The 52,482-nt window shown below is 61.7% G+C and carries 53 protein-coding genes and 4 pseudogenes (1 of these 57 cut by a window edge); 37 read left to right on the forward strand and 20 right to left on the reverse strand.

The window, feature by feature from the left end:
• From NKI20_RS03525 to tolA, 4 genes and pseudogenes are all read left to right on the forward strand, one after another.
• Positions 1–67 (forward strand): annotated as a pseudogene (locus NKI20_RS03525) (Flp family type IVb pilin); it begins 105 nt to the left of the window's first position.
• A 360-nt stretch (positions 68–427) separates the two neighbouring features.
• A complete protein-coding gene (locus tag NKI20_RS03530; protein ID WP_023757408.1) occupies positions 428–1,009 on the forward strand; it encodes a VOC family protein in 582 nt (193 codons plus the stop codon).
• Positions 1,010–1,030: 21 nt separating this feature from the next.
• Entirely contained in the window at positions 1,031–1,894 is an 864-nt protein-coding gene (locus NKI20_RS03535) for a glutathione S-transferase family protein (RefSeq protein WP_352828340.1), read from the forward strand.
• 279 nt (positions 1,895–2,173) lie between these two features.
• Positions 2,174–2,542: a cell envelope integrity protein TolA gene (tolA, locus tag NKI20_RS03540; RefSeq protein WP_023757406.1), complete on the forward strand. Its 369-nt coding sequence runs from the start codon at positions 2,174–2,176 to the stop codon at positions 2,540–2,542.
• 60 nt (positions 2,543–2,602) lie between these two features.
• Here the strand turns inward: tolA and NKI20_RS03545 are convergent, their stop codons facing one another.
• Positions 2,603–2,806 (reverse strand): hypothetical protein, encoded by a 204-nt coding sequence (locus NKI20_RS03545; protein ID WP_352604765.1) that lies wholly within the window; start codon positions 2,804–2,806, stop codon positions 2,603–2,605.
• Between the two features lie 329 nt (positions 2,807–3,135).
• Between NKI20_RS03545 and NKI20_RS03550 the strand changes: the two genes are divergently transcribed.
• Positions 3,136–3,372, forward strand: a complete 237-nt coding sequence (locus tag NKI20_RS03550) for a hypothetical protein (protein ID WP_023757403.1) — start codon at positions 3,136–3,138, stop codon at positions 3,370–3,372.
• 150 nt (positions 3,373–3,522) lie between these two features.
• Here the strand turns inward: NKI20_RS03550 and NKI20_RS03555 are convergent, their stop codons facing one another.
• A complete protein-coding gene (locus tag NKI20_RS03555) occupies positions 3,523–3,876 on the reverse strand; it encodes a hypothetical protein (protein ID WP_023757402.1) in 354 nt (117 codons plus the stop codon).
• Positions 3,877–4,066: 190 nt separating this feature from the next.
• On the opposite strand from NKI20_RS03555, the gene NKI20_RS03560 reads away from it, so the two are divergent.
• From NKI20_RS03560 to NKI20_RS03605, 10 genes are all read left to right on the forward strand, one after another.
• A complete protein-coding gene (locus tag NKI20_RS03560; RefSeq protein ID WP_352828344.1) occupies positions 4,067–8,632 on the forward strand; it encodes a PAS domain-containing protein in 4,566 nt (1,521 codons plus the stop codon).
• A 510-nt stretch (positions 8,633–9,142) separates the two neighbouring features.
• A complete protein-coding gene (pstS, locus tag NKI20_RS03565; RefSeq protein ID WP_352604761.1) occupies positions 9,143–10,198 on the forward strand; it encodes a phosphate ABC transporter substrate-binding protein PstS in 1,056 nt (351 codons plus the stop codon).
• A 64-nt stretch (positions 10,199–10,262) separates the two neighbouring features.
• A complete protein-coding gene (gene pstC, locus NKI20_RS03570; protein ID WP_023757399.1) occupies positions 10,263–11,246 on the forward strand; it encodes a phosphate ABC transporter permease subunit PstC in 984 nt (327 codons plus the stop codon).
• Positions 11,247–11,249: 3 nt separating this feature from the next.
• On the forward strand, positions 11,250–12,101 hold the full coding sequence (pstA, locus tag NKI20_RS03575) for a phosphate ABC transporter permease PstA (protein ID WP_352604759.1): 852 nt from the start codon (positions 11,250–11,252) through the stop codon (positions 12,099–12,101).
• Positions 12,098–12,901 (forward strand): phosphate ABC transporter ATP-binding protein PstB, encoded by an 804-nt coding sequence (pstB, locus tag NKI20_RS03580; protein WP_352604757.1) that lies wholly within the window; start codon positions 12,098–12,100, stop codon positions 12,899–12,901. Before pstA ends, pstB begins: the two co-directional genes overlap by 4 nt.
• A 25-nt stretch (positions 12,902–12,926) precedes the next feature.
• The gene (phoU, locus tag NKI20_RS03585; RefSeq protein WP_352828349.1) at positions 12,927–13,634 is read left to right on the forward strand and encodes a phosphate signaling complex protein PhoU; all 708 of its coding nucleotides are present in this window, start codon (positions 12,927–12,929) and stop codon (positions 13,632–13,634) included.
• 19 nt (positions 13,635–13,653) lie between these two features.
• On the forward strand, positions 13,654–14,343 hold the full coding sequence (gene phoB, locus NKI20_RS03590; RefSeq protein WP_032906962.1) for a phosphate regulon transcriptional regulator PhoB: 690 nt from the start codon (positions 13,654–13,656) through the stop codon (positions 14,341–14,343).
• Between the two features lie 531 nt (positions 14,344–14,874).
• A complete protein-coding gene (eglC, locus tag NKI20_RS03595; protein ID WP_352828352.1) occupies positions 14,875–16,287 on the forward strand; it encodes an endo-1,3-1,4-beta-glycanase EglC in 1,413 nt (470 codons plus the stop codon).
• Positions 16,288–16,351: 64 nt separating this feature from the next.
• Positions 16,352–18,091 carry a type I secretion system permease/ATPase gene (locus tag NKI20_RS03600; RefSeq protein WP_352828355.1) on the forward strand — a complete coding sequence of 580 codons (1,740 nt, stop codon included), beginning with the start codon at positions 16,352–16,354 and terminating at the stop codon, positions 18,089–18,091.
• A 3-nt stretch (positions 18,092–18,094) separates the two neighbouring features.
• Positions 18,095–19,414, forward strand: a complete 1,320-nt coding sequence (locus NKI20_RS03605; protein ID WP_352828358.1) for an HlyD family type I secretion periplasmic adaptor subunit — start codon at positions 18,095–18,097, stop codon at positions 19,412–19,414.
• Positions 19,415–19,549: 135 nt separating this feature from the next.
• On the opposite strand, the gene NKI20_RS03610 is transcribed toward NKI20_RS03605, so the two are convergent.
• Positions 19,550–20,794 carry an ROK family protein gene (locus NKI20_RS03610; protein WP_352828361.1) on the reverse strand — a complete coding sequence of 415 codons (1,245 nt, stop codon included), beginning with the start codon at positions 20,792–20,794 and terminating at the stop codon, positions 19,550–19,552.
• A 269-nt stretch (positions 20,795–21,063) separates the two neighbouring features.
• On the opposite strand from NKI20_RS03610, the gene xylF reads away from it, so the two are divergent.
• The 4 genes from xylF (at position 21,064) to NKI20_RS03630 (ending at position 26,276) form a co-directional block, all read left to right on the forward strand.
• Positions 21,064–22,104 (forward strand): D-xylose ABC transporter substrate-binding protein, encoded by a 1,041-nt coding sequence (gene xylF, locus NKI20_RS03615; protein ID WP_352486460.1) that lies wholly within the window; start codon positions 21,064–21,066, stop codon positions 22,102–22,104.
• A gap of 144 nt (positions 22,105–22,248) precedes the next feature.
• Positions 22,249–23,580 (forward strand): sugar ABC transporter permease, encoded by a 1,332-nt coding sequence (locus tag NKI20_RS03620; RefSeq protein ID WP_352828364.1) that lies wholly within the window; start codon positions 22,249–22,251, stop codon positions 23,578–23,580.
• Positions 23,581–23,676: 96 nt separating this feature from the next.
• The gene (locus NKI20_RS03625; protein ID WP_352828366.1) at positions 23,677–24,477 is read left to right on the forward strand and encodes an ATP-binding cassette domain-containing protein; all 801 of its coding nucleotides are present in this window, start codon (positions 23,677–23,679) and stop codon (positions 24,475–24,477) included.
• A gap of 152 nt (positions 24,478–24,629) precedes the next feature.
• A complete protein-coding gene (locus NKI20_RS03630) occupies positions 24,630–26,276 on the forward strand; it encodes a CHASE domain-containing protein (RefSeq protein WP_352828368.1) in 1,647 nt (548 codons plus the stop codon).
• Between the two features lie 94 nt (positions 26,277–26,370).
• Here the strand turns inward: NKI20_RS03630 and NKI20_RS03635 are convergent, their stop codons facing one another.
• From NKI20_RS03635 to NKI20_RS03660, 6 genes are all read right to left on the reverse strand, one after another.
• Entirely contained in the window at positions 26,371–26,616 is a 246-nt protein-coding gene (locus NKI20_RS03635) for a YMGG-like glycine zipper-containing protein (protein ID WP_023757387.1), read from the reverse strand.
• 129 nt (positions 26,617–26,745) lie between these two features.
• On the reverse strand, positions 26,746–26,880 hold the full coding sequence (locus NKI20_RS03640) for a hypothetical protein (RefSeq protein WP_352828371.1): 135 nt from the start codon (positions 26,878–26,880) through the stop codon (positions 26,746–26,748).
• Positions 26,881–26,997: 117 nt separating this feature from the next.
• Positions 26,998–27,174 (reverse strand): hypothetical protein, encoded by a 177-nt coding sequence (locus NKI20_RS03645; protein WP_352828374.1) that lies wholly within the window; start codon positions 27,172–27,174, stop codon positions 26,998–27,000.
• Positions 27,175–27,298: 124 nt separating this feature from the next.
• Positions 27,299–28,330 (reverse strand): sensor histidine kinase, encoded by a 1,032-nt coding sequence (locus NKI20_RS03650; protein ID WP_023757384.1) that lies wholly within the window; start codon positions 28,328–28,330, stop codon positions 27,299–27,301.
• Positions 28,331–28,517: 187 nt separating this feature from the next.
• Complete coding sequence (locus tag NKI20_RS03655; RefSeq protein ID WP_006203859.1) at positions 28,518–28,682, reverse strand: DUF1328 domain-containing protein; 165 nt, start codon at positions 28,680–28,682, stop codon at positions 28,518–28,520.
• A gap of 251 nt (positions 28,683–28,933) precedes the next feature.
• Positions 28,934–29,728, reverse strand: a complete 795-nt coding sequence (locus tag NKI20_RS03660; protein WP_352828376.1) for a response regulator — start codon at positions 29,726–29,728, stop codon at positions 28,934–28,936.
• A 222-nt stretch (positions 29,729–29,950) separates the two neighbouring features.
• Here NKI20_RS03660 and NKI20_RS03665 point away from each other — a divergent pair, with 222 nt between their 5' ends.
• Together NKI20_RS03665 and NKI20_RS03670 are read left to right on the forward strand one after the other, a co-directional pair.
• Complete coding sequence (locus NKI20_RS03665; protein WP_023757382.1) at positions 29,951–30,154, forward strand: NepR family anti-sigma factor; 204 nt, start codon at positions 29,951–29,953, stop codon at positions 30,152–30,154.
• Between the two features lie 3 nt (positions 30,155–30,157).
• The gene (locus tag NKI20_RS03670) at positions 30,158–30,709 is read left to right on the forward strand and encodes a sigma-70 family RNA polymerase sigma factor (protein WP_023757381.1); all 552 of its coding nucleotides are present in this window, start codon (positions 30,158–30,160) and stop codon (positions 30,707–30,709) included.
• A gap of 43 nt (positions 30,710–30,752) precedes the next feature.
• Here NKI20_RS03670 and NKI20_RS03675 read toward each other — a convergent pair whose 3' ends face one another.
• Positions 30,753–31,157 (reverse strand): response regulator, encoded by a 405-nt coding sequence (locus NKI20_RS03675; RefSeq protein WP_352828379.1) that lies wholly within the window; start codon positions 31,155–31,157, stop codon positions 30,753–30,755.
• A gap of 164 nt (positions 31,158–31,321) precedes the next feature.
• Here NKI20_RS03675 and NKI20_RS03680 point away from each other — a divergent pair.
• The 3 genes and pseudogenes from NKI20_RS03680 (at position 31,322) to NKI20_RS03690 (ending at position 32,583) form a co-directional block, all read left to right on the forward strand.
• Positions 31,322–31,659 (forward strand): annotated as a pseudogene (locus NKI20_RS03680) (Crp/Fnr family transcriptional regulator).
• A gap of 126 nt (positions 31,660–31,785) precedes the next feature.
• The gene (locus NKI20_RS03685) at positions 31,786–32,112 is read left to right on the forward strand and encodes an ElaB/YgaM/YqjD family protein (protein ID WP_352828382.1); all 327 of its coding nucleotides are present in this window, start codon (positions 31,786–31,788) and stop codon (positions 32,110–32,112) included.
• Positions 32,113–32,124: 12 nt separating this feature from the next.
• Positions 32,125–32,583 (forward strand): hypothetical protein, encoded by a 459-nt coding sequence (locus tag NKI20_RS03690; protein WP_352828385.1) that lies wholly within the window; start codon positions 32,125–32,127, stop codon positions 32,581–32,583.
• 63 nt (positions 32,584–32,646) lie between these two features.
• Here the strand turns inward: NKI20_RS03690 and NKI20_RS03695 are convergent, their stop codons facing one another.
• Complete coding sequence (locus tag NKI20_RS03695; RefSeq protein ID WP_352828388.1) at positions 32,647–34,179, reverse strand: sensor histidine kinase; 1,533 nt, start codon at positions 34,177–34,179, stop codon at positions 32,647–32,649.
• A gap of 137 nt (positions 34,180–34,316) precedes the next feature.
• On the opposite strand from NKI20_RS03695, the gene NKI20_RS03700 reads away from it, so the two are divergent.
• Positions 34,317–34,490 (forward strand): hypothetical protein, encoded by a 174-nt coding sequence (locus tag NKI20_RS03700; RefSeq protein ID WP_023757374.1) that lies wholly within the window; start codon positions 34,317–34,319, stop codon positions 34,488–34,490.
• A gap of 29 nt (positions 34,491–34,519) precedes the next feature.
• Here NKI20_RS03700 and NKI20_RS03705 read toward each other — a convergent pair whose 3' ends face one another.
• A complete protein-coding gene (locus NKI20_RS03705) occupies positions 34,520–35,440 on the reverse strand; it encodes a diacylglycerol/lipid kinase family protein (RefSeq protein WP_352828392.1) in 921 nt (306 codons plus the stop codon).
• A 279-nt stretch (positions 35,441–35,719) separates the two neighbouring features.
• Between NKI20_RS03705 and NKI20_RS03710 the strand changes: the two genes are divergently transcribed.
• The gene (locus tag NKI20_RS03710; protein ID WP_352828395.1) at positions 35,720–36,979 is read left to right on the forward strand and encodes a PRC-barrel domain-containing protein; all 1,260 of its coding nucleotides are present in this window, start codon (positions 35,720–35,722) and stop codon (positions 36,977–36,979) included.
• A gap of 42 nt (positions 36,980–37,021) precedes the next feature.
• On the opposite strand, the gene NKI20_RS03715 is transcribed toward NKI20_RS03710, so the two are convergent.
• On the reverse strand, positions 37,022–38,596 hold the full coding sequence (locus NKI20_RS03715) for an alkaline phosphatase family protein (protein WP_352604729.1): 1,575 nt from the start codon (positions 38,594–38,596) through the stop codon (positions 37,022–37,024).
• A 227-nt stretch (positions 38,597–38,823) separates the two neighbouring features.
• Between NKI20_RS03715 and NKI20_RS03720 the strand changes: the two are divergent.
• From NKI20_RS03720 to NKI20_RS03735, 4 genes and pseudogenes are all read left to right on the forward strand, one after another.
• Positions 38,824–39,755, forward strand: a pseudogene (locus tag NKI20_RS03720) (VOC family protein).
• Positions 39,756–39,759: 4 nt separating this feature from the next.
• Positions 39,760–40,380: an alpha/beta hydrolase gene (locus tag NKI20_RS03725; RefSeq protein WP_352828399.1), complete on the forward strand. Its 621-nt coding sequence runs from the start codon at positions 39,760–39,762 to the stop codon at positions 40,378–40,380.
• A gap of 3 nt (positions 40,381–40,383) precedes the next feature.
• A complete protein-coding gene (locus NKI20_RS03730; RefSeq protein WP_023757367.1) occupies positions 40,384–40,683 on the forward strand; it encodes a GNAT family N-acetyltransferase in 300 nt (99 codons plus the stop codon).
• Between the two features lie 142 nt (positions 40,684–40,825).
• Positions 40,826–41,884, forward strand: coding sequence for a dipeptidase (locus NKI20_RS03735; protein ID WP_352828402.1), 1,059 nt, complete (start codon positions 40,826–40,828; stop codon positions 41,882–41,884).
• Between the two features lie 6 nt (positions 41,885–41,890).
• On the opposite strand, the gene NKI20_RS03740 is transcribed toward NKI20_RS03735, so the two are convergent.
• Entirely contained in the window at positions 41,891–42,148 is a 258-nt protein-coding gene (locus tag NKI20_RS03740; RefSeq protein WP_352727534.1) for a hypothetical protein, read from the reverse strand.
• A 2-nt stretch (positions 42,149–42,150) separates the two neighbouring features.
• Positions 42,151–42,288 (reverse strand): hypothetical protein, encoded by a 138-nt coding sequence (locus NKI20_RS33685; protein WP_023757364.1) that lies wholly within the window; start codon positions 42,286–42,288, stop codon positions 42,151–42,153.
• A gap of 212 nt (positions 42,289–42,500) precedes the next feature.
• Here NKI20_RS33685 and betI point away from each other — a divergent pair, with 212 nt between their 5' ends.
• From betI to NKI20_RS03760, 3 genes are read left to right on the forward strand one after another with little or no spacing between them, the layout of a single operon-like run.
• Entirely contained in the window at positions 42,501–43,214 is a 714-nt protein-coding gene (betI, locus tag NKI20_RS03750; RefSeq protein WP_031259591.1) for a transcriptional regulator BetI, read from the forward strand.
• 24 nt (positions 43,215–43,238) lie between these two features.
• Positions 43,239–43,487: a hypothetical protein gene (locus NKI20_RS03755; RefSeq protein ID WP_352727533.1), complete on the forward strand. Its 249-nt coding sequence runs from the start codon at positions 43,239–43,241 to the stop codon at positions 43,485–43,487.
• Positions 43,484–44,794, forward strand: coding sequence for a flavin monoamine oxidase family protein (locus NKI20_RS03760; protein ID WP_352828407.1), 1,311 nt, complete (start codon positions 43,484–43,486; stop codon positions 44,792–44,794). Before NKI20_RS03755 ends, NKI20_RS03760 begins: the two co-directional genes overlap by 4 nt.
• On the opposite strand, the pseudogene NKI20_RS03765 reads toward NKI20_RS03760, so the two are convergent.
• Together NKI20_RS03765 and NKI20_RS03770 are read right to left on the reverse strand one after the other, a co-directional pair.
• Positions 44,758–44,874, reverse strand: a pseudogene (locus NKI20_RS03765) (Fe3+/spermidine/putrescine ABC transporter ATP-binding protein); the annotation flags it as partial. The gene NKI20_RS03760 and the pseudogene NKI20_RS03765 overlap by 37 nt on opposite strands.
• A 108-nt stretch (positions 44,875–44,982) precedes the next feature.
• The gene (locus NKI20_RS03770) at positions 44,983–46,185 is read right to left on the reverse strand and encodes an aromatic ring-hydroxylating oxygenase subunit alpha (protein ID WP_352727531.1); all 1,203 of its coding nucleotides are present in this window, start codon (positions 46,183–46,185) and stop codon (positions 44,983–44,985) included.
• Positions 46,186–46,613: 428 nt separating this feature from the next.
• On the opposite strand from NKI20_RS03770, the gene NKI20_RS03775 reads away from it, so the two are divergent.
• On the forward strand, positions 46,614–47,024 hold the full coding sequence (locus tag NKI20_RS03775) for a hypothetical protein (RefSeq protein ID WP_352828410.1): 411 nt from the start codon (positions 46,614–46,616) through the stop codon (positions 47,022–47,024).
• Positions 47,025–47,137: 113 nt separating this feature from the next.
• On the opposite strand, the gene NKI20_RS03780 is transcribed toward NKI20_RS03775, so the two are convergent.
• Complete coding sequence (locus tag NKI20_RS03780) at positions 47,138–49,225, reverse strand: PAS domain S-box protein (RefSeq protein ID WP_352828413.1); 2,088 nt, start codon at positions 49,223–49,225, stop codon at positions 47,138–47,140.
• Positions 49,226–49,302: 77 nt separating this feature from the next.
• Positions 49,303–50,076 (reverse strand): response regulator, encoded by a 774-nt coding sequence (locus NKI20_RS03785; protein WP_198032173.1) that lies wholly within the window; start codon positions 50,074–50,076, stop codon positions 49,303–49,305.
• A gap of 45 nt (positions 50,077–50,121) precedes the next feature.
• On the opposite strand from NKI20_RS03785, the gene NKI20_RS03790 reads away from it, so the two are divergent.
• A complete protein-coding gene (locus tag NKI20_RS03790) occupies positions 50,122–50,823 on the forward strand; it encodes a winged helix-turn-helix domain-containing protein (protein ID WP_352604715.1) in 702 nt (233 codons plus the stop codon).
• A 72-nt stretch (positions 50,824–50,895) separates the two neighbouring features.
• On the opposite strand, the gene NKI20_RS03795 is transcribed toward NKI20_RS03790, so the two are convergent.
• Positions 50,896–51,063 (reverse strand): hypothetical protein, encoded by a 168-nt coding sequence (locus tag NKI20_RS03795; protein WP_023757353.1) that lies wholly within the window; start codon positions 51,061–51,063, stop codon positions 50,896–50,898.
• Positions 51,064–51,246: 183 nt separating this feature from the next.
• Between NKI20_RS03795 and NKI20_RS03800 the strand changes: the two genes are divergently transcribed.
• Together NKI20_RS03800 and NKI20_RS03805 are read left to right on the forward strand one after the other, a co-directional pair.
• Positions 51,247–51,579, forward strand: coding sequence for a hypothetical protein (locus tag NKI20_RS03800; RefSeq protein WP_352828417.1), 333 nt, complete (start codon positions 51,247–51,249; stop codon positions 51,577–51,579).
• A gap of 211 nt (positions 51,580–51,790) precedes the next feature.
• Entirely contained in the window at positions 51,791–52,252 is a 462-nt protein-coding gene (locus NKI20_RS03805) for a L,D-transpeptidase (protein ID WP_352604711.1), read from the forward strand.
• The last annotated feature ends 230 nt before the right edge of the window (positions 52,253–52,482 follow it).

The raw sequence follows: 52,482 nt of genomic DNA on the forward strand, positions 1-52,482 counted from the left end.
GGCCGGCAATTCGCTCAACGGCATGTTCACGAATATCGGCACGACGGTTAACAGCAGCGGTTCGTAAGTCGGGTACACCTTTCCGTTCGACCGCACCGGCTGGATATCCCGATTTCGACCTCCAAATGCGTAGCGTGTAGCGCCAATATCCGGTCGCAGCACGCTACTTTCCGTGCTGCGACGCCGCCTATGGCCGTGCAAGTCCTTCGGCGAGGCGTGCCGCAAATCTTCCCCGCCGTGCAAGTTTTGATACGGCCAACCGATCCCGGCATTACCCTTTGCGTCGCCACTTTCGTCGCTTCTGGCGCAGCAGGGCCGATTGCTTTAGCATCGCATCATGGATCCTGGGGCACGGCTCCGCCGACGCCGAGAACGCCGGGTGCCGGGCAGATCCGGACGGGCGGTCGATGCCACGGGGAGAAGGCCAATGCAGAAACTGCAATCGCAGGGCGTTCATCACATCACGCTGGTCGGCGCAGGGCGCCAGACCTCGATTGATTTCTGGGAAGGCGTGCTCGGCATGCCGTTCATCTTCGAGCAGCCCAACCTCGACAAGGCGAGCGAAAGCCATCTCTATTTCGATCCGGGCGACGGCCGGCTGATCACTATCTTCACCGATGAGAGCCGCGTGCCGGAGAAACGGCGCACGCCGACCGATCCGGGTTGCGTCCACCACATCGCCTTTTCGGTGTCGCGCGTCACTTTCCTGCAGGCGGTCGCCCGGCTCGACGCGCGCGCCATCAAGCACAGCGGCGTCAAGGACCGCGGCTTCATGGATTCGATCTATTTCGAGGATCCGCTCGGCCTGCTGATCGAACTGGCCTCCTACCGCTTTGAGCCGCCGGCCGGCTTCACCCATGCCGACGTGCTGATGGAAGCGCACAGGCTGCGTGTCGCGCGCGGCGACTACAACATCGCGGAAGTGCACCTCGCCGATGCGATCCAGTCGCTCGTCGAGCGTTCCCGCGCAACCTTGTCGGAAGACCGGGCACCGAAGAACCCATACTGAACAGACCAGAGGGAGGAACATATGGCCAAGACAGCGACGAACAATGCCAGGAAACCCGCGGCCAAAGCGGCCGCCAAGCCGACTGCAAAAGCTGCGGCAAAGCCAGCGGCCAAGCCAACTGCCAAGCCCGCCGTCAAGGCGACGGCAAAAGCCGCCCCAAGAGCCAAAGCGAAGCTAGCGAAGAGGCCTGGCGTGAAGCTCAGCATGCTGAAGCCCAGCGTCAACAACATGACGGTTCGGGTGTTTGCGCGCGCGGCCGGGCTGGATGCCGCCGAGACCGATGCCTGGGGTCAGACCCGCTCACCGGAATTCATGGCGCGAAACCCCGCCCATTTAACGCCGATGATCGAGGACAAGGGCCTCCCCAGGGGCGTGTTGTGGGAAAGCTGCGCGATCATGCAATACCTCTCCAACAAGCACGGGCTGGAGAAGTTCTATCCGAAGGCGCCGGCCAAGCGGGCGATGATCGATAGCGCCATGTTCTACCTGGTTGGTACGCTCTACCCCTATGTGGCGCGCGCCACCTATCCGTTTCTCGGTTTTCCGCAATATGCCGGCGAGGTCGGTCACAGCGACGCCCACCCGGACAAGAAGTCCGAAGCCCAGAAGGCCGCGATGGCCGCGATCGCCGAGCCGCTGGAAGTCTTTCACAGCTTCTTCAGGGACGGCAAGCCGTTCATCGGCGGCAAGAATCCATCCATCGCCGACATCCGCCTGGCGGCGACACTCGAATTCCTGGCCGTCATCGACTACGTCCTGCCCAAATGGGCGAAGGACTACGTGGCGGCGATCGAGAAGAAGCTCGGCAATGCCTATAGCGAGCCGGCCGGCGACGTGCGCGGTTACATCGCCTATGTGAAGTCGCAGGCCAAGGTCCAAGGTTAGGGATTCGTTAACCAAAGCCCTGTCTACTGCCAGCAATTCACCCCGCGACCACGGATGTACTGGCGCCGAGTGGAAGGAAAGGTCGGCGCAACGCCGGCCTTTTTGCTTTCGTGCGCCATCGCCGCGCGATCTAGCCGCGATCAGGCCACACGAGCCTCGGTGTCGCATTTTTGGCGTCAACTTTTTGCCGACAGATATTGTCATCGCTTGCTTTGGCCCTACCATCCATTTTGGCAGTCCGGCATGGATTGTCGGTCAGGCGTGAGATGAGGGCTGGCGATGAATAGCGTTGCGAGGTGGCTTGCCGCTGCGGGCATGATGCTGGCGAGCGCCGTTCATTCTTCAAATGCGGCTGAACTCAACACCATGAACGATGTCGGGACCGCGATCCAGGCATGCTGGACACCACCGGCGGACGCCGGAACCGCCAGCGTAACCTTGAGCTTCAGCTTCAAGCGGGACGGCACGCTGATCGGCCCACCGAGGCCGACGGCCGTCAAGGTGGAAGGCGATGCCAAGGCGAAAAACTCGTTTGTCGACGCCGCAACAACGGCCTTGCAGAACTGTCTGCCGCTGACGCTTTCGCCGAAGCTGGCGCAAGGAATTGCCGGCAAAGTGTTCACGTTGCAGTTCTCTTCTCCCAAGTGAGCCTGCAATCAGCGCACGCCGCTGTGCCGTAGCGGTGCGCACAGTTAATCCCATGCCGGCTTAGTGGTGGCTGCGCCTTGCCTCGGCATGCCGGGCAAGGTCAGGCGTTTCGAAGACATAGTCGTTCCAAGCCGACTCCGGAACCCGGCCGGCCAGATAGCATTCCAGCAACAGGCTTTGCTCGGGGTTGAGAGGCCTTGGCTCCAGCCCCAGCGAGTGAAACAGATTTCTTGTCAGGTCCGAGACCGTGAAGTGGATCGACATCTGCGTTCTCCTTAGGCCATTCAACTCCGAAGACGGGGCAAAGGTTTCAAGACCAACCGGCGGCAACGGCGGTTTATCACGGGCTCCTCGCGCCGCAGGCCTTCGACGATCGTTGCCACCCCTACGCGCTGAGCGAACGCCAGCCTTGAAACCGACCAGATGGCCCCACTCGACACGCGCGAGCCCTACACCGAGGTGCCGGCGGCCATCAGATACCGCGTGAATTTCAAGGCTTGCGACTGTCAAACGCTATTGCAGCGAACCCTGTTGCGATCCGGAACAGAGAGGCGTTCACAGCGTTGTGATCGACATCAGCCAGGAGAAACGCCATGGCCACGTTCAGGGAAATGCGGGTGCTGGAGATCGTCGAAGACGACTCCCTGACCACCGAACAGAAAATCGCTGAACTGCGCGAGATCGAATCCGAGGCGCGCGGGCTGCAGCGGGCGGCCACGGAGAGCCCGATGGACGACGATGATGGCTGGCAGGACGATTTGCGTCAGGTTCGTCTTGCACTCGACAAGCTCGGTGCGAAACAGCCGAAAAAGGGTGCAGCCTCGCTGTGAGGCAGTTCGCCCAAGCTATTTGCCGATCGCTTGTTGTTTGAAAGCGATCTAAAGCGCGTCGCGGTTGAACGGATTCAGGCGACGCGCTTTAGGTATTGTTTTTATGCATGTCGTTTTCCCAAAACCGAGGTCACTTTTGGGCGACATGCATTAGTCGCAGACCATGCGAGCTCTCTTGCCGGGTTCGCTGACGTTCCTGCATACCAGCGGCTTCGCCGGGGTAGACAGGGAGGCTGACGCGGGCAGGCTCGTCTGGTGCCGTCTCGGCGCGGCATGCGTCATCACTTTGCGGTCGGAAAATCGCCTCGACGGTTGTGGCGCCACCGGAAAGGCACTGTTCTCGACCTCGGAAGGCCCGTAGTCGACATTCGGGGGTGGCCGGTCCCAGAATCGCCGGACATCGAGCGGCCTCGGGATGACGACGGTGCCATCATAACTGCGCGAGCAGCCGCTGCCCAAAAGCAGCGCCAGCCCCATGAAAAAAGGCACGATCCATCCAGACATCAGCATTACCCCTGCTAGCGCTTATATAACGGCTTCAGTCCCGCCGACAACCGGATGGAACAACTCACTCGCGTCGACCAATTTGTCCGACGAATCCGTTATGGTTAGCGGATCGTTAATGCTTATCGGGCACATTCCGCCGACGAACCGCGGAGGAGGGTTCGGCCTTGGGTTGTCGGGGTGGGATTGCATGGCGGAAGCGGACGAAACAACCGGCGCGCGCGGCATGCGTGGACCTCGCAAACCCACAGCGCGTGGCGACGATGCATCATCGCCCGCCACTGGTATGGATTCGGTCGACGTGCTTCGCCAACTGGTCGAAGCCGGTTCGGACTGGGTCTGGGAGATCGATGCCGAACTGCGCTTCTCCTGGCTCTCGCAAAACTACCAGGCAGCCACCGGCCTCGATCCGGCAAACGTGCTTGGCCGCTTTCGCTTCGACTTCCTCAACCAGGTTCTGAACGGCGACCGCAGCGGCGCCGCCCATCTGGAGGATCTGCAGGCGCACCGGCCGTTTCGCGACTTCGTCTATGAACTGAAAGGTGGCAGCGCCGACTGCCGCTGGGTTTTGACATCAGGCTTTCCAAGGTTCGACGGCGAGGGTAAATTCATCGGTTATCGCGGCATCGGCCGCAATGTCACGGCACTGGCCGGTGCCTTCCAAACCCCGTGGCAGGGACCATCGGCGAGCGGCGAACTCGAGCAGCATCTGGTCGATCTCGAGCGGACGATGGACGCCATGCACATGGGCGTCGTGCTTCTCGACGCCAGGCTCGACACGTTGATCGTCAACAAGGCCTATCGCGACCTTTCCGGGATTCCCGACGGTGCCTTGACCGTTGGCGCTCCGTTCAGCCTGTTGATGGAACTCAACCGCCGCAACGGCATCTACGGCGACATCGACGAACCGCAATGGCGGCGCTACCTCGCCACCCGCATCGAGGAGATTCACGCCGGTTCCGTAGCGCCTCGCGAGTTTTCCCATGCCGACGGCAGGACGATGATGTTCTCGGTGACAGCGCTGTCCGGGGGCAAGCGCCTGTTGACCTACTATGAGGTCACCGAAATCAAGCACCGCGATGCCGAGATCGAGAGCGCCAACGCCAAGGTCGCCGAGACCTTCGCCAATCTCCGCACCATGGTCGATCAGATGCCGATCGGCATCCTCGTCCTCGATACCGATATGCGCGCCGAAGTCATCAACCGTGCCTTCTACGATTTCTGGCAGATCGACGCGCGGCGTGCCGAGATCGGCTGCAGCTTCCGCGACCTGATGGATGCCAGCCGTGACATTGACCCGTTTGGTTCCGAAGACGCGGCATGGCAGCGGCATATCGCCGAGCGCGAGGCGGAAATCAGGGCGGGCACCGCCGGATCGCGGCAGTTCCCGCGCAATGACGGCCGCACGCTGATATCATCGATGGCGCCGCTGGCCGGCGGCAAGCGGCTGATCTCCTATGTCGACGTCACCGACATGAAGAATCGCGAGGCCGAGGTTGCCGACGCTCTGGAGAAAGCGCGATTGGCCGAAGCAGTGATCAATGCCGTCAAGGATCCGATCTTCGTCAAGGACGACCATCTGCGCTTCGTTTTCGTCAACGAGGCGTTCGCCGCTTTGTTTGGCCAGACGCCGCAAGCCATGCTCGGCAGGCCCGGCGGCGATTTCCTGCCGGCGAATGCTGTGGCGCTTTTCGAGCAGAGCGAACGGGACGTGCTTGCCAGCGGACGCCCGTACGAAGTGGAAGAAAATTTCGAGGCCGACGGCGCCAGCCGTTCGCGCATCGTCAGGAAAAGCCGCGTCGGCATGGCCAGCGGCCGCAATTACGTTGCCGGTTTCCTGTTCGACATTTCCGACATGAAGCGCCGCGAGACCGAAGCCGAGGATGCGCGCAAGCATCTCGCCAGCGTGCTGGAATCCTTGCCGGCGGCCGTCATCATCTATGATCGCGACGACAGGTTCGTGTTCGCCAACCGCAAGATTCACGATACGCTTCCGGCCTTGAGGCCGGCATGGCAGCCCGGCTGCACATTGCGCGAGGCGCTCGTCCTCGGCCATGCCAACGGCTATTTCCGCAGCAGCGGCGATCCGCAAGTCGACAAGCTCTACGACGACGATCCCGATCGCTGGCTGGATGCGATCCTCGCCCGCTACCGCTTGCCCAATTCCTCGTTCGAGCGCCACAACCCCGATGGCCGCTGGTATCAGGTCTATGACATGCGGACCGTCGATGGCACATTCATCGGTGTTCGCGTCGACATCTCCGAGATCAAGAGCCGCGAGGCGGCGTTGCGCGATTCGATGCGCCAGATCGATCTGTTCCGGCATGTGCTGGACGAGCTCCCGGTCGCCGCCTTCATCAAGGCGCAGGACCTGAGCATCGAGTTCGTCAACAAGGCCTGGTGCGCGATCACCGGTTTTGCCAAGGAGGATGTCATTGGCCGCACCGACCGCCAGCTGTTCGGAGTGCAGGACGCCGATGGCTACAGCGATGACGACACGCAAGTCGCCGTGACAGGCACCGTCAAGGAGGTCGAGGAACCCGTCACCCATCGCGACGGCACGGTTCGACAATTGATGACGCGCAAGAGCCGGCTGGTGGCGCTGGACGGATCGGTGCATCTGGTCGGTTCCAGCACCGACATCACCGACGTCAAGGCGCGCGAGCGCGCGCTGGAAGAGAGCATGCGCGAGAACGAGGTGTTCCGCAGCCTGATCGACAACGTGCCGGTATCGATCTACGCCAAGCGCTCCGATCTCAGGCAGTTCTACGTCAACAAGGGTTGGAGCGATCTCACCGGCTTCGGCAAGGACGAGGCGATCGGCAAGACCGATATCGAGATATTCGGGTCGGACGGCGAAGCGTTCGTCGACAGCGACCTTGCGGTGCTGCGCACCGGTGAGACCCAGGAGGCCGAGGAGACGGTGACGCTGGCCGACGGCAGCGTCCGGCATCAGTTCGCGCGCAAGGGGGCGATGATCGCGTCCGATGGCTCGCTCTACCTGATCGGCTCGACCACCGATATCACCGAGTTGAAGACGCGCGAGGTCGAACTGCGCGAAGCGCGGCAGCGCGCCGTTCTCGCCGACCGCGCCAAGTCGGAATTTCTCGCCAATATGAGCCACGAGATCCGTACGCCGATGAATGGCGTGCTCGGCATGGCCGAACTCTTGGCCAAATCGGATCTCGACCCGAAGCAGAAGACGTTTACCGACATCATCGTGAAATCGGGCAACGCGCTGCTCACCATCATCAACGACATCCTGGACTTCTCCAAGATCGACGCCGGTCAGTTGGTGCTCGATCCGGCGCCCTTCAATCTTGCCGAGGCGATCGAGGATGTGGCGACACTGGTGTCGACACGCGCCAAGGAGAAGGATCTCGAGCTCATCGTGCGCGTCGAGCCTCGCCTCGAGAGCCTGTTTGTCGGCGATGTCGGCCGCATCAGGCAGATTGTCACCAATTTGCTCGGCAATGCAGTGAAATTCACCGACGAAGGTCATGTGCTGGTCGACGTCACAGGCGAGAGGGTTGCAACCGGAACGAAGCTCACCATCTCGGTCACCGATACGGGCATCGGCATCCCCGAGGAAAAACTGAAACTGGTGTTCGAGAAATTCAGCCAGGTCGACACCTCGTCGACGAGGCGGCACGAGGGAACCGGCCTCGGCCTTGCCATCACTTCGCGGCTCGTCGAGCTGATGGGCGGCGACATCGGTGTCGAGAGCGCCGAAGGCAAGGGCTCGACCTTCTGGTTCACGGTCACGCTGCCGAGTGCCGGACAGCAGAACGGGCAACGCATCATGCCGATCGACGTGACCGGCGCGCGCGTACTGATCGTCGACGACAACGCGGTCAATAGAGCCATCCTGACCGAACAAATGACATCGTGGACGTTCGATTCCTGCGCGGCCGAGAGCGGCGCCGAGGGCCTCAAGGTGCTGATCGCCGCCGCTGCCTATGGCGTGCCGGTCGATTGCGTCGTGCTCGACTACCAGATGCCTGAGATGAGCGGCGCCGAAATGGCGCGGATCGTGCGCAACACCGCCGGCCTTGCCGGCACGCCGATCATCATGCTGACCTCGGTCGACCAGTCGCTCGCCAACACCGGCTATCGCGATCTCGGCATCGATGCCCAACTGATCAAGCCGGCGCGCTCATCGGTGCTGCTGGAAACGCTGGTCGCAACCATCCAGCGGCATCGCCACAACACGACCGGCAGCGACGCCCTGCCGCTCGCAGGCACCGTCCCTTCGGGCGATATGGTGCCACCACAGCCGTCCGCGCCGGCAGAACAGCGGGCGCTGCTGCAGCCTCCCTCGCTACGCCCTCGGCTGCTCGCGACGGGTCGAGACGACAGGCTGGATATCCTGGTGGCAGAAGACAATGAGGTGAACCAGATGGTGTTCACCCAGATTCTCGGCGAGACCGGTTTCGGTTTCGAGATCGTCGGCAATGGCCGCAAGGCGCTCGACGCCTTCGGCCGGCTCAATCCGTGCATGATCCTGATGGATGTCTCGATGCCGGAGATGAACGGGTTGGAGGCGACCGCCGCCATTCGCCGGCTGGAGGAAGAAACCGGCACTCATGTGCCGATCGTCGGCGTCACCGCGCATGCGCTGAAAGGCGATCGCGAACGCTGCCTGGAGGCAGGCATGGACGACTACCTGTCCAAGCCGATCAGCCCCAGGGCCCTGCTCGAGAAGGTCGAGCGCTGGATCGGCGCCAGCCGCCAAGTTCAGCGTAACGCCGGGTAAGGGGTTCTCGCCGTGCCGGTTCGCGAGAACCAGGCAAAGATTCGCGACGCGTCCCACGCGCAGCACTATGGCGCGATCGCACCATATCAAAACTGTGCCTGATCAAGACAATGGCCATATTCGAATTCCGCTCTTCCCAGTTACGGGCGGGAGCAGCGACCGCCAGCATGGAACAGCGTCAACCTACCCCAACGGACCCTGTTTTTCGGCGATGGCCCGGCCACGACATCGTGGCCGCGAGCAACGCGCTCCCGTCCGGCTTTTTTTATAAGGCCGGCTAATCCCAAAACGCCGGCCAGCCTCGGGCCAAACGCAGCAAGTCCCTGATTTCGAGGACAAAGCCGAGCTCCATCAGGAGTGCTGGTCAGGCCACAATTTGTTCATCCCGATCATGCGTTACCGGGGTGACATCAAACTGTCATGCGACTGTAATAATCGAAGGCTATTGGCCTCAGCGGGCGCCGAGAGGAATGGCGCCGAGAGACCATCTTCCGAACAGGAGCAGGCCACATGAGACATTTCATCCGCTCGGCGGCCGTTGCGATCGCAATGGCTACGGCGTCCACTTTCACCCTTTCCGCGGCAATGGCAGCTGATCTTTCCGGCGCCGGCTCGACCTTCATCTATCCGGTGTTCGCCAAATGGGCCGACACCTACAAGAAAGACACCGGCGTCGGCCTCAATTACCAGTCGATCGGTTCGGGCGGCGGCATCAAGCAGGTCATCGCCAAGACCGTGACCTTCGGCGCCACCGACAAGCCAATGTCCGACGCCGACCTGGAAAAGAACGGCCTCGTGCAGTTCCCGATGGTGATGGGCGGCATCGTGCCGATCGTCAACCTGACCGGCATCAAGCCGGGCGAACTTGTTCTTGACGGCGCGACCCTGGCCCAGATCTACCTCGGCGCCATCACCACCTGGGATGATGCGGCGATCAAGGCGCTGAACCCGAACCTGACCCTGCCGTCCACCGCGATTGCCGTCGTGCATCGCTCGGACGGCTCGGGCACGACCTTCAACTTCACTAACTATCTGGTCAAGCTGTCGCCTGACTGGAAGGACAAGGTCGGTTCGGACACAGCCGTCGAATGGCCAACTGGCGTCGGCGCCAAGGGCAGCGAAGGCGTTGCCAATACCGTCAAGCAGACCGACGGCGGCATCGGCTACGTCGAGTATGCCTATGCCAAGCAGAATAGCCTTTCCTACTCCAAGCTGGTGAATGCCGCCGGCAAGGTCGTCGAGCCGTCGCTCGAATCCTTCGGCGCGGCTGCTTCGAATGCCGATTTCAAAGGCGCGAAGAACTTCAACGTCATCATCACCAACGAACCCGGCGACACCAGCTGGCCGATCGCTGCTTCGACCTGGGTGCTGATCCACAAGGTTCCCAACGATGCCGCCGCCACCGGCGAAGCGCTGAAGTTCTTCGCCTGGGCCTACAAGGACGGCAAGGATACCGCCAAGGCGCTCGACTATGTCTCGATCCCCGACAGCGTCGTCGACTTGATCAAGACCTCCTGGAAGGCCGACATCCAGGCCGACGGGAAGCCGGTCTTCGCAGGCGAGTAACATCCTTCGAAGGAGCGCCGCAGCGCGGCGCTCCTTTCCCTCAACTCAAAGAGCCGAGCTTCACATGAGCGCTGTCCAGGAAGCCTTGCCAGCCATTCGAGGTTCGCGCGACGCGATCGTCAGACGATTCGCGCTGACCGACGCAATCTTCCACGGGATGACCCGGGCCGCCGCCATATTGGTGCTGGTCCTGCTTGGCGGCGTCGCGATCTCGCTGTTTGCCGGATCCTGGCAAGCCCTGTCGACATTCGGCTTCTCTTTCCTGACCAGCGAAAGCTGGAATCCGGTGACGGAGAAATTCGGCGCGCTGGCACCGATCTACGGCACCATCATCACGTCGGCCATCGCCATCCTGATCGCCGTGCCGCTCGGCATCGGCATCGCCATCTTTCTCACCGAGCTTTGCCCGCGCCCGCTGCGGCGGCCGATCGGCATGGCGGTGGAACTGCTGGCCGGCATCCCCTCGATCATTTACGGCATCTGGGGCCTGTTCGTGCTGGCGCCGTTCCTGCAGACAACCGTGCAGCCGTTCATCATCGGCGTGTTCCACGGCATTCCCGGCCTCGGCAGCCTGTTTGCCGGTCCGCCCTACGGCATCGGCCTGCTGACCTCGTCGCTGATCCTCGCCATCATGGTGCTGCCCTTCATCACCTCGATCACCAAGGACGTCTTCGACACGGTACCGCCGGTACTGAAGGAATCGGCCTATGGCATCGGCTGCACGACCTGGGAAGTGACCCGCCGCGTCGTCATTCCCTACACGAGGATCGGTATCATGGGCGGCGTCATGCTCGGCCTTGGCCGCGCGCTGGGCGAAACCATGGCCGTCACCTTCGTCATCGGCAACGCCCACCGCATCTCAACCTCGCTGTTCGCGCCGGCAACGACGATCTCCGCGACCATTGCCAACGAGTTCACCGAAGCCGTCGGCGACCTCTACACCTCTTCGCTGGTGGCGCTCGGCCTGATCCTGTTCGTCATCACCTTCCTGATCCTTGCCATCGCCCGCTACATGCTGATGCGCATCGACGCCCGCACCGGAGCCTGACCGATGTCGACAGCCACATCGCTTCATCAGAGCCGCAAGAGGAAGAATGCCGTGATGATGACGCTGTGCGTCACCGCGGCGGGCATCGGACTTGCCTGGCTGGCGCTCATCCTCGGCGCGCTGGTCTACAAGGGCGCCGCTGGCCTGTCCCTTGACGTCTTCACGCAGATGACGCCGCCTCCCGGCGACGCCGGCGGCCTGCTCAACGCCATCTATGGCAGCGTGGTCATGACGATCATCGCCGTCATCGTCGGCACGCCGATCGGAGTGCTGGCCGGCACCTACATGGCCGAGTACGGTCGCTTTTCCAGGCTGACCACCGTGGTGCGCTTCATCAACGACATCCTGCTGTCGGCGCCGTCGATCATCATTGGCCTGTTCGTCTACGAACTTATGGTGCGGCCGATGGGGCATTTCTCGGCAATCGCCGGTGCTGTCGCGCTCGCCATCCTCGTCATTCCGGTGGTGGTACGCACCACCGAAGACATGCTCAATTTGGTGCCGAACGCCTTGCGCGAAGCCGGCACCGCGATCGGCGCGCCGCGCTGGGTGGTGATCAAGTCGGTGGCCTACCGCGCCGCGCTATCGGGCATTGTCACCGGCATATTGCTGTCGATCGCCCGTATCTCCGGCGAGACCGCACCACTGCTCTTCACGGCGCTCAACAACCAGTTCTGGTCGAGCAATCTCAACGCGCCGATGGCCAGCCTGCCTGTCACCATCTTCCAGTTCGCTCTCAGCCCTTACGAGGAATGGCAGCAACTGGCCTGGACCGGCGCACTCATCATCACATTGACGGTTCTCGCGCTCAGCATCGTTGCGCGCAGCCTGACCGGACGCAGAGAGGACAAATGAGCCAGATGTTGTCTCCAGACATGACGATCGCTGCCGAGGCCACCGCCAAGGCCAAGATCGAGGTCAAGAACCTCAACTTCTACTACGGCCAGTCGAAGGCGCTGAAGGACATCACTCTGTCCTTGCCGGAGCGCAGCGTCACCGCCTTCATCGGGCCTTCGGGCTGCGGGAAGTCGACGCTGCTGCGCGTCTTCAATCGCATCTACGAGCTCTATCCCAAGCAGACGGCCGAAGGTCAGGTGCTGCTCGACGGCCAGAACGTTCTCGACCGCTCGCAGGACCTCAACCTGCTGCGCACCAAGATCGGCATGGTGTTCCAGAAGCCGACGCCATTTCCGATGTCGATCTACGAAAACATCGCTTTCGGCATCAGGCTCTACGAGAAGCTGAGCAAGTCGGAGATGGACGGCCGCGTCGAGCAGGCGCTGAAGCGCGCGGCACTCTGGACCGAGGTCAAGGACAAGCTCGACGCCAGCGGCCTCAGCCTCTCCGGCGGCCAGCAGCAGCGGCTCTGCATCGCCCGCACCGTGGCGGTGAAGCCGGAAGTCATCCTGCTCGACGAGCCCGCCTCGGCGCTCGACCCGCTGTCGACCGCCAAGATCGAGGAACTGATCGACGAGTTGCAAGCCGACTACACGATCGTCATCGTCACCCACAACATGCAGCAGGCGGCGCGCGTATCGAAGCAGACGGCCTTCATGTATCTGGGCGAGCTGGTCGAGTTCGACCGCACGGAGAGGATCTTCACGTCGCCCCGCGAGAAGCGCACGCAGGACTACATCACCGGCCGCTTCGGCTGAGCTCAGGCATACGAGGAACAGGATAATGAGCGAACATACAGTCGCTTCTTTCGACGAGGATCTCGGTCAGATCAGCAGGCTCATCAGCGACATGGGCGATCTCGCTAGCTCGATGGTCGGCGGTGCGACCAAGGCGCTCTTGAATTCCGACAACGCCTTGGCACAGCGCGTCGTCTCCGACGACGCGATCATGGACGCGCGCCAGCGCGAGCTCGACGACCGTGCCATCACGCTGATCGCCAAGCGGCAGCCGATGGCCGATGATCTGCGCCATGTCGTCGGTTCTATCCGCATGGCCGGCGATCTCGAACGCATCGGCGACCTTGCCAAGAACATCGCCAAGCGTGTCGGCACTGTCGGCCTCAGCGTCACGCCGCGCGACCTTTCGCACTCGATCGATGGAATGGCACAACTGGTGCTGATCCAGGTGCAGGGCGTCATCGAGGAATATGCGGCGCGTGACGCCGCCGCGCTGGCGAAACTGCGTGCCGACGACGAACGCATCGACGTCAAATACACCTCCGTGTTCCGCGAGCTTCTCACCTATATGATGGAAGACCCGCGCAACATCACCGCGTGCACGCATCTTTTGTTCTGCGCCAAGAACCTCGAGCGCATCGGCGACCACGTCACCAACATCGCGGAAAATGCCTATTATGTTTTGACCGGCACCCAGCTGCCGGCCAATCGTCCGAAACAGGACGAGACGACAATGTCCGCGCCCGCGGCATGACGACAGGGGTAACCAGCCGATGATCGCGCCACGCATCATGGTGGTGGAGGACGAGGAGCCGCTAGGCGTGCTGCTCCGCTATAATCTGGAGTCCGAGGGCTATCAGGTCGAGGTCGTGACGCGTGGCGACGAGGCCGAGATCCGGCTGCAGGAGAACGTGCCTGACCTTCTGGTGCTCGACTGGATGGTGCCGGCGGTTTCCGGCATCGAACTCTGCCGGCGCCTGCGAATGCGTCCCGAGACCGAGCGGCTGCCGATCATCATGCTGACCGCGCGCGGCGAGGAGAGCGATCGCGTGCGGGGCCTCTCGACCGGCGCCGACGATTATCTGGTCAAGCCGTTTTCGACACCGGAGTTCATGGCCAGGGTCAAGGCGCTGTTGCGCCGTGCCAAGCCGGAACTGCTGTCCAGCGTGCTGAAGGTCGGCGACATCGTGCTCGATCGAGAATCGCACCGGGTCTATCGCAAGAAGAGCGAGATCCGGCTCGGGCCGACCGAATTCCGCCTGCTCGAATTCATGATGCGCCATCCCGGCCGCGTGTTCTCGCGTAGCCAACTGCTCGACAACGTCTGGGGCGAAACGATCTACATCGACGAACGCACGGTGGACGTGCATGTCGGCCGGCTGCGCAAAGCCGTCAACAACGGCCGCATGCCCGACGTCATCCGCACCATTCGGGGCGCAGGCTACGCGATCAGGGAAGACTAGCCGATAGATCGGAACCAAGGTTCAAATTCGATCAGCAGGTCGTCGCCAATGGCCACGCGATGGCAGACATTCAAGCAGGCGGGATCGAAGTCTAAACTGCCCTTCGCGGGGCTCGGCGCGTAGCTTGACTGGCTGGCGATTGCCCTCCGATCTCCCAATTCGCTTTTCTGCCAGGCTGGCCGCAGGAAGCACGGCCCGTGACACTTTAGTTGGTCACATTGCTATCTTGCCCGCAGACCTCCGATCAAAGTTGCGCGCCTCAAGAAACAATTTGAACTAATATGGCTATGTGCCCGCCAGAGGATGTGGTTTCGCATAAATGCGCAATTTTATTAAAAAAGTTCCTCAGACTAAGAATGAGTTTCTCTCCTCTTTATCGATTGTATGTGCTCCGAATAGTCAATACGATCTTGCATTGGATGACGATTCCGCGGGAACGATCTCGTTCGTTGCAACGTTGCTTTGAAAGCGGTCGCCGGACCTTGCGCCGAACGACTTGATCAGGTCGGGCACTAAGAGGAAGGATTTCTGATGAGCACGGTCTTAAACGCCAAAGGTATTCCTCTTCCCTACACCGGCGCGTCCAGTCATTGGTTCTCGGCAACCGGAGCCGGGGCCGAACTGCATGGCACCTCAGGCAACGACTCGTTCTGGGGAGACACCGGCGTCAATGTCACGATGTATGGTGGCGCCGGCGACGACTACTATCACCTCTATTCCACCAACAATAAGGTGGTCGAAGATCCCGGGGCCGGGATCGACACGATCGACACCTGGATGAGCTACAAGCTCCCCGACAATTTCGAGAACCTGGTCGTTACCGGCGCCAATCGATATGCGTTCGGAAATGCGTTGGACAACATCATCAAGGGCGGGTCGGGTCATCAGACGCTGGATGGCGGCAAGGGAAATGATGTCCTGATCGGCGGTGACGGCGCCGACACTTTCGCCATCTCCAAAGGAAATGGAAGCGATCTTATCTTCGATTTCGGTGCGACCGATGTGGTGCGCCTTAACGGCTATGACTTCACTTCGTTCGATGCCGTCCGTTCGCAGATGGTTCAGGTGGAATCGAACGTGATGCTGAACCTCGGATCTGACGAGATCCTGGTGTTCAAGAATACGACCATCGACAAGTTGCAGCCCACCCAGTTCGAACTGCCGATAGACAAGTCCGGAATGACGCTGTCCTTCGCCGACGAATTCAACACGCTGAGCCTTCGGGACGGGCAGGACGGCACCTGGAATTCCAATTTCTCGTGGGGCGCGCCGAACGGCAGCACATTGAGCAGCAATGGCGAGTTGCAATGGTATATCGACGCCAATTACGGGCCGACGAGTTCCGTCCACCCGTTCAGCGTTGAAAACGGCGTCCTCATCATCACCGCCGCGCAGGCGCCGGAGGACATCAAGCCTCTGATCAACAACTACGAATACACATCGGGGATACTGACGACCCACGACAGCTTCGCGCAAACCTACGGCTATTTCGAAATGCGGGCGGACCTGCCCGAAACGGCCGGAGCCTGGCCGGCCTTCTGGCTGCTTCCGGAAGACGGATCGTGGCCGCCGGAGCTGGACGTCGTCGAAACGCGCGGTCAGGATCCGAACACGCTTTTCATGACAGCGCACACCAATGAGACGGGAGAGCACACGAAGGTTTCGTCCACGGTGAACGTTGCGGACACTGACGGTTTCCACACCTATGGCCTGCTCTGGACAAAGGATGAGCTTGTCTGGACCTATGACGGTGTGAAGGTCGCCCAAGCGGCGACGCCGTCCGACATGCACGACCCCATGTACATACTGGCCAATCTCGCGGTCGGCGGCATTGCCGGCCAGCCTCCTGACCATCTGGCTACTCCAGCGGAGATGAAAATCGACTATATCCACGCCTATACGCTGGACCAACCCTTGGACATGGCAAGCGACCACTCGCTCTAAGCGGCGGCTTCATGTTTGAGGCCATTAGCCGTCAGGGAGCGCGGGGATGATTGGAGAGTCCAGTTTGCAGGCAGTTTTCAGGCGCGCCATCGCCGATGTCGGTGCTTTCTCGTTCCTCATCAACATCCTGCTGTTGGTGATCCCCCTCTATCTCTTGCAAGTCTATGACCGCGTCCTGCCTTCCTACAGCGTCGAGACGCTGTTCTACCTGTCGGCTATCGCGGTTCTCGCGCTCGCCTTTCTCGGTCTCCTCGATGCGGTCCGCTCCATCTACACGCAGCGCGTTGCAGCCACTGTCGACGACAGACTGGGTGCGAGGACATTCGCCGTCTCGCTTGAAGCCAAGTACGCCGGCGGCGCAGCCATGTCTCCACTGCGCGACCTTGCCTCGATATGCGCCTTCATCAGGTCACGCAGTGTGGCGGTCTTATTTGACCTGCCGTTTGCTCCCTTCTTCCTCACCCTGCTGTACCTCATCCATCCCTTTCTGTTTTGGCTTACGCTGGCAGGGGTTGCGCTGTTGCTTGCGCTGGTCCTGGCAAATCAGCTCGCCGTCGGCAGGAATGACGCTTTGTCCGCGGAACGTTCGGCTGTCGCCAGCCTGTCGGAGCAGGCCTTTGCCCGCAACGCGGAGACGCTGCTCGCCATGGGCATGGTCCAAAACGCGGCGCGCGTCTGGGGCAGGCACGTGGCGGAGGCGCTAATTCTTCATGACCGTTCGTCCACGGCCAACGCGATCTTCAGCGGAGCATCGCGAGCGGTACGCATGATCCTTCAGCTGGCGATACTGGGCGTTGGAGCATGGCTCGTGCTGCAAGGGAAGATGACGGCAGGGATGATCTTCGCGTCTTCCCTGGTGTCGTCCCGCGCGCTGCAGCCGCTCGACCAACTGATCGGTTCATGGCGGCAGATCGTTGACGCCAGACGATCGTGGAAGCGGTTGGACAAGGCGCTTTCCGCCCATCCGGCACATGCGCGAAAACTGACCTTGCCGGATCCGTCGGGCGAAATTGTCGTGCAGGGCCTGATCCTTGTCGCGCCGAACGCCACGCCCGGCACCGAACCCATCATCAAGCGACTGAACTTCCAGATCGGCGCCGGCGAAGCGGTTGCGATAATAGGTCCAAGCGGGGCCGGCAAGTCCACCCTGGCAAGATTGCTTGTCGGTGCGATCCAAGCGACCAGCGGCTGCGTCAGGATCAACGGCGCCGACCTCAGAAACTGGGACGAGAAGCAGCTTGGCCGTCATGTCGGATATCTCGCTCAGGAGGTGGAGCTCTTTCCCGGATCAATCGCGGAAAATGTCGCCCGCTTTGAACCTGATGCAAGTGACGCCTCTATCGTCGAAGCGGCAAAACGTGCCCAGGCGCATGAACTGATACTGGCGCTGCGCGATGGCTACCAGACCGGAATAGGTCCGTCGGACAGAACACTGTCGGGCGGCGAACGCCAAAGGATCGGGCTGGCGCGCGCCTTTTACGGCAATCCGCGTATTCTTGTGCTGGATGAGCCCAGCACACATCTCGACGGCAGCGGCGAAGCCGCGCTCGAAGACGTGCTTGCCGCGGCGAAAGGAGCGGGCGTTACGACGATCGTGATAACGCACCGCCCTTCGGTCGCCGCAGCCTGCGACCGCGTGATGCTTCTGCGCAGTGGAGTGATCGAAGCCTTCGGTCCAAGCGGCGACGTGTTGCGGCAGCCGATCGCCGGCATCGGCCTTCCCCCGAAGCGCAGCATGGCGGTGACGGGGTCCTTTGCAACGACGATCCGCACCACCCCTCATAACGTCCGCTTTGGATCCTAGAAGATGGCAGCACAGAGTCTCGTCTGGGAAGGCAAAGCGCGCACCGACATCCGGCGGGTGGCTTTCGCCGGATATGCGGCAACAGCGATATTGATAGGTTGTTTTGGCTATTGGGCGGTCAGTGCACCGTTGTCCGGCGCGGTCATCACGCAAGGCACAATCTCGGCGACAGGCGGAAACATCCTCATTCAGCATCCTGAGGGCGGTATCATTCAAGAGTTGCTCGCCCATGAAGGCGATCGCGTGCAGCAGGCCCAGGATCTGATCCTGCTGGATAGAACGGCCGCGCAAGCCGAGCTCAACCGGCTGACGAGACAGTCGATCGCGTTGAAGGCGAGCGCCTCGCGGCTGGAGGCGGAACGCGACGGATTGGACCAGCTTGCGCCAATCACGGCGGCCGCGCCAGCACCGTTCCAGGACGATTTCGAGATTCTGGTTCGAGAACAGCAGAAGGAATTCAATGCCAGGCTCGCCCGGTTTCGATCGGAACAATCGATCCTCGCGCAGCGGGTTGCCATGCATCGCCAGTCTGTCGTCGGATTGCAAGCCCAGAAACTGGCCGTCCAGCAACAGGCCGAAGTGGTGAAGAAAGAGCTCGGCATCAAGACCAATCTGCTGGACAAAGGCCTCACCAATCGCACTGAATATTCGCAGCTTTTGCGCAGCGAAGCCGATCTCGTCGGGCAGGCAGGGGCGCTGGAGGCAAATCTTGCAGCGGCCAACACCCAGATCGTCGAAGCCCAGGAGCAAATCGAGCGCCTGACCACGCAACGCGTGGAGGAAGCCCTGACGAAGCTCGACGAGGTACGGTCTTCGCTGGCCGACATCGACGAACAGATGCGGGCGTCCGAGGCAGTGCTGCGGCGGACGACGATCAAGGCGCCGGCAGCGGGCATCGTGGTGTCGTCCACCTATAATTCCAAGGGCAGCGTGATTGCCCCCGGCGAGAAGATCATGGAGATTCTGCCTACGACATCGGGTCTGGTCGTCGATGCACGGCTGCCGCCGAAAGACATCGACCAGGTTCATGTCGGCCAGCCGGCAAGACTGCGACTATCAGCGTTGAACATGCGGCTCACGCCTGAGATTTCAGCCACCGTGACGCAGGTTTCCGCGGACCGGCTCATCGACCAGGTTACGCATGAAGCGTATTTCCGCGCCAAGCTGAAAATTGCCTCCGCCTTGCCGCCCGGCGTGAAAGCGGAGCAGCTCTATCCTGGAATGCCGGTAGAAGCGTTCATAAGTACTGGCGACCGAAGCTTTTTCGAGTATCTCGCACGGCCGATGCGCGATTCCTTCGCTCGCGCTTTCACGGAGCGATAGATGCCGCGGACCGCGCAATCGATCGGCGCAGCAATGACTGCAAGGGACTTGGCTGTGAGAGTTCAACCTGGCGCGTGCGAACTTCCGCCCAGGTCGAACTCGGCCGTTCACAATTATTGGCTTTTGACCCTGGTCTCACGCGACACTCTTTCCGGCGCTCCCTCTCGCCAGCACACCTGGTGCAAAAATCTCCTGGTCGACGAAGGTCAGTGCCCGCATGGCGCAGCCTTCGCGGATCAGCGGCAGTTCGTTCGGCTCTGCCTCGAAGGAAATCCATTCGGAATGCTGGCCGCCGGCGGTCTGGGCGATGGCCTTGCGCAATGCCGGCTCGATCAGGTCGAAGGCGGCGGCGCTGACGCCGACCATGGCGACGGGCGCCGGATCGATCAGCGCGAAAAGGCTGCCGAGACCGTAGCCGAGGGCTTCGCCGGCCTTGCGGTAGGCCTCCCGCTCGGGCCCATCTCTTTCGCGGGCCACAGCCGCCAGCGCGCGCATGTCGGCGTCGCTGACATCGGCGACGGGTTCCGCGTCCTCACCCAATTGCCTTGCATTGCGCCAGATGGCGTAGTTGCCGGCATAGGCCTCGACGCAGCCGCGCCGTCCGCAGCGGCAGAGCGCGCCGTTCGGCCGATGGATCATATGACCGAACTCGCCGCCCGACGAGTGGGTGCCGGTGAACAATTCGCCTTTCAGCACCAGGCCCATGCCGATGCCGTGCGACAAAAGGATGGCGATGAAATCGTTGCGGTAGCGATCGGGATCGCGCCAGCGCAGCGCGATCGCCATCATGTTGCAGTCGTTCTCCATGGTGGCGGGGATGCCGAACTCGTCTTCGAGGATGTCGGCGAAGGCGATATCGGTGTGCGGCGTGATCGGCGACCACAGCATGGCGCGAGCACGGGTGTCGGTGATGCCCTGGATCGCCAGCGCGATGCGGGCGATCCTGTGAACGTCAAGATCGGGATCTTCGAAACGACGCCGCACGATTGCCGTGCATTCGCCGATCAGCGCGTCGCGCGCTATGGTCAACGTGTCCAGCCGGCGCTGTTCCTCTGATATCACCTGGCCCGCATAGTCGATGACGGCGACGGAGAGAAAATTCAGCGACAGCACCACGGTCATCACCGCTGCCGCTTCCGGGTTGAGGCTGAGCCCGACCTGGGGCCGGCCACGTTTGAGCGAGCCGGCCTCGCTTGGCTTGCTTTCTGTCAGGATGCCTTCACCGATCAGGTCGGAGGAGATCGCCGATATGGTCGAGTGGCTGAGGCCCGTGGTTGCGGCGATCTCGGTGCGTGACGGCTGTCTGGCGCGGCGGACAGCGGCGATCACCATCGCCCGGTTGCGCCGGCGCAAATCGTCGTGGCGGATTCCGACCGACATGTCTGTTCAAGTCCTCCCGGTCGCCGCGGTTCTCCGTCCCCTCGAACGCTGTCGGCAACGCTGTCAAATACTGGCAGAAGCCGCCCGGCCTGTCATTTATTTATTCCGGAGCTCGAAAAAAATTCGCAGACACATCAAAATCCCTCAGAATCGATGTTGACAGCGTTCGGGTGTTGGATCAGTATTTTTTCGAGGCTCGAAAAAATAGAGCCTTTGTGCCGGCCTTAGGGTCAGTTTGGTCGCGCCATACGCGGCGCAGGGAGGATAATATGAAAAGATTCACAGCCGCCATCCTGGCGGGTGTCGCCATGTCGCTGACGCTCGCGTCAGTCGCGCAGGCGAAGGACAAGGTCATCGGCGTTTCGTGGTCCAACTTCCAGGAAGAGCGCTGGAAGACCGACGAGGCCGCCATGAAGACGGCGATCGAGGCAGCCGGCGACAAGTACATCTCCGCCGACGCGCAGTCCAATCCCGGCAAGCAGCTTACCGATGTCGAGAGCCTGATCTCGCAGGGCGCCAATTCGCTGATCATCCTGGCGCAGGATGCCTCGGCTATCGGCCCGGCGGTACAGAAGGCGCTGGACGAAGGCATTCCGGTCGTCGGCTATGACCGGCTGATCGAGAACAAGGACGTCTTCTATCTGACCTTCGACAACAAGGAAGTCGGCCGCATGCAGGCCCGCGAAGTGTTCAAGGTCAAGCCGGAAGGCAACTATGTCTTCATCAAGGGCTCGGGTGCCGATCCGAATGCCGACTTCCTGTTCGCGGGCTCGATGGAAGTGCTCAAGGAAGCCATCGACAGCGGCAAGATCAAGAATGTCGGCGAGGCCTATACGGACGGCTGGCTGCCAGCCAATGCCCAGAAGAACATGGAACAGTTCCTGACCGCCAACGACAACAAGGTCGATGCCGTGGTCGCGGCCAATGACGGCACCGCCGGCGGCGTCGTGGCGGCGCTGACGGCTCAAGGGTTGGCCGGCACCGTGCCGGTCTCGGGTCAGGACGGCGACCACGCCGCGCTGAACCGCATCGCCCTCGGCACGCAGACCGTGTCGGTGTGGAAGGATGCGCGCGAACTCGGCAAGAATGCCGCCGAGATCGCCTCGCAACTTGCCGATGGCAAGAAGACGGGCGACATTGCCGGCGCCAAGGACTTCACGACGCCGGGCGGCAATACTGTCAAGTCGCTGTTCCTGACCCCGGTTGCCATCACCAAGGACAATCTCAACGTCGTCATCGACGCCGGCTGGATCAAGAAGGACGAGGTCTGCGCGGGCGTCGCCGCCGGCACCGTCGCAGCCTGCAACTAAAGCTGGGCTCTCTCTGCATTCTCAACGCCGCGGCCCAAAAGCCGCGGCGTTTTCTCAAAAAGATTTGTGTTTCCGCATCACGCGGATAGCTTCTAGGCTGGTTCCGGTATTCGCGTCAGACGGCCCGCCGGTTGGGAGGAAATCATGACCGACACGACGTCCAACCTACCTGCTGCAAATACCCCCGCAGACCAGGCGCGTGCGTCCGAACTGAGCACTGTCGGACGCTTCCTCAAGGCAACCGAACTCGATACGCGCATGATTGGCATGGTTGGTGCGTTGCTGGTCATCTGGGTTGGCATTCACATCTTGTCGGGCGGACTTTTCCTGACGCCGCGCAATCTCTGGAACCTGTCGGTGCAGACCTCCTCGGTCGCGATCATGGCAACCGGCATGGTGCTGGTCATCGTCATGCGCAACATCGACCTTTCGGTTGGTTCCGTCGAAGGCGTGATCGGTATGATCATGGGCGTGGCGCAAGCCGAATTCCTCATTCGTGTCATCGGCTTCCAACTTGGAAATCCCTGGCTCTGGATCATCGCCCTGGCCGCCGGTGTGGTGCTCGGCCTTGCGATCGGCGCCTTCCAGGGCTTCATCATCGCCTATCTTGAGGTTCCTGCCTTTATCGTGACGCTGGGCGGTCTTTTGGTTTGGCGCGGCATGGCATGGCTGATCACCAACGGGCGCACGGTCGCGCCGCTTGACGCCACGTTCCAGCTGATGGGCGGCGGGCCGCGGGGCTCGGTCGGCGCTACCGCCAGCTGGATCATCGGCGTCGTCGCTTGCGTGGCTGTCGCTTTCGCGCTGCTCAACGGCCGCTCGCAGCGCAAACGGTTCAACTTTCCACTGCGGCCCGTCTGGGCGGAGATCTTCCTCGGCGTGGTCACCTGTGCGGCCATCCTTGGGGCCGTCTGGATCGCTAATTCCTATCCGTGGCCAATCGGCATCGTGCGCCAGTATGCGCAGCAGAACGGCATCACCATTCCCGAAGGTGGGCTGTTCATCGCCCACGGCGTCGCCATACCGGTGCTGATGGCGGTCGCGGTCGGCATCGTCATGACCTTCATCACCAGGCGCACCCGTTTCGGTCGCTACGTCTTTGCAATCGGCGGCAATCCGGAGGCCGCCAATCTCGCCGGCATCAACACGCGCTGGGTGACCATGAAAGTGTTCATGATCATGGGCGTGCTGGCCGCGATCAGCGCGGCGATCTCGTCGGCCCGCCTCAACGCGGCGACCAATGCGCTAGGCACGTTGGATGAGTTGCTGGTGATCGCCGCCGCCGTCATCGGCGGTACCTCGCTTGCCGGTGGCTCCGGAACGGTGCTCGGCGCCATGCTCGGCGCGCTGCTCATGCAGTCACTGCAGTCCGGCATGGTGCTGCTCGGCATCGACTCGCCGCTGCAGAGCATCGTCGTTGGCGCCGTGCTGGTCATCGCCGTCTGGCTCGATACCGTCTATCGCAAGCGGGTCTGAGCATGATCCCGAGAAGTGAAAACGGTTTTCTCGGACAAACGGAAATCGTCTGTCCAGAGATCATGCTCAAGCAGGAACTATCGGGGAGAAACGATCATGGCTGACAAAATCGACCCCGCGGACACCGCGCTGATCGACATGCGCAACATCTCAATTGCGTTCGGCGGCATCCGCGCCGTCGACGACGCCTCGATCGATCTTTTCCCCGGCGAGGTCGTGGCGCTGCTCGGCCACAACGGCGCCGGCAAGTCGACATTGATCAAGATCCTGTCCGGCGCTTACAAACGCGATGCGGGCCAGATCTTCGTCAACGGCGAGGAGGCAGCTATCTCCAATCCGCGCGACGCCAAGAAATACGGCATAGAGACGATCTATCAGACACTGGCGTTGGCCGACAATGTCGACGCCGCAGCCAATCTGTTCCTCGGCCGGGAGCTGATGACCGCCTGGGGTACGCTCGACGACGTTGCCATGGAGGCCGAGGCGCGCAAGGTGATGGGCCGGCTCAATCCGCGCTTCCAGCGCTTCAAGGAGCCGGTGATCAAGCTGTCGGGCGGCCAGCGGCAATCGGTGGCGATCGCGCGCGCGATCCTGTTCAACGCGCGCATTCTTATCATGGACGAGCCGACGGCGGCGCTTGGCCCGCAGGAAACGGCCCAGGTCGGCGAACTGGTCAGGCAGCTCAAGTCCGACGGCATCGGCATCTTCCTGATCAGCCACGACATCCACGATGTATTCGACCTTGCCGATCGGGTCTGCGTCATGAAGAACGGCCAGGTCGTCGGCACCGCCCGCACTACGGACGTGACCCAGGATGAGGTGCTCGGCATGATCATTTTGGGCAAATGCCCGCCCGGCGCCATTCCCGGACCGGGCGCACTGAAGATCGCCGCTTGAGGCTTGCCGGTAGCGATGCCGCCTGACCGGAGGAATGTGCCGGGTCCGGACCATCCGATGTGCCAGCCGTCAGGATGCCTTGGCCTTGCCATTGTATTGGCACGGCGACTTCCCCATAAAAGGCCCGACATGCTCATGGACCGCATCATCCGTTGAAGAAGCTTTTTCCAACCGTCGCGTTCATCGCCGTCGCGCTGATCAGCATGACGATGGCGGGGTTCGCCTATTTCGCGACGCAAGAGGCCGCCCGCATCAAGTTCGAAGCGACGGCTGACGACGCGCTCAACCGGATCGAGAGCCGCATCGACCTGCATTTGTCGCTGCTACGCTCGACACAGGCCCTGTTCGATGCCCGCAACGGCGATATTTCCGGCGCCGAGTTCAACGCGTTCTTCAAAGCGCTCGATGTCGATAGAAATTTTGCCGGCTTGCGCGGCATCGGCTATCTCAGGCTGGCAAAGGCTGGAGACGAGACGGCGGTCGAACGCGATATGCTGTACGACCATGGCGTCAACCATCCAATCTATCCTGATACCACGCAGCCCTGGCGCACCCCCGTCGTGCTGTTCGAACCGCTGGACCCGTCCAACCAGGCCAGCATCGGCTACGACATGTTCAGTGAACCGGTGCGGCGCGCAGCGATTGAAAAGGCGATGTTGGATGACCAGCAGCACGCCAGCGGGCTGGTGCAACTGGGCCAGGAGACGGGTGCCGCGCAGACGTTCACCGGCTTCCTCGTCTTCGTGCGACTCAATGTCGAAACGGCACCCGATGCCATCGATGCGCCCAGATCCTCCACGGCGGGTTTTCTTTATGCGGCTTTTCGAACCAGCGATCTGTTCCAGACCGCGCTCAGTCGATCGCCGCTGCTGCCGGTCAACACGGAAATCTACGACGGCGACGGCGCGGTGAACGGCGACAATCTGCTGTTCCGGTCGGAAACGCCACCGGCTTCGACCTTCGGCGACAGGCTGCTGGTCACCCGCAAGATCGTTGTGGCCGGGCGGCCATGGACTGTTTTGTTCCGGCCGACGAGCGCCTTCTCGCAGCCTTCGTCGCGCGCCATTCCGGTGATGCTGGGGCTGTTCGGCCTGTTGTTGGCGGGCGCCATCGCGCTGGTCGCGCGTTACCAGGAGCGCGCCTATGAGGCGGCGGCGCGCTTGCACGAGACGACGGAAAAGAGCCTGCTCGAAAAAGACCTGATGCTGCAGGAGATGAAGCATCGCATCAAGAATTCGATCACCAGGGTGCTGGCGATCGCGCGCCAGACGGCTTCGCGGGCCACAGACGTCAATGAGTTTTCCGCATCCTTCTCGGCCCGGCTCCAGGCGATGGCGGCGTCCCAGGACATGCTGACGCGCTCGCGCTGGCAAAAGGCAGATCTTGCCGATCTCTTGCGCATCGAGCTTGGCCAGGTGTTCGGCAAGGAGCTGCCCGAAGGGCTGTTGTCAGGGCCGCAGGTGCTGCTCGACGAAAACACGACGCAAGCGCTCGGCTTGATCTTTCACGAACTGGCGACGAATGCGCTGAAATACGGCGAAGCCGGCAATTCGGCCAATTCGCTCAAGGGGGACTGGGCGCTGAAAGTGGACTGGTCGCTCGAAGGACGCGGGCGTGACAGGACGCTGGCTCTCAACTGGCGCGAAACCGGTCAGAAGAAACTCGAAGCGCCTGCCAAGACCGGATTCGGCACCAAGCTGATAGACCTTAACGTCACGCGCGAATTGCGCGGCACGATCCATCGCGATTACCGGGCCAATGGGCTGAACGTGGAAATCAGAATCCCCCTGGCGAACTGAGCGCGATCGCCAGGCGCAGAATCAACCATCCAAACAACGAAAATCCGGAGGCCGGCGGACCGGTCTCCGGACCAACGTTTCGATTATCGCCGAACTAGTTGCAGCGAGCCGTGTAGATCCGGCCGCGATGATCGCGATACTGGCAATAGCCATTGCGCAGGTTGCGCACCAGCAGGCCGGAACCGGCACCCACGGCCGCGCCGATCAGCGCGCCCTTGCCGCCGCCGACCAAGCCGCCGACACCGGCGCCAATCAAGCCGCCGCCAACCACGTCCTGTTCGGTCGAGGTGCAGCCACTGACCGCCACCACCGCAACCATGGCAATAATCATCTTCCGCATAGAGTCACTCCTCACTTTGTGTCCCACTTTAGCAAGCTCCAGCTACCATTTAGCATGAAACGGCGGCCTTTGCTGCTGCAATCTATTGTTGGTGAAGAGAGTCTTTTTCTGGGCGTACCATGTTCGACGCTATCGCGACGCTGGAATAGCCAGGGAAGCATCGACAGTGCCGTCGAAACGCACATTCCAGATGATCTGGTCATAATCGTCTTCCGGAGCCGGATCGACCGAAAGGCCCGATATTCCGAGCCTGCTCCTGACCATCGACTCATCGGTCCCAAATCACTCTTGCCACAGTAACGGCCCTCATTCGGCAGGGTTCCTGCACGGCAGCTTCGCGACTCATAAGGATGGAGGGCATGGCGCGCGGGGCGCAGACTATCAGTAGGCCAGTTGGAAGAGCACGACTGCGAGTATGACCGCAGCCAGACCTAAGGCGAGAAGGCGCTGTGAGGCCTGAGGGATAGGAGGCATCGGTACGGACGCCTCGGAATCTTCAAACTCGCCCATGGCGATACGAGCCGCCTGTTCCAGTCTGTTCATGTCGGCAACGGTCAAGGCATTCCTCCCGCACCATGCTGCGGAATGTCCGGCGATACAACGAGTTCCAGCGGTATCTCGGAAAAACAGCATCGACTTTTATGGTGAACAGCCGGTTAAGGATCCGGCAAACGCCGGTCCCTCATTCCGTCTCGAAATTGCCATGCGGAACAACAAGGCGGTATTCGAGGCGATCGGCCGCGATTTCGAGCGTCGCCGTGCCGTTCAGCGATGCCGGCACGACCCGTTCGAGTGCGACGCTGCCGAAGCGCTTCTCGCTACGCTGGTTGTCGTTGGCTCCGATTGTCTCGGCCCACGTCAGAGACAGGGAGGTCCCGGTGTCGTCGGGAGTCAGGCTGGCTGTAACCTCGACAAACCCATTCGGCCGCGACAGGGCGCCATAGCTCACCGAGTTGACGGCGAGTTCATGCATGGCGAGGCCGATATGCAGGGCAGCGTTGGGATTGAGATAGGGGTTTGCCCCCTGAAAACGCAGGCTGCGCACCGGATCCCCGCCGTAGCGGCCAACCTGGCCCGACACCAGTTCGCGAAGTGCGGCGCCCCGCCAATTGGAGGAGGTCACGAGATCCTGGGATGAAGCCAGTGATTGCAGCCGGCCACGGAAGCGTGTCAGGAAATCGCCGATGCCGTCGGAGTAGCGCCCGGTCTGGGTGGCTATGCTTTGAATGATCGCCAGCAGATTCTTCGAGCGATGACTGACTTCACGCAACAGCGTCGTGAGGGTCTGCTCGCGGCGTTTCTGCTCGGTCGTCTCGACCATCGTGGTGACGACGCCTTGCACCGTGCCGCCATCGCCGTGGTCGGCATCGATCCAGACTTGAAACCAGCGGATGCCATCCTCGGCGGGAACGCTGATCTCGAGATGTTGCGGGTTGCCGGATGCAATGACGTCGCGTTTGGCTGCGCCAATACGGTCTGCCTGCGCCGCCGGCAGGATGCCATTGCTGTCGGCGGTATCGGAGACCCAGGGCGCACGCATGTTGCGCGCCCATACGGTCCTCATCTCGCGATCCTGATAGAGAACGGAAATGCCTGCATTGTGCAAAGCGTGGAGAAGAGCCCGACCAAGCTGCATGCCGTTTTCGGCAGGATGCAAGGCGATGACTTCATCGCTTTGCACATCGTCCTCTCTATTTCCGATTCTGGAACGCATCGGCCAATCTGTCCACCCAACTCAGACTGAACGGCTCACTGTTGAATGGGTTCCACAGGAGATTTCCCGAAACGAGCCTCCAAAAGCGGTCCGCCGGACGGTGCCCTTTGAAGGATACCGCCCGGCGGTGACTGGAAACCGTTTGAGGGGTGCGGCTTCCAGTGTTCGCTCGATGATCGCTCGGTCCTCACGCCCGTCTGAACAGACCCGCAAGAAGCGAAATGATCAGGAAAGCGAGAAAGATGAAAAACAATATCTGCGCTATGCCAGCAGATGTACCGGCGATACCGCCGAAACCAAGCGCGCCGGCGATGATTGCCACGACGAGAAATACGAGCGCCCAGTAAAGCATGATCCATCTCCTTCGAATGGTGCGATGAAAACGTGGGTAGATGCGGTTTGTTCCACCCTTTGCCGAAAAAGACGATGCTTGCAAATCGTTCGGAGCTGGGGGCGCGGGGAAATTTGCCGTTGCCGCCCGATGCGTGCATCAGGCGGCACGAATTGGAGAATTGATGAATTGAAGATATGGAGAAAATCGGCGAGCGAGGCTATCGCCTCGGGTTCGTCAATTCTTCAATTCATCCACTCCTCAATTGCCGACTATGCGGCGGCTTTCGCCTGGCGATCGAAGAACAGCGCCTGGCTGATCAGCGCCTTGACCATGTCCGGATTGAACGGCTTGGTGACCAGAAAGGCCGGTTCGGGACGCTCGCCGGTCAACAGACGCTCGGGAAAGGCGGTGATGAAGATCACCGGCACCGACGTCGACGACAGGATCTCGTTCACCGCCTCGATGCCCGAACTGCCGTCGGCAAGCTGAATGTCGGCCAGCACCATCTTCGGTCGTGTCTTGCCGAACATCGTCACCGCCTCATCATGGGTACGCGCCGTTCCGACGACGCGGTGCCCGAGGCTCTCGACCATTTCCTCTATGTCCATTGCGATCAGCGGTTCATCCTCGATGATCAGTACGTCGGTGGCCACCTGGCGAGAAATCTCGGTGCTAGCCTGCGCCAGCAGCTCCGAAAATTCCTGGTCGCCGACATCGAGTATCTCTGCCGCCTCGTCCTCGCTGAAACCTTCGACGGCGACGAGCAGGAAGGCCTGACGGGGAAGCGGCGCAATCGCATTCAGATTGGCGGCGGCCCGCTGTTCCCACGCCGATTGCGCGTGCTCCTGCGGGACGCGGATGGCGACCGATGTGAACAGCTTGGCGAAAACCTTGTACAGTGCGATACGGTCGCTCGATGCCTCAGGGAAGATGTCGATATCGGCTATGATGGCTTCGAGCATCGCGGCGACCATGGCGTCGCCACTTTCCTGCGATCCGGAAACGGCCCGCGAGAAGCGGCGCAGGAACGGCAGGTGTGGTGCGATGGTGGCAGATAAGCTCATGATAGTACGTCTCCCTCAGAATGACGTGGTTGCATAGATGGCAGATCGAGCCGATTGCAAGCCCAGTCAAACAACGCCGGTCCTGAGAAAAAGTTCCCGGCCCTGATGGAACTAATGCGGGAAGAGAGCGTTTGGAATGGGGATGGGGCAACCAGACGAGGGGGGCCGCTTGCGTTGTCGAGTCCGTTGTGAGCGGCTTGGTTTCTGGAATATAAGGGCAAAATGAAGGATATGACGAAAGATATTCTGGCTGGCGCCGCGGGCAGGCGCCGGAACGGTTCCGGTGACGCGCTTGGGCCGAACTCCGAAATCGGACGCAAACTCAAACAATATTACGACGAACTGGTCTCTGACGATGTGCCGGATCGCTTCGCCCGGTTGCTCAGCCAACTGGAACAGGCCGAACCTGCGCAGAAGAAGGACTGAGGCATGGCAGCGGTCTCCCAAGGCTTCAAGACCGATCTGCTTGGGGCGATCCCGAGCTTGCGCGCTTTTGCTGTGTCGCTGACGCAGAATGCCGACAAAGCGGACGATCTTGTCCAGGAAACGCTGGTCAAGGCGTGGGACAAGCATGAGAGCTTCCAGCCCGGTACCAACCTCAAAGCATGGCTTTTCACCATCCTGCGCAATGAATTCTATTCGCAGATGCGCAAACGCGGGCGCGAGGTGCAAGACAGCGACGGTATCATGACGGCCAGGCTTTCCGTTCATCCGGCCCAGCATGGCCAGCTCGACCTGAAGGATTTTCGCGGCGCCCTCGAACAATTGCCAGAGGACCAGCGCGAAGCCATCATCCTTATCGGTGCGTCGGGTTTCTCGTACGAAGAGGCCGCCGAGATCTGCGGATGCGCGGTCGGGACGATCAAGAGCCGGGTTAGCCGGGCCCGCACACGCTTGCAGGAGATCCTGAAAATATCAGGCGAAGACGAGTATGGTCCGGATGCGATTTCTGCCCAGGTCACGGGCACGCCGGCCAGTTGACCTGGGATCGCCAGGCCGCAATCCGCAAGGTCGGGATCTTGTTTCAATCCGAAGAGGCACGTCCGCAGGCCGCCGCCACCGCTTGCACCAGGTCTTCACCCGAATAGGGTTTGCCGACCAGCCTGACGCCCGGAAAGGCTGCCTTGATTTCATCGGCATCCGAATAGCCCGTCGCAAATACGAAAGGTACGCCTGCCGCGCGCAGCCCCGAAGCGAAATCGAGTGTCGAGGCACCGGCCACCATGAGATCGACAATGGCTGCATCGAACTGTGTGGCGACCTCGCGGCCGTCGACTTCGGTCAGATCGCGGGCGATCACCACTTCACCGGCGCCGTGGTCGCGGCAAAGCTGCTCGACATCCATGGCGATGAGAAATTCATCCTCCAGAACGAGAATCCGCAATCCGTCAAGCAATGTGGGCACAGGCGATGTCTCCTTGAAACGCATTAAGTCATGATCACTAATTGGCGTGCTGTCATTTAAAAAAGACATGTGGCCGGCGGCGGAACCTCAATCCTTGCAACGCGTTGAAATGCAGTTCGTCCGAAGAGCGGCTTTTCAGCGCAAAGCAGCCCCCCTCTACCCGCCAATATAGCTGCGAGAACTGCCCGTTGCGGCCGTTGCCGGTTTTCCGCGAGTTCGAAAAACAGGACCTGGCCTTCGTCAGCAAATTCAAAAAGGGCAACTCGCCGTCGATAACGGTGCCACGGTCCGGGCCAAGGTCGTCGGGCTGAACGGCAAGCACTCCATCCAGATACCGATCACTCAACAACACATCGCCGACACGCTCGGCCTGTCGCTGGTTCATACCAACAAGACGATCCGCAAGCTGATGGATCGCAAACTGATCGCCTGGCGCGACGGCGGCTGCGAAATCATCGACGCTGAAGGGCTAAAGCGACTGGCCAGCTGGGAAGGGTTGGGCGAGGCGCGCCGGCCGCTGATCTGACGAGGCGCCTTTTGCCTTGTCGGCGGACGGGTGCGCGCCGATGAGTTTTCGGCTAGTTTGTCCCCGGTGTCGGAACCTTGAGACATGCGGCGCGTTTGAAATCGAGCAATCACAGGGAGTTAAGCGATGGCAACTGCCGCAGGAAAGACCGCAAGCGAGGCCCGTGCAAATGCGGACCTCGAAGCCGATATCAGGCAGCTGAAGGCCGATATCGACAAGCTCACCAAGCAGTTGGCCAAGACCGGCGAGCATGGCTATGGCACCGCGCGTCGTGCAGCCACGGAAGGCGTCGAGCAGTTGCGTGCGCAAGGCGAAGCAGCCTTTGACAGCCTGCGCAGCAACGCCAAGGATATCGAAGCACAAATGATGGCAAGCGTGCGTGAGAAACCGGTGACGTCATTGGCGATCGCTGCCGGCGTCGGTTTCCTTTTCGCGCTCCTCGCGCGTCGCTAGTCGCATCCCCTGATGGGAATGCTCGCATCCCTGATTTCCGGCTTGGCGTCGGGCGAAGCCGTTGCCGCCGTGCGCCGGGCGCGCACGGCGGCAATCGTCTATGGGCTGGCTCTGACGGCCGCGCTCTGTGGTCTCGGTTTTCTGGTCGGCGCAGCCTATATCTGGGCGGCGACGCGCTACGGGTCGCTTGCCGCCGCGCTGGGCTTTGGCGCCGCTTTCTTGGTGCTTGCCGGGCTGATTCTGCTGATTTACCAGCTATCCGCAGGCTCGCGCGCCCGACGCCGGGCGCAACGCCGCAACGCCGACATGAAAGCAGTTGGCATCGCCGCTGCGCTCGCCGTGCTGCCGACGCTGCTCAAGGGAAAAGGCGGTCTCGGTGTCATTCTCGGTCCGGCTGTAGCGCTCGCGGCTTACGCGATCTACCGCGAGAATGTGAAACCTGATGATCCGGACGAGAGCGAGCGGAAATAGGGTCTTTTTTGTCGAGTATGATCTTTTCCGAAATCGGCTTCCACTTTTCGGGATTATGGCCTGTTACTTCGACAGATCCTCCAGCGGCATCGATATCTCGGCAAACACGCCTTCCGGTCGGAATTCGTGGGTCACTTCGCTGGCAATGACCTTGGCAAGGCTGCGGCGGATGAGGATCGAGCCGAAGCCATGCCGCTCAGGCGGGACGACTTGCGGGCCGCCGCTTTCGCGCCAGGTCAGCACAAGGCGCTGGGCGCCCTTTCTGCCTTGCTTCCTCCAGCCGAGATCAATCCTGCCTGATACGACCGACAGCGATCCGTACTGCAGTGCATTGCTACCCAGTTCATGCAGGATCAGGCCGAGCCCTACGGCCTGGTCGGGCGACAGCAGCAAATCGTCGCCGGAGATCGTCAGGCGCGCCTGTTTGGCCGTGTCGAAGGGCCTGACCTCGATCTGGACGAGTTCACGGATGCCGATGCCGCGCCACTCGCGGTCCGATAGCAGGCTGTGGGCGATGCCCAAGGCCTGAAGCCGGGCGCCAAAGGCCTCGAGGAATTCGCTCGGCTGGCGGGCGTGACGCACGGTCTGCGTCGCCAGTGCCTGGACCGTCGCCAGCGTGTTCTTGACGCGGTGGTTGAGCTCACGCAGCAGCAGCCGTTGCCGTTCGTCGCCAAGCTTGCGCTCCGATATGTCGTAGTTGACGCCGAAGATCAGCGTCGGCTTGCCGTCGCCGTCTCGCTCGATGACGCGGCCACGCGTGGCGAGCCAGCGCGGCGGATGAATGCCCTTCACCCGGTATTCGCCGAAATAGTCGTCGCTGCCAGTCAAGGCATCGCGAAAGCGGGTCTCGGTCTGGTAGACGTCGCGCGGATCGATGGCGGTGAGGATGTCGCGTGCCCGCAACCGGTTTGAGCGCGGCAGGTTGAACAGCTCCGTCAGCAACGTGTCGCATTCGATGACGTCAGTACGGATGTCCCACGCCCAACTGGCGAGCGACGCCGCGTCGAGCGCGATGGCGCGTCGTTTTTCCTCGCGCACGAGTGCAGCCTCGGCGATGGCGCCGCTGCGGGTCGCGTCCTTCAAGATGAACAGGCTGGCGGCGAGATCGGCGAGCGCCTTCAACTGGTCGAGCTCGGCGCGGGATGGAAAGGGATGAGGCTTGCTGTCGAGCACGCACAGCGCGCCGATGCGCGCACCCGCCACGATTATCGGCGCGCCGGCATAGAAGCGTACATGGTGCTTGCCAGTGACCAGCGGGTTGGTCTTGAAACGGGGATCCGTCGTCGCATCCGCGACCACCATCGGTTCGTGGCCGGCAGCAATCGCATGGGCGCAGAAGGACGTGTCGGCCGCGGGTGCGGTCTCGTCCAAACCGAAGCAGGATTTGAACCATTGCCGCCCATGGTCAAGGAGTGTGACAGTGGCGATCGGCACCTGCATCACTGCCGCGGCAAGACTGCTGATGCGGTCGAAATCCGGGTCGGCCGCAGTATCCAGTATCTCCAGCCCATGCAGCACGGCCAGCCGGTCCTCGTCCTCGACCGCGCACGCAACTTCGGCCGGCAAATCCGGCACTATCTTGGCCTTGCTATTCACCCAAGTCCCCAATGCCCGGTCTTCGTCCTCGCCGGCGCGCCGTCTTCGTCGGCCCGGAACCATCCTAGCGAGGAACCGTTACATGACCATATTGTGCCAGGCGCGTCACCTGGTGCAAAACGAGACAAGGACCGACCATGCCCAAGATCATTCCCGAAAACAAAGCGCGTCAGGGGCGATGGGGCTGGCATGGCCTGCGCATTTTGATTGCCGCGCTGTTGCTGGCCTTCGCGGCCTGGGGTATCGCCGAGATCTATGGTGAAATTGTCAAGACGCCGGCGACAGAGCAAGGAAGTGCGCCGAGCGGCTAGATTTTCGGGCTTCATCGTTAGAGATCGCATCAGGCAGCCTTTGCCTCGGCGACGCTGGCCGGCACTAGGACATTTAGTGCGCCAGGGCGGATTTCGATCGTCGTTTCACGGTCGAGACGGACCAGTTCTCCATCCATCACGGCGCGAAACTTGCTGCTCCCCGAATGGATTTTCAGGACCGTCTTGTTCGCCTGATGGATTTCGACATGTTCGTTGTCGCGCCATTTGCCGCGTGCCATATTGAAGAAGAATTTGACCAGTTCGGCGCGTTGTTGCGCCACCGTGATATAGACGCCAAGCACGCCGCCTGCCGGGTTGTCGGCATATGGCAAGTGGCCTTCGCCGAACAGATTGTTGGTGATGCCGATGCCGGTAATGCGGGCCGCCATCTCGGCGTCGCCGATGCTGAGCGTCACGTTCATCGCCGGTGGATTGTTGATCGTGGCCCAGGCCGCCTTGGCCGAGGCGCGGATTTTCCCCAGACGTGAACCAAACTCCATCTTTTGGCGCAGTTGCACCAGCTTCGCATGTATGCCGATCGAGAACTGGTGGATGAAGGGCCTGCCGTTGGCAGTCGCCATGTCGACCGCAATGATTTCGCCGTCGGCGAAAGATTCAAGCGCGGCATCGAGCGTCTGGGGAATACCCAGCCCGCGCGCGAACAGGTTCATGGTACCTGCCGGCAATATGGCGAGCGCCTTCTTCGTGCCCATTAGCCGGGCAGCCGCGGCGGAAATGGTCCCGTCGCCGCCACCGGCCAGCACGACATCGATAGTGCGACGTGAAGCCACGCTGTCGAGCGTTTCCACTACATCCTTACCGGCGACAATCTCGATGCTGAGAGAGTGACCTGCCGTCTCCAACGTCCGATGCATCCTATCGGAGAAAGCGGCAATGTCGGTTGTGCGCAAGGTGCCACCTTCCCGGTTCAGCACCGCTGCAAATTTCATGCCCCGCTCCGTTATTCGACCATGGTTGGACCGGGACAGACCCAGCCACAGGCTGAAACGCGGCGAAGCGGGAAAGGTTCCGCTCGAGAGCAATCGACATTCGCTCGGCTTGCTCTGCGGCCAAGGCACATCGCCCGGTGATTCTGGCACGGATGCCCGCGCTTTTTGTCGGAACAACAGCATGCTCACGACGTTGTGAAGCTGTAAAAGACGCCGCGTCCGATCGCCTTTAGCGACGATGCGTGGCGTGCACGAAATCAGGCACGAGGAGAGAACATCATGACCCGCAACCTCTTAGCCACGACCGCACTCGCAGCGCTGGTCGCGACCGGGGCCTACGCGCAGAGCACGACAGCCCCGGCGCCAGCGACCGGTCCTGCCGTTCAGCAGCCAGGCGCCGCTCCAGTGCGCGCAGAGGGCAGCATCGTCACCAACATCATCGGCGAATCCGTCTACAACGGCACCGCCGATGATGCCGAGAATATCGGCAAAGTCACTGACGTCGTCTTCGACAAGGATGGGCAGGCGAAATCCGTCATCATAGGCGTGGGCGGCTTTCTGGGTGTAGGCACGAAAAATGTCGCGTTCGACTATGACAAACTGCAATGGGCCGAAAAGAACGGCGACCGCTGGCTGGTTGCCCGGACCACCAAGGAAGAGTTGACTGCGCAGGCTGAATTCGACACGAAGCCCTACGCTCCTGCGCCTCCCGCTCCGACTGCGGCGCCAACAGCACCTGCGACGACGAATACCGCGCAAAACCCTGTCGACATGAACGCCGCTCCGACGGAACCCGTGAAGCGCGCCGACGGCAATCTTGCCACCAACATCATCGGCGAAACCGTCTACAACGGCACCGGCGATGACGCGCAGAACATCGGCAGCGTCAACGACATCGTTCTGACCAAGGAAGGCAAAGCGCAGTCCCTGATCATCGGCGTCGGCGGATTCCTTGGTATAGGGGCCAAGAACGTCGCCTATGATTTCAACAAGGCCAAATGGGCCGAGAGGAACGGCGATCGCTGGCTGGTGGCCCAGACCACCAAGGAAGAGCTGCAGGCGCAGCCGGATTTCAACCGCAAGGCCTATGATCCGCTGCCGGCAACGACGGCTTCCAATGCGCCTCCAGCAACCGCACCGGCCGCCGCGACGGTTCCTGACCAGACTCCTGACCAGACAAAGACCGCAGCCATCGACAAGTCTGCGCTGACGGAAATGCCGGTTGGTGAGATCCGCGCCGACGATCTGAAGGGCACCACCGTCTACGGTGCCAACGACGCCAAGGTCGGCGTGATCGGCGACGTCGTCTTGACCCCCGACAAAAAACCCGATGCCGTGATCGTCGATGTCGGCGGCTTCCTCGGCATTGGCGCGAAGGAGGTCGCGGTCGGCATGGATAACCTCAAATTCATGACCGACAAGAACGGCAAGAAGTATCTCTACACGACCTTCACCAAGCAACAGCTTGAGGCTCAAACCGCCTATGAGAAGGGTAGCTATGCCCAAAAGCGCGATCAGCAGCGCATGATCATGAGGTAGGCAACAGGCAGTAGGGCTGGACCGTCGACGTACCGGTTCGCCTTACTGCCCTAATCCCCTTACCACTCCAGCTATGTGACCAACCACGCCGTGCTCGGTCAGTTCGGCCAGTGCCAGCGACTGGTCGAGATGTTCGGCTCGCCAGGCGAGCAGCCGTTCGGCGAACTCCAGCCGCACGACGAGATAGGCTGGATCGGCGGCCAGATTGTTCAACTCGCCCCTATCATTTTCCAGATCGAACAGCAGCGGCGGCAGGCCGCCACCGAAATGCACATATTTGAATTTTTCTGTGCGGATGACGGCGAGGTTGCACTGGCGTGAGGCGATGCCGAAATGCCGTTCAGCCTCACCATCGGCGATCGAACGGAAATCGAACTCCCAGTGCGCGGCATCGCGCCAGTCCGGAGGGCTTCCGCCGTCCAGGAACGGCTTCACCGAGTATCCGTCGAGATGCGGCGCGGGTGCTTCGCCGAGCAGATCGAGAAGCGTCGGCAAAATGTCCACCGCTTCGGTGAAGCGATCGACGCTGCCGCCGGCAGCCGTGGCGTGGAGCGGGTCGCGGATGATCAGCGGAATGTGGTAGCTGCCGTCGAAGTAGCCGCCCTTGCCCAGCATGAAATGGTCGCCCATCATCTCGGCATGGTCCGATGTCAGCACGATGATGGTGTCGTCCCACGCGCCCGCGGCCTTGACCGATTGCCAGATGCGACCGAGCTGCGCGTCGACCTCGGAGATCATGCCGTAATAGATGGCGCGGATGCGGCGAAAGTCGTCCTCGTTCCAGTCGTGCACCTTGCCCTTGGCGTCGGGACGGAATTTCATCTGCTTCTGCCGGCCTAGATCAAAGGCGAGATAGGGATGGCTTTCGGCCTCTGTCTGCCAGTTTGCCGCACGCTGGAAGGAAGGTCCGTCGCGCGGATCATACATCGTGTTGTAGGGCTCCGGGACGATGAAGGGCGGATGCGGGCTGATGAAGGAAAGATGCGCGAACCAAGGCGCCGCGTCCTCCTGCTCGCCGAGCCAGCGCGTGAATTCGCCGGTCAGGAAGGCGGCCGGGGTTTCGTTTCTGGTGTAAACAGGCGGCGCGTTGCTGACGGATGCGATGGCCTTGCCTTGGGCCACCGGGCGGTGGATGTCGGGAGATCCGGCGCTGATGTCGACGCCCCGCTGCTTCAGCCAGGAAAGCCACTGTTTCTGATGTTCGGGCAGCAGCTGGCGCACCGCAAAGCCCGGCAGCACGCCTTCATAGCTTTGCAGCCGCGGGTCGCCCGGCGCCAGCAAGCGCGGATCGAGTGAGACGTCGGTGTAGCCGAACAGCGTCGGATCGTAGCCCAGACCGCGCGCATGCAGCGCGATATTGCCGTGACGGGCGTCGAGCGGCGTACCGTTGCGGCAGACGCGGTTGTTCATCTGGTAGAGGCCAGTGTAGAAGCAGGCGCGGGCCGGCGAGCAGGGCGCCGCGCCGCCATAGTGCCGCTTGAACAGCACACCCTCCGCGGCCAGCGCATCGGCATTCGGCGTCTTCACGAGCGGGTGGCCCGCGGCCGACAGGCAATCGCCGCGCCACTGGTCGCATGTGATCAGCAGAATGTTAGGCCGCCTGGTTTTCCCAGTCACTCGCGATACCCCCTGTCCGGATGCTCGAAAACGCCGCTCATGGAACCGAATTCTGCCGACGGCGCAAGTCTGTCTTGTGAGTCGTTTGGTGAACGGTTCCCCATCAATTGTTCACTTGTACAACACAGTCCATTCTGTGTTTGCCGCCTTTGCCTTAAGCGCCCGCATCCTCATATTGGCGTGGACAGCGGCGAGGGCCGCACAAGCACCAAGGGAAGGAGCAAGACATGCTCGACCAGATCAAGGGCCTGCATCACGTCACCTCGATGGCCAGGGATGCCCGGCAGAACAATGAGTTCTTCACCCAGAAGCTCGGCCAGCGCCGAGTCAAGAAGACCGTCAACTTCGACGCGCCCGATGTCTACCACCTCTATTATGGCGACGAGACAGGCACGCCCGGTTCGGTGATGACCTATTTCCCGTTCCCCAACATCGGAAAGGGCCGGCATGGCGTCGGCGAAGTCGGTACCACGGTTTATTCGGTGCCGGAGGGTACGCTTGACTATTGGGAAAAGCGTTTTGCCGATGAAGGCGTCGCCGGCGTGTCGCGCGAAGTGACGTTCGGCGAGAAGCGTCTGGCCTTTGCAGGCCCCGATGGCGATGGTTCGCGCTGGTCGAAGACAAGGCGGACAGCAGAGCGCCATGGGCGAAAGGTGGCATTCCCGTTGATGAGGCGATCCGCGGCTTCCACTCGGTGTCGCTGCGGCTGAAGGATGGCGGCGCTACCGAGGAGCTTCTGAAATTCATGGGCTACGAGGAGATCGAGAGATCAGGCAATGTCAGGCGGCTCGCTTTGAAAAGCGGCAACGGCGCAGATGTCGTCGACATCGAATCGCTGCCGACCGCGGCCTTTGCCGATATGGGCGCCGGCTCCGTCCACCATGTCGCCTTCGCGGTCGAGAGCCGCGCCAAGCAGCTCGAAGTGCGCAAGGCGTTGATGGACACCGGCTATGGGGTGACGCCGATGATCGATCGCGACTATTTCTGGGCGATCTACTTCCGCACGCCGGGTGGCGTGCTGTTCGAAGTCGCCACCAACGAGCCAGGCTTCGATCGCGATGAGGATACCGCTCATCTCGGCGAGGCGTTGAAGCTGCCGACGCAGCATCAGCACCTGCGATCCCATCTCGAACAGCATCTGCAGAAACTGGAAGGCTGAGCTCATGAGCAAGGACGCGTACATCCACAAGCTGCTGCCCGGTTCGCCGGGCGGCCCGCTGCTGTTCGTCCTCCATGGCACGGGAGCCGATGAGGACCAGCTTCTGTCGCTGGGGCGCGATCTCGCGCCGCAGGCGACCATCATTTCGCCGCGGGGCGATGTGTCGGAACAAGGTGCCGCGCGCTTCTTTCGCCGCACCGACGAGGGCGTCTACGACATGGACGATCTGGCACGGGCGACGGACAAGATGGCGCGCTTCGTCAAGGCGCATGTCGAGGCGGCGAAGCCGTCGACCGTGCTCGGCCTCGGCTACTCCAATGGCGCCAACATCCTGGCCTCCGTTATTTTTGCCAGACCGGCGCAGTTCGACGTCTCAGTGCTGATGCATCCGCTCATCCCGTTCGAACCGAAGGTCAAGGGCAGCCTCGCGGGCCGTCATATTCTGTTGACCGCCGGCAAGCGCGATCCGATATGCCCGCCGAACCTGACGGCGCGGCTCGAAGCCTATTTGCGTGCCGATGGTGCCGATGTCACTGTGGAGTGGCATGAAGGCGGGCACGAGGTGCGGCCAAACGAGATCGAAGCGGCGCGGCGGCTCTTCGCCGGCGCCACCCAAGGAGTGTAAGCGATGCCTGACCAACTGCCTGAGATCGAATTGGAGGATCGCGGTTCCAAGGGGCGCTATGTCCTGCGCGGGCCGGGTGGCGCCGAGGCCGAGATGACCTTCACCAAGATTGGCGAGCACCAGATCATCATCGACCACACCGAGGTGCCGGACGCGTTTCGCGGCCAGGGTGCCGGGCTTCGGCTCGTCACCCGCGCCGTCGAGGATGCGCGTGCGGCGGGCAAGAAAATCATTCCTCTCTGCCCGTTCGCCAACGCCCAGTTCCGCCGACACCAGGAATGGGCCGACGTGCTGAAGAAGTAGGGATATCGTTGTTCGCAACGGCGTGACACGCGGCTACAGTCTCACCGGAGTGGCTTTGGCATTTGCCCGGGTGGCGCATCCTGCCTAAGTAGATATGATCTACAGCAGCCAAATCGCCGACAAACGAACCGAATGATCCCCCATGACCGAAACCGACCTCGTTCCCGTCTTCGACGGCCATAACGATACGTTGCTCAGACTTTATCAGTCGAAAGACGCGGATGTCGAAAAGCTGTTCATAGAGGGAAAATCGGGCGGCCATATCGACCTGCCGCGTGCCAAGGCCGGCGGCTTTGCCGGCGGCATGTTCGCCATCTTTCCGCCGCCCGTCGAGAAATCCAGGCGCAGCCCCGTGCCCCCGGCGCCGAGCGATGCGGAGCCGCTGCCGCCCGAGGTTCCGCGCAGTGATGCGCTGACTTCGACGATCGCGATGGCCTCGATCCTGTTCCGGCTGGAACGGGCCGGAGCGCTCACCGTCTGCCGCAGCGCGGGCGACGTGCGCAATGCCATGGCGCAAGGCTCGATCGCAGCCGTGTTCCATATCGAAGGGGTCGAAGCGATCGATCCCGAGCTTACGATGCTCGACGTGCTGCATCAGGCCGGCCTGCGCTCGCTCGGCATCGTCTGGAGCAGGCCTAATGCTTTCGGTCACGGCGTGCCATTCCGCTTCCCCTCCTCGCCCGACACAGGGCCCGGCCTGACCGATGCCGGCAAGGCACTGGTCAAGGCCTGCAACCAGCTGAAGATCATGATCGATCTCTCGCATCTCAATGAAAAAGGTTTTCGCGATGTTGCCGCGCTAAGCGATTCGCCGCTGGTCGCCACCCATTCCAACGTGCATGCGATCAGCGGCCATTCGCGCAACCTCATCGACTGGCAGCTCGGTGCGATCCGCGAATCCGGCGGTATGGTCGGACTGAATTTCGCCACCGGCTTCCTGCGCGAGGACGGCCGGATGAATGCCGACACCAGCCTCGACATCATGGTGCGCCATGTCGATTCACTGCTGCAGGCTTTGGGTGAGGACGGCGTCGGCCTCGGCTCGGACTTCGACGGTGCCATGATCCCGGCGGTCATCGGCGACGTCGCCGGCCTGCCGAAGTTGATCGATGCTTTGGCAGCGCGTGGCTTCGGCCGCGCGCTGATCGAGAAGATCGCTTATCGCAACTGGCTCAACATGCTCGAGAAGACGATCGGTTAGAACGACCTATTGGAAGCCCATGCGCTTCAGCCAATCGCTGCCGATCCCGCGATCACGGATGATCGGCAGCGGATTTTCGGAATCGAGCCGTGCGCAAATGCGGTAGACTTCAAGCGTCTCGGCGCTCATCTCGTTGCGCTTGTAGAAGAACATGGCGGCGGCATACCGCGTGCGGCCTGACCACTTTTCGCCGAGGGGCGTGTTGATGAGCGCCCACTGCTCGGCGGCTTCCCCATCTTCTCCAGGCTTGTCGGCGTCGTCCATGATCAGAAATCCGCCGGCGGATTGGCGGCGCGGCGGTCGAGCTTGATGAACGGCCGTGCCACCACCTTAGCCCGCTTCATCAGTTTCTGGTACTGCAGCTCGCGCATGGCGTAGATCTCGACCCAGAGGTCGCCAGCCATAGTATCACCACATGGCCGCGCCAGCGATGGCGATGTTGCCCTTGGCCATCGTGGTAGGCGATGGAGTGTTCGGCCGGGGTGTTGTCTTCGATCTCCAGCCCGACAAGGACATGGCGCAGCCTGCGAACCTGGGAAGTCATGCAGAAGGTGCTTGACAGTGGTGAGCACCGTCCCACTGACTTTGCGGTCGAAAGCCGGTTGAATAGCCGGTGATGCTGGAGACCATCAGACCCATGAAGACAGCAGTCGCCAAGGAGGCCCTCGTTGAATCGGCGCGGAAAGCCGAATCCGAAAAGCGCGGGCGCAAGGCCTCGAAGGAGGTCAGGCAGCATCAGCTCATCGAGGCGACGATCGATTCCCTAGCCAAGCGCGGCTATTCGGAAACCACGATGGCCGATGTCGCGGATGGCGCCGGCCTGTCGCGCGGCATCGTCAATTTCCATTTCGAGAGCAAGGAGAAGCTGCTCATCGCGACCTTGCAACATATGTATGACGAGTATTCGGCGCACTGGCGCAATGCCTTGCAGAAGGCAGGCGATGACCCCGCCGATCAGCTTCATGCCCTGGTCTCCGCCGATTTCGACCGTTCGATCTGCAACAAGCGCAAGCTCGCCGCCTGGTGCGCCTTCTGGGGCGAGGCCAAGTCGCGGCCGAACTACCAGGCGCTGAGCAATGCGCGCGATGCCGTCTATCAGACCATATTCATCGACCTGTGCGCGACGCTCAAGCAGAGCGGCGATTATGCGTATGAGCCGCAGGTCATGGCCCTGGCACTCAGCGCCATGCTGGAGGGGCTGTGGCTGCGGTTGACGATGGGAACCGAGGACACCACCCGGGAGATCGCGTTGCAGGCGGCCAATGAATTCCTGTCGGCCGCATTCCCCAGGCACTTTCCGTGGAAGGCCGCCGGCGCGACGGAACCATAGAAAACGACAGAGGATGGAACGGCGATGAAGATACTGACCCGAGGCCTGACGGTGAGCTTGGCGCCCGGCGTGTCGGACCACTTGGTCAAGACCTTGGGCTATGGCCATGGCAAATGCTCCGGCATGGCGGCGATCGACCACACAGTGCTCGTCGAGCGTGACTTCGACAATCTCGATAAGTTTTTCGACAACACGCTGTTCCAGCAGCCGGTGGCGCCGGAGTTCAAGCAGCGCAGGGTGGCAGAGTTCGAGAAGATCGAGGCCGGCTATTGAAGAGCGAACAGGAAAGAACCGATGTCGTCATCGTCGGCGCCGGCTTCACCGGCCTGTCGGCAGCGCTTGCGCTCAAGGCAGCCGGCATCGATTTCGTTCTGCTCGAAGCCCGCGATCGCGTCGGCGGGCGGGTCGAGTCCATGGCGATCGGCGACGGCGAGCGTGTCGACAGCGGCGGTCAGTTCCTGTGCGAGGATATGCCGGCGCTGATGGCGTTGGTCGAGGAGCACGGCAAGACGCTGGTCGAGACCTATGTAGACGGCGAATTCGTCGCCCAGCCGGCTATGTCTGCGGGGGAGGCGGAACGAACCTATGTCGGCTCGATGGCGATCCGCGATCGCATGAACGCGATCGCGCCTGGTGATACTGATATCGCCGGCTTGTCAGTCGCCGCCTGGCTCGATCGCCAGGACGACCCCAAGGACGCCAAGGCAGCGTTTCGCTCAATGATCGAAGGTCTGTGGTGCCAGGCGCTGGAGAAGCTGCCGCTTTGGCATCTCATCGACAATGATCGCCGTATCACCAACGAGGTGTCGGAGCTGCAATATTTTCTCGCAGAGACCATGCATTCGCTGGCGGAGGATTTGGCTCAAGAACTGGGCGCCCGGGTGCGGCTTGGCGCGCATGTCACGCGCATCGAGCAAGGCGCAAATGGCGTGTCCATTCATACCAGCGCGGGTTCGATAGAGGCTCGTTGTCTGCTCGTCGCCGTGCCGCCGGTCATGGCCTCGAGGATAGATTATTCGCCGCCACTGCCGGCGGCTCTGGAGAAAGCACTTGGCGTCTGGCGCAGCGGGACGGTGATCAAGATGCTGCTGCGCTATCCCACCGCCTTCTGGCGAGCCAAGGGCCTGAGCGGCATGGTGATGTGGCGTGACCAGCCAGGTTTGTTTGCCTGCGACGCCAGCAAGGATGACGATCATCCGGCGCTGGCGGTTTTCATCGGCGGTCCATCGGCCATCGAATGGCGTGGCTTTGGACAGGAAGGCCTCCGCACCAGAATTGCGGCGCGTCTCGTTGCAGCGCTCGGTCCGGAAGCTGCAAAGTGGATCGGCCTTGCCGTCCGATACTGGTTCGACGACCTCGGCGGCGTCGGCGGCTACAGCGACCTCATCGTCGACATGGATGCGACCGACGCCGAGCGCATCATCCTGGCCGGCGCGCCACCCGTGCATTTCGCCAGTTCGGAACTGTCGCCGTCATTTCCGGGCTATGTCGAAGGCGCCATCATTGCCGGACGGATCGCTGCGCGAAAGGTGATCGCCGAGCTTCAGTCGGAAATCGCTACCAAAGCCTCGGGATCGTAGGCGAGGCGGATCGAGGTCCCGACCGGGGTGTCGTCGGCGCCGAAATCGTTGGTTTCGGTCACCGATAGCGGTCGCAGGAGCTCGCATGAGCTCGGCCTGCTGGTCCGGCCGCTGATCAACATGTGCTTGATGGGGATAGCTCCCCTCTCCCGTTCTACAGGGAGAGGAGCGCTCATCGTCGTCTGCCCTTACGACCTCGACCTCAGCGCGTCATTCAAATTCCACATGTCCTTCTCCTCGGGCGCGGTCTCCAGGCCCAGCACCGGCAGCATCTTGCGCAGATGGTCGTGGTGGGTGCGCACGCCGTATTCGAGGTCGGAGAGATAAAAACCCTCGAAGGCTTCGGACAGCATGGATTCGTTCGACCACACCGAGAGTTGCACATCTTCCGACATGGTGTCGCGGTCGATGCGGAAAGAGAGGTAGCGGGCGGCGGCCTGCTTGCGGCTTTCGTCGCGGTAGCGGTAGACGGCGCCGCGCAGCAGCGTCTCGCCCGTCGACAGCGGAAACTCCTGATAGAACTGCACCGATTCCGGCATCATCGAAATGACCGCGTTGGGGAAGATGCCATAATAGACCCAGGCCTTCTTCAGGTAGTCGGGCAGATGCGCCGGCTCCGGCGCGATCTTGACGTAGTTCTTGACGCTCCAGCGCCGCCCGGCATGCGGGTTGTAAGTGGCGAATGAGCGCGACACGCCGTTGATGAAGGGCTCGTCGAAATAGGTGGCGCCATAGAGGTCCTGCAACGCAGGATGCGCCATGGCGACGTGATAGCCTTCATTGTCGACATCGCGTACCGACTTCCAGTTGACCGGGCTCTTCTGCGTCCAGATGCCCCAGGAGGGCACCATGTCGGCGGCGCTGTAGTGCGCGAATTCGGGCTCGATCGGCTTCATCAGTTCGGCAACCGAGGGCTGCGGCCCGCCATTGCGGAAACGGATGAAGATGAAGCCCATCCAGACTTCCAGATCGAGCGGCATGAGGCCGAATTCGGTCTTGTCGAGGTCGGGGAAGGAGCGCGGGCGTGCGGCACCGCGCAGCGTGCCGTCGAGATTGTAGACCCAGCCATGGAACGGGCAGACCAGCGCATTCTTGCAATTGCCTTGGCTTTCGGCGACGACGCGGCTGCCGCGGTGGCGGCACATATTGTTGAAACCGCGCACGACGCCATCCTTGCCGCGCACGATCAGGGCACGCTCACCGACGACGTCCATGGTCAGATAGTCGCCGGCGAGAGGTACGTCCGATAAATGCCCGACGATTTGCCAATGATTGCGAAAGACATGTTCCTTCTCAAGCTCGAGAAGGGCATCGGAATGGTAGCTCCAGCCCGGTAGTCCCCGCCGGTCCCAATCGTTGGGGATCGCCAGGTCGCGGAGGAGCGGGTTCATAAAACGTCTCTTCTTTTTATTGAATACTTGTTCAATACAAGCATATTTTGCATTGAAATGCAATGGTTTGTGCAAAACGGGCTGGATTCCCATCAGAATCCGCGAGGCCTCCGGCGGCAAAATCCGCGCTGCTGGCGGCCCGGAAAGTCCCGAAGAATCCGGGTGTTAGTCGGGGTTTCAGGGCGCGGTCTGGACCCCACTTCTGAACGATCGGAGCGGAGCACGAGGGCGCTTTTCAAAGGAATCGGCTGGAATCGGTCGAAAGTCGCTGTCGGAATGAGGCGGATGAGTGCCCGACTTTGCCCGGTTTTGCCCGAAATGCTGTTTCAAACTCGTTACATTGCCGGTCTTGCGTCCACCTTGCCTTGTTACAAAGCGCGACTAAGTTCGTTTCATCACCAAAAAGAAACTCAGCGAAGGGGAAGGCAATGTATGCGAAAATCCAGACGATCCGCGGCGAACGCCGCCTCCAGGCTCCAGAGCGCAATGACCGCCGTCCGAAACTGGCGCTGCGCCAGCGGGCCAGCGACCACCCCATGGCGATGTTCATGGTGCTGGCTGCTTGCGCCTTCGTCGGCATGGCGTTCACGCCGACAATCGGGCCAGCCTTCGCTTCGTTAAACCCGCCGGCGAACTTGGTCGAGGGCGCGCAGACGACGACCAGGACCGCACGTCTGCCGTTGCCGGTGACCGACTTCGCCTGCAAGGGCCAGACCTGGGGCGCCGAGAGCATCGATTGCCTGCGCGCCATCGCCGAGCAGTCCGGAGTGCACAAGACCCGCGCGATCCGCATGATCGCCAACGCGGCGCCATTGACCGACACGCCGAACATTTTCTGATTTCTGTCGAAGCATGATTCCGAAACAGGTTCCCGTTTGGGGATCATGCTCTGACCTCCCCGAGCGCTCCTCAGCGCTCCCTTCGGCTCCCGCCGCAAGTCGGGGGCCCCTTTTTATCCTTTTGTCATCGCCTGCTCGGCAATGGCCGACAGTACGCTGCGCACATCCAGCGTGCTGAATGGCTTTTCGAGGATCTCCGGCCGCTGATGTGCCGGCAAGGCCTCGATTTCGGCTTTCGCGCCGATCAGGTCGCCGGTGACCAGCACGAAACGCCGCGCCAGGTCAGGCTTTTCGGCAAGCAGCTCGCGATAGATCGATATGCCGCTGATGCCGGGCATGCGCAGGTCCGAAAAGACGATGTCAGGCGGCATGTGGCCGCTCAAGGTGGCCGCACCCGATTCCCAGACTGGAACGATCCGCGACTTGATGCCCATCAGTTCGAGAATATCGGAGAGCGAGCCGGCGACATCCGGCTCGTCGTCGATGATCAGGGCATGGCGCAGGCCGCTGGATCGCGGCTGGTTGTCGCCGGCGGTGGCGAGGCCGGCTACAATGGCCGGCAGCTGGACGACGAAACGCGCGCCTCTCGGAATCACCTCCTCGAACCAGACATTGCCATTGTGCCGCTCGATGATCGATTTCGAGATCGATAGACCGATGCCAGTGCCGACGCCAACCGGCTTGGTGGTGAAATAAGATTCGAAAATGCGGCTGCGGATCGCTTCCGGCACGCCGGGCCCATTGTCTTCGACCGAGAAGCAGGGATGACCCCGGTCGCTGCGGAACGTCCTCACCTTGATCAGCCGATCGCCGGCAATGCCAGCCAAGGCATGCTGGCTGTTGATAAGGAAATTGGCGCCCACCTGCGTCACATGGTCGGCGTCGGCCATGGCCAGCAGCGGGCCGGCGGCGAAGTCGGTGTCGATGATGATGCCGCTTGAGCGCGCGCCATAGGCGGTCACTTCCAGCGCCGCCCGGATCACCTGGTTGAGGTCGGTCTCGGCTTGTGCCGCGGGATGAAGCCGGACCATCGACAGGAAGCTCTTGACGATGCGGCCGCAGCGCTCGGCGGCGGCACGTACTTTCTCGGCGCGCACCTTGGTCTGCGGATCGGAGGCGAATTCGTGCAGCAGCGTCGATTGCGCCACCACCACGGCCAGCGGGTTGTTGAGCTCGTGCGACACGCCGGCCAGCAACGATCCCATCGCCGCCATCTTTTCGTTCTGGTGCAGCTTCTCGCGCTGACGGCCGATCTCCTCCTCGGCGCGCAATTTGTCGCGCAGGTCGCGGATGGAGCCGAAGATCAGGCGACGGTCGGCGACCCGCATCTCGGTCGCCGTCAGCTCGATCGGGAACACTTCACCGGCGGCGTTCTGGGTCACCGTCTCCAGCCGTTGGCCGACCATTGGCGCGCCGCGGCCGGTCATGTATTCGGCCCCCGAAGCATAGCCCTTTCGGTAATAGATCGGCACGATGGTATCGAGCAGGTCCTTGCCGAGGATGTCGCTGCGCTGGAAGCCGAACATCTTCTCGGCGGCCGGATTGAATTCGATGATCGAGCCGGTCTCATCAATGACGACGATGGCATCGAGGGAGGCCTGCAGCATGGTGCGGCGGATGACCTCGCTGGCGTGGGCTTCGGAGGGCGAGCGTTCGATGGCGTCGCCGATGGCGAGCGCGATTATGTGCAGCGTCGCCTCTTCCTCGTCGGTCCATTTACGCTCGTTGACGCAATCGTTGACCGCCAGCGTGCCCCACAGATGGCCGTGCGCGAAGACCGACACCGACAGGAAAGACTTGATGTTCTGCTTTTCGAAGTCGGCTCTCAGAAAGCCCACGAGATCGCGCGTATGACCGGCGAAGATCTTGCCTTGCCGTTCGTCCTCGGCCAGTCGCTCCAGCAGCGGATCCGAATTGACGATCGACTGCACGATGACGGTCGGCGACGCCAGTTCGCCACCAAAGAGAGGGTCGATCCAGTAGGCGGCGACGGATTGGGCGAAACCCTGGCCGGGCAGCTCGCGCAAGCGAAACAGGATGCCACGCTGGCAATCTATGGCCCGGCAGAGCGTTTCCAGGATGCCATCCATCTCGCGCTGCCAGTCGCCGGCCTCACGCAATCGGCGAACGACGCGAACTGCCGCCATTGCCGCGCCCTGCCTGAATCCCTGCATATCCGTGCTTGCTGCTTCAGCGATCATCTTCTGCCGTCATTCCGGAGTCGTGCCAATTCGATCGGCGGGCAAGGACTGCGAATCCGACCCTGTGGCCTCGGAGCTCAGTTGCCGTCGCCGGTCGGCAGCGAGAAGATATAACCCTCTCCGCGCACCGTGCGCAGGAATTTCGGGTTGGCCGGATCGGTCTCGATCTTCTTGCGCAGCCGCATGATGCGAATGTCGACCGCGCGCGATGAATCCGGATCTTCGGTGAAGCCGATCGCCTCGGAGATCGCGGCGCGGGTCAGCAGCCGGTTGGCGCGGGTCAGGAAAACCTCCAGCACGTCGAATTCGCTTTTGGCCATGTCGACCACCGTGCCGTTGGCGCCGGTGACCAGCCTGCCGTCGAGATCGGCCTGGAATGGGCCGAATGCAACGGAACGACGATCCGTCCTGGCCTTCTTGTCCTGAAGTTCCTGCGGCTGGGGAACCCGGCGCAACACGCTGCGGACCCTCGCCAGCACTTCGCGCAATTCGTAGGGTTTGACGATGTAGTCGTCGGCGCCGAGTTCCAGCCCGACGATACGGTCGAGCGCGGTGCCGGCGGCGGTCGCGTAGATGATGCCAATCGGCAGTTTCGAGCGCAGCCAGCGGCCGAGCGAGAGGCCGTCCTCGCCGGGCATGGCGATGTCGAGGATGGCGAGATGGAACGACTGCGTTTCAACGAGGCTGCGTGCGGCGGCAGCGCTTTCGGCGGTGACCACGTCATAGCCCGCGGCGCCAAGATATTCGGCGACCGCATCCCTCAAGTCGGGCTCATCCTCGACGATGACAATTCTTGCCCGCACGATGTTTTCGCTCCCACTTTCAGTGGAAAGTAGATTGGGTATAAACATGATGTCCAGCACTCATATCCGGTTGCCAGGGAACGGTTTGAAAACATGGCCGCACGATCGAACATCGCGCTTGTCTCCGTTGCCGAAGTGATCGCGACCGAGCTCGCCGACCATCTCGAGCGGCGCGGACATGATGTGCATCAGGCGCGCCAGCCCTGGGAGGCCGAATCGCTGCTGTCGGGAAAGGGCATCGACGTCGTCGTCGTCGGCGACAGCCTCAGCCAGGCCGAGGGGCGGGACCTGCTTCGGCGTTATGGCGGCCAAGGCGGGGGCGGCGAGGGCGGACCGGATTTCATCCTGATCTGCCGGCCGGCCGATCTCGTCGACAAGGTACTGGCGCTGGAGCTTGGGGCGGCCGACGTCGTCGAGAGCCCGCTCAATGTCAGGGAGCTCGCCGCCCGTGTTGGCGGCCTGCTTTCGCGACGCGGCAGGGGCGCCCCGGAACTGATCGTGCTGGAGAACGCGACCGTCGATCTGAGGTCGGCCATGGTCATGCATCGCTCCGGCACGGAAGAACAGCTCTCGCCGGGTCAGGTGGCGCTGCTCCGGCTGTTCCTGGCCAGTCCGCGCAAGGTGCTGACGCGCGACGATATCATCGCCGCAGCGCCGGCAGAAAACGCCGACGCGTTCGATCGCTCGATCGATTCGCGCATCGTGCGGCTGCGCCGCAAGCTCGATACCGAAACCATTACCACCATACGCGGCGCCGGTTACCGGTTCGATCCGCCGCGGCAATTCGCCGACTGATTGCCGGGCGCTGACGCTCGCTCTTTTGTCGGGCATCGGATTTTCCATCTCTGGGCCCGATGCTCCCGGCGCTCAGCGTACCAGCAGAAGTGATGGGCCCACCGGCATGTCGCCGCCCATGGTGAGCTCACTGGCATGGGCGCGGTCCCTCAGGAGCACGGTGGCAAGCCCGGCAAAGCCGAGCAGACCCTGTGCGTAGAGCAGTGCGGACAGCACCGAAGCGGCAAATTTCGTGTTCATCGTAGCAGTTTCCCAAAATTGAAATGTATTGCGGATCGCTTCAGGACACCCCCGAAGTGCCCGCGCCGCCCGGAACCCCCGGTCGCGGCGCGGGCCTTCGGTCCTCTCGGCAGCAAGTTGCCGGAGGGGCCGCGCAAACCCGTCAGCCTAAGACCGACCCGCCAGAGGGCCTTGAGCCGAACAATGCGCAGGCTGGAAACAATCCAGACCGAGGCGAAAAACAGTGCGGCATGCAGTGTCGAAATCTCGCCTGAATTCATCGCACCGAGTCTAGCCAGCGGGGTGCCGGCACCCGTGCCGATGCCGTCGATGACCATTGCCGCGATGCCGATCCTGAGAAGCCAGGGCAGAGCGTTCGATTTCGTTCCCATGTTTCGTTACCGGCTGCTTTCGTTGCGTCAACTTTGCTTGCGGCGCGTATCCGGATCATGCCGCTCGAAGCCGCGCTTTGTTGCAATCTTGTTTCGAAATCGACGGCTATTCTTTCGTATGCAGCCAATCCGCACTTTCGTTTAGAGACAGATACCCATGCTCGTGACTTTGGCCCCACTAGCGCCTGCCCGATCTGGCTCTCTTTTCGGCTGTACGAAGCGCGGCGTTTGTTAACCAGTGGAAACAGATTCGAAACACAAACGAGGATTTTGCGAAATCTGCTGGAAACATGACCTCGGGATAAGCAGCCATCGAATTGGAGCCGGCCGGACCGGCATAGAGAGGGGATTTCATCATGCATACCGCCATTGCCGCCAAGCTCATCAACATCACCGCTGCCGTGCTGACCGGTGCCGCACTTCTGTTCGGCGCCGGGCCTGGCGTGGCGCACGCCGCCAACAAGATCGTGGCGCGCGTTTCGCTTTCTCAGCAGATCATGGAGGTCTCGGTCGATGGCCGGCCGACCTTCGCCTGGAAGGTCTCCACCGGCGACCGCGCCCATGTCACGCCGACCGGCTCGTTCAAGCCGACGCGCTTGCATGAGATGTGGTACTCGAAGAAATACGACAACGCACCGATGCCGCACTCGGTCTTCTTCAGCGGCGGCTACGCGGTGCATGCGACCTATGCGATCAAGCGTCTCGGCCAGCCGGCCTCGCATGGCTGCGTGCGACTGCATCCCGACAACGCCGCCGATTTCTACCAGCTCGTCGAAACCTTCGGGGCGACCAACACCAGCATCGTCATCGTCAAGTAGCCTGATGGTCGTTACTTTCGGCTCTATTGTGCCGAAGCCGTGGAGCGATCATCAGAAAAAAAGAGGCCGGGGACAACCCCGGCCTCTTTTTTGTTCCAGCTACTTCTTGCACATTTAAAGCGGTTCACGGAACGGCGAACGGCTCTAGAGCGGGATGAATTTAGGTTGGGCATAGCCAGCCTCGGTGAAGTAATTTCGGCATTCGGTTGACGTGACCTCGCCGAGGATTT

Origin of the sequence: Mesorhizobium sp. M0830 (assembly GCF_040319965.1) — a bacterium.
In the GTDB taxonomy this organism is placed as follows: domain Bacteria; phylum Pseudomonadota; class Alphaproteobacteria; order Rhizobiales; family Rhizobiaceae; genus Mesorhizobium.

What these genes read in the sequence shown, in the direction of transcription:
- NKI20_RS03530 (WP_023757408.1), top strand. Translation starts at nt 428, where the DNA reads ATGCAGAAACTGCAATCGCAGGGCGTTCATCACATCACGCTGGTCGGC.
- NKI20_RS03535 (WP_352828340.1), top strand. Translation starts at nt 1,031, where the DNA reads ATGGCCAAGACAGCGACGAACAATGCCAGGAAACCCGCGGCCAAAGCG.
- tolA (WP_023757406.1), top strand. Translation starts at nt 2,174, where the DNA reads ATGAATAGCGTTGCGAGGTGGCTTGCCGCTGCGGGCATGATGCTGGCG.
- NKI20_RS03545 (WP_352604765.1), bottom strand. Translation starts at nt 2,806, where the DNA reads ATGTCGATCCACTTCACGGTCTCGGACCTGACAAGAAATCTGTTTCAC.
- NKI20_RS03550 (WP_023757403.1), top strand. Translation starts at nt 3,136, where the DNA reads ATGGCCACGTTCAGGGAAATGCGGGTGCTGGAGATCGTCGAAGACGAC.
- NKI20_RS03555 (WP_023757402.1), bottom strand. Translation starts at nt 3,876, where the DNA reads ATGTCTGGATGGATCGTGCCTTTTTTCATGGGGCTGGCGCTGCTTTTG.
- NKI20_RS03560 (WP_352828344.1), top strand. Translation starts at nt 4,067, where the DNA reads ATGGCGGAAGCGGACGAAACAACCGGCGCGCGCGGCATGCGTGGACCT.
- pstS (WP_352604761.1), top strand. Translation starts at nt 9,143, where the DNA reads ATGAGACATTTCATCCGCTCGGCGGCCGTTGCGATCGCAATGGCTACG.
- pstC (WP_023757399.1), top strand. Translation starts at nt 10,263, where the DNA reads ATGAGCGCTGTCCAGGAAGCCTTGCCAGCCATTCGAGGTTCGCGCGAC.
- pstA (WP_352604759.1), top strand. Translation starts at nt 11,250, where the DNA reads ATGTCGACAGCCACATCGCTTCATCAGAGCCGCAAGAGGAAGAATGCC.
- pstB (WP_352604757.1), top strand. Translation starts at nt 12,098, where the DNA reads ATGAGCCAGATGTTGTCTCCAGACATGACGATCGCTGCCGAGGCCACC.
- phoU (WP_352828349.1), top strand. Translation starts at nt 12,927, where the DNA reads ATGAGCGAACATACAGTCGCTTCTTTCGACGAGGATCTCGGTCAGATC.
- phoB (WP_032906962.1), top strand. Translation starts at nt 13,654, where the DNA reads ATGATCGCGCCACGCATCATGGTGGTGGAGGACGAGGAGCCGCTAGGC.
- eglC (WP_352828352.1), top strand. Translation starts at nt 14,875, where the DNA reads ATGAGCACGGTCTTAAACGCCAAAGGTATTCCTCTTCCCTACACCGGC.
- NKI20_RS03605 (WP_352828358.1), top strand. Translation starts at nt 18,095, where the DNA reads ATGGCAGCACAGAGTCTCGTCTGGGAAGGCAAAGCGCGCACCGACATC.
- NKI20_RS03610 (WP_352828361.1), bottom strand. Translation starts at nt 20,794, where the DNA reads ATGTCGGTCGGAATCCGCCACGACGATTTGCGCCGGCGCAACCGGGCG.
- xylF (WP_352486460.1), top strand. Translation starts at nt 21,064, where the DNA reads ATGAAAAGATTCACAGCCGCCATCCTGGCGGGTGTCGCCATGTCGCTG.
- NKI20_RS03620 (WP_352828364.1), top strand. Translation starts at nt 22,249, where the DNA reads ATGACCGACACGACGTCCAACCTACCTGCTGCAAATACCCCCGCAGAC.
- NKI20_RS03625 (WP_352828366.1), top strand. Translation starts at nt 23,677, where the DNA reads ATGGCTGACAAAATCGACCCCGCGGACACCGCGCTGATCGACATGCGC.
- NKI20_RS03635 (WP_023757387.1), bottom strand. Translation starts at nt 26,616, where the DNA reads ATGCGGAAGATGATTATTGCCATGGTTGCGGTGGTGGCGGTCAGTGGC.
- NKI20_RS03640 (WP_352828371.1), bottom strand. Translation starts at nt 26,880, where the DNA reads ATGGTCAGGAGCAGGCTCGGAATATCGGGCCTTTCGGTCGATCCGGCT.
- NKI20_RS03650 (WP_023757384.1), bottom strand. Translation starts at nt 28,330, where the DNA reads ATGCGTTCCAGAATCGGAAATAGAGAGGACGATGTGCAAAGCGATGAA.
- NKI20_RS03655 (WP_006203859.1), bottom strand. Translation starts at nt 28,682, where the DNA reads ATGCTTTACTGGGCGCTCGTATTTCTCGTCGTGGCAATCATCGCCGGC.
- NKI20_RS03660 (WP_352828376.1), bottom strand. Translation starts at nt 29,728, where the DNA reads ATGAGCTTATCTGCCACCATCGCACCACACCTGCCGTTCCTGCGCCGC.
- NKI20_RS03665 (WP_023757382.1), top strand. Translation starts at nt 29,951, where the DNA reads ATGAAGGATATGACGAAAGATATTCTGGCTGGCGCCGCGGGCAGGCGC.
- NKI20_RS03670 (WP_023757381.1), top strand. Translation starts at nt 30,158, where the DNA reads ATGGCAGCGGTCTCCCAAGGCTTCAAGACCGATCTGCTTGGGGCGATC.
- NKI20_RS03675 (WP_352828379.1), bottom strand. Translation starts at nt 31,157, where the DNA reads ATGCGTTTCAAGGAGACATCGCCTGTGCCCACATTGCTTGACGGATTG.
- NKI20_RS03685 (WP_352828382.1), top strand. Translation starts at nt 31,786, where the DNA reads ATGGCAACTGCCGCAGGAAAGACCGCAAGCGAGGCCCGTGCAAATGCG.
- NKI20_RS03690 (WP_352828385.1), top strand. Translation starts at nt 32,125, where the DNA reads ATGGGAATGCTCGCATCCCTGATTTCCGGCTTGGCGTCGGGCGAAGCC.
- NKI20_RS03700 (WP_023757374.1), top strand. Translation starts at nt 34,317, where the DNA reads ATGCCCAAGATCATTCCCGAAAACAAAGCGCGTCAGGGGCGATGGGGC.
- NKI20_RS03705 (WP_352828392.1), bottom strand. Translation starts at nt 35,440, where the DNA reads ATGAAATTTGCAGCGGTGCTGAACCGGGAAGGTGGCACCTTGCGCACA.
- NKI20_RS03710 (WP_352828395.1), top strand. Translation starts at nt 35,720, where the DNA reads ATGACCCGCAACCTCTTAGCCACGACCGCACTCGCAGCGCTGGTCGCG.
- NKI20_RS03725 (WP_352828399.1), top strand. Translation starts at nt 39,760, where the DNA reads ATGAGCAAGGACGCGTACATCCACAAGCTGCTGCCCGGTTCGCCGGGC.
- NKI20_RS03730 (WP_023757367.1), top strand. Translation starts at nt 40,384, where the DNA reads ATGCCTGACCAACTGCCTGAGATCGAATTGGAGGATCGCGGTTCCAAG.
- NKI20_RS03735 (WP_352828402.1), top strand. Translation starts at nt 40,826, where the DNA reads ATGACCGAAACCGACCTCGTTCCCGTCTTCGACGGCCATAACGATACG.
- NKI20_RS03740 (WP_352727534.1), bottom strand. Translation starts at nt 42,148, where the DNA reads ATGGACGACGCCGACAAGCCTGGAGAAGATGGGGAAGCCGCCGAGCAG.
- NKI20_RS33685 (WP_023757364.1), bottom strand. Translation starts at nt 42,288, where the DNA reads ATGGCTGGCGACCTCTGGGTCGAGATCTACGCCATGCGCGAGCTGCAG.
- betI (WP_031259591.1), top strand. Translation starts at nt 42,501, where the DNA reads ATGCTGGAGACCATCAGACCCATGAAGACAGCAGTCGCCAAGGAGGCC.
- NKI20_RS03755 (WP_352727533.1), top strand. Translation starts at nt 43,239, where the DNA reads ATGAAGATACTGACCCGAGGCCTGACGGTGAGCTTGGCGCCCGGCGTG.
- NKI20_RS03770 (WP_352727531.1), bottom strand. Translation starts at nt 46,185, where the DNA reads ATGAACCCGCTCCTCCGCGACCTGGCGATCCCCAACGATTGGGACCGG.
- NKI20_RS03775 (WP_352828410.1), top strand. Translation starts at nt 46,614, where the DNA reads ATGTATGCGAAAATCCAGACGATCCGCGGCGAACGCCGCCTCCAGGCT.
- NKI20_RS03780 (WP_352828413.1), bottom strand. Translation starts at nt 49,225, where the DNA reads ATGATCGCTGAAGCAGCAAGCACGGATATGCAGGGATTCAGGCAGGGC.
- NKI20_RS03785 (WP_198032173.1), bottom strand. Translation starts at nt 50,076, where the DNA reads ATGTTTATACCCAATCTACTTTCCACTGAAAGTGGGAGCGAAAACATC.
- NKI20_RS03790 (WP_352604715.1), top strand. Translation starts at nt 50,122, where the DNA reads ATGGCCGCACGATCGAACATCGCGCTTGTCTCCGTTGCCGAAGTGATC.
- NKI20_RS03795 (WP_023757353.1), bottom strand. Translation starts at nt 51,063, where the DNA reads ATGAACACGAAATTTGCCGCTTCGGTGCTGTCCGCACTGCTCTACGCA.
- NKI20_RS03800 (WP_352828417.1), top strand. Translation starts at nt 51,247, where the DNA reads ATGCGCAGGCTGGAAACAATCCAGACCGAGGCGAAAAACAGTGCGGCA.
- NKI20_RS03805 (WP_352604711.1), top strand. Translation starts at nt 51,791, where the DNA reads ATGCATACCGCCATTGCCGCCAAGCTCATCAACATCACCGCTGCCGTG.